The sequence below is a fragment of the Enterobacter bugandensis genome (genome assembly GCF_900324475.1).
Classification (GTDB): domain Bacteria; phylum Pseudomonadota; class Gammaproteobacteria; order Enterobacterales; family Enterobacteriaceae; genus Enterobacter; species Enterobacter bugandensis.
Map to the genome: position 1 here is coordinate 227,202 of NZ_LT992502.1, position 57,671 is coordinate 284,872.

Consider the following 57,671-nt stretch of genomic DNA (forward strand, 5'->3'; position numbering starts at 1 on the left):
GTGTGCGCACTGCTACGGTCGTGACCTGGCGCGTGGCCACATCATCAACAAAGGTGAAGCCATCGGCGTTATCGCGGCACAGTCCATCGGTGAGCCGGGTACACAGCTGACGATGCGTACGTTCCACATCGGTGGTGCGGCATCTCGTGCGGCTGCTGAATCCAGCATTCAGGTGAAAAACAAAGGTAGCATCAAGCTCAGCAACGCGAAGTCTGTTGTTAACTCCGCAGGCAAGCTGGTTGTGACCTCTCGTAACACCGAGCTGAAGCTGATCGACGAATTCGGTCGTACCAAAGAGAGCTATAAAGTGCCTTACGGTGCGGTTATGGCGAAAGGTGATGGCGAGCAGGTTGCCGGCGGTGAAACCGTTGCAAACTGGGATCCACACACCATGCCGGTAATCACCGAAGTAAGTGGTTTCATCCGCTTTACTGATATGATCGACGGCCAGACCATTACTCGTCAGACCGACGAGCTGACCGGTCTGTCTTCTCTGGTGGTTCTGGATTCTGCTGAACGTACTACCGGCGGTAAAGATCTGCGTCCTGCACTGAAAATCGTTGATGCTCAGGGTAACGACGTTCTGATCCCGGGTACCGATATGCCTGCGCAGTACTTCCTGCCGGGTAAAGCGATTGTACAGCTGGAAGATGGCGTACAGATCAGCTCTGGTGACACCCTGGCGCGTATTCCTCAGGAATCCGGCGGTACCAAGGACATCACCGGTGGTCTGCCACGCGTTGCGGACCTGTTCGAAGCACGTCGTCCGAAAGAGCCTGCAATCCTGGCTGAAATCAGCGGGATCATCTCCTTCGGTAAAGAGACTAAAGGTAAGCGCCGTCTGGTTATCACCCCAGTAGATGGCAGCGAGCCGTACGAAGAGATGATTCCTAAGTGGCGTCAGCTCAACGTGTTCGAAGGCGAACGTGTAGAACGTGGTGACGTGGTTTCCGACGGTCCAGAAGCGCCGCACGACATCCTGCGTCTGCGTGGTGTGCATGCTGTTACTCGTTACATTGTTAACGAAGTACAGGACGTATACCGCCTGCAGGGCGTTAAGATTAACGATAAGCACATCGAAGTTATCGTTCGTCAGATGCTGCGTAAAGCAACCATCGAAAACGCGGGCAGCTCCGACTTCCTGGAAGGCGAGCAGGTTGAATACTCACGCGTTAAGATCGCTAACCGCGATCTGGAAGCGAACGGCAAAATCGGTGCGACCTTCGCACGCGATCTGCTGGGTATCACCAAAGCGTCTCTGGCAACCGAGTCCTTCATCTCCGCAGCATCGTTCCAGGAAACGACTCGTGTCCTGACCGAAGCCGCTGTTGCTGGTAAACGTGATGAACTGCGCGGTCTGAAAGAGAACGTCATCGTGGGTCGTCTGATCCCTGCCGGTACCGGTTATGCGTACCATCAGGATCGTATGCGTCGTCGCGCAGCGGGCGAACTGCCAGCTGCACCGCAGGTTACTGCTGAAGATGCATCCGCGAGCCTGGCAGAACTGCTGAACGCAGGTCTGGGCGGTTCCGACAACGAGTAATCGTTGATGCCGTAAATAAAAAACCCGCCTCGGCGGGTTTATCTGCATTTCTTCAATTCACTAACGGGATGCGTCGATAAAGCTCAATCATATCGCCCGCCAGATCCTGAATAACCATCGCGTTCATCAGGTGGTCCTGAGAATGAACGGTGATCAAGTTAACAGGCAATTTCCCGGTCCCTTCGTCAAGTCCAATAAGCTGCGTCTGGATCGTATGCGCGTGCTTCACATATTCGCGGGATTCTTCCATCGCTTTTTCAGCTTCGTCAAACTCACCTTTACGCGCCATCTGCAGAGCCGTCAGGGCCGCACTGCGGGCCGCACCGGCGTTGACCAGCAGTTCCATGATTGTGGTTTCTAAGTCTTCCATTATGACTCCAGCAGTTTAAGCGCTTTTTCCAGTACGGCATCGCCTTTCATCATGCCGTAATCCATCATGTCGATCACCGCGACCTTTTTACCCAGCGGGTCGGCCTGTGCCTGCAGTTTAGCCTGCTCGTATTTGACCTGTGGCCCCAGCAATACGATGTCGGCCGTCGCGATATTGTCTTTAAACTCCGCAACCGGAACGGCTTTAATGGTGACTTCAACCCCTTTTTTCTGCGCGGCATCTTTCATACGTTGAACCAGCATGCTGGTTGACATTCCCGCTGCACAGCATAAAACGATGTTCTTCATAATCAGCCTCGATCTACATGTGTTTATTGATAATTATCCTGCGCAGAGAGCTTCAACAACCGCTTTACCGCGATTGTGTGTCAGGCATCACAAAGAAAGCGGCATTTTTCTGAAACCGGTTACAATTCTTCGAGTAAGAGAGAAAGTCAGCCGACGGCAGTGCGAACAATACGGTTTTTTCCCTGCTTTTTAGCACTGTAGAGCGCGTTATCAACGCTACCTACAAATTGTTCCAGCGGTTCGAAGTGCCATTCACCCAGACCCGCGCTGAACGTGACGTGAAGATTGTCTTCACGCCATACGCGTCTTGCAACGGCGGTGCGCCATGCGTCAAGCAATGAAAATGCAGCAGCGATCTGCTCGGCCTGGAAAATTACCGCGAACTCTTCACCACCATAGCGATAGACCGAGACGTGGTGGGGCTGCATTATCTGGATCCCCTCGCGCGCCACGTTACGCAGGACAATGTCGCCGCTCAGGTGTCCCCACGTGTCGTTAATTGACTTGAAGTTATCAATATCAACCAGCGCCATCGCGAAAGGCTGGTGGGCATTTAATAATTCCTCCACATCGTTATCGAACGCACGGCGGTTTTTGCAGCCGGTCAGCGCATCGTGAGTGGCCTGACGAACATACGCCATCTCACGCTCTTTATTGGACTGAATGGTGTGGCTCAGCATCGCTTCCAGACGCGGCGCCTGGCTCACATTGCCCGTTTTGATCGCATTGATAATGGTCATCAACACGGTACGCGAGGCATGACGCAGATAGAGGCCGAAGAGAATGATAATGATGGCCGCCAGCGCGAAACCCCAGCCTACGATTGTCGTTTCGTGTCGGGTGATATCGGTAAGCGTTGCGCCAGAGACCCTGTAGATGACAAACCAGTCTGGATTGGTAAATGAGTAGTAGTAATACCAGGCGTCGGTTTTCTTATCGTAAAGGTGGCCTTCGCCGCTGGTCATTTTATCCATCAGCGCTTCGCTGACGTACTGTTTGAAAAGCACGCCCGTATCAGGGTGCAGCACGACGGCGCCATCGCGTTCGACGACGAAGAATTCCCCCTGAACAGGGGCGACCATCTGACGCAGGGTGTAGCCCATTGACGTTAAGTCGAGATGAAACGCAATCGTACCTTTAAGTCGACCTTCTGGTGAAATCAACGGTTTATAGAGTGTGACCGTCGGATGACCGTTGAAGTAGTCCATATAGGGACGGGTGTAGTGGCTGAATATACTGGCTTCAGCATGGGCGACAAACCACGGACGCGTCCGGGGATCGAAGGTTTTACTCTTTTCCGTCTGGAGCACTTCCGGGGCGCGCAGATAATGTCCCTGCGTGTCTGCCAGCGAGATGGATGACACGGTCGGCATCAGGTTTTGCAAATGCATCATCATCTGCAGCCCTTGCGTCGGGTTGACGTTGAGGGTCTCGTTTAGCCTGTCATCGCGTGCAAAATACATCGCGGAGCGGCCCAGGATATAGTCGTTTTCACGCAGGATTGACTCGGTGTAGTTCACCGCAAGGTTATGGGTGAAATTGCCATTAATCTTATGATAGTCCTCAAGGAAATCCTTTCGTTGTGAAAGAGTTACCACGACCGCGATCAGCGCAAAACTGCACAGAATCCCCGCGAAGCTGAGCATAATGGGTCGGGTGAAAGAGAGCTTTTTGCTGTGAAGTGCCATGAGTTGTACATCGATCCTGATGGTGAATATTTTTCGTCTGCCGATATCCTCTCAGCATAGTCGCTGTCCTGCGGTTAGCGGTGAATTATACGGAACACGATTTCAGGCGAGATGATTTATCTTAAGAATCACTAAGAAATTCCTTATCCATACTTTTGCGCCCCTCTTATGCACGAAATCGGAGGCAGGGCGAAACGAGGAAGAAGCTTTTCGCCCTGGTCAGCATCCGTTGCTGACCTGATGACAATAAAAAACCGGACGATCGCTGACAATCATCCGGTTTTACCTTTCCGTAACGCCTCGATAATTTTCTACCGTGTTGCAGTGCGTTACATCGTCATTGCGAGGCTCTTCCCAGCCAGCTGTCCCAGTCTTTCCAGACAGGCTGTAAACCCTGTGCCGTCAGGGCGGCGGCAACGGCTTCCGGACGCCGTCCGTCATGCGGTGCAAACTGCTCAAGCTCCGGATGGTCGTCTGCATACCCGCCCGGCTGCGTTTTGGAAAATGCGCTGACGTTATTAATCGCCAGCGGGATGACGCGATCGCGAAACGCCGGGGATTCACGCGTTGAGAGCGATAACTCCACTTCCGGGGCGAGCAGGCGAAACGCGCAGATGGTCTGCACCAGCTGGCGTTCATCCATCAGCGAAGCCGGTTCAATGCCGCCTGCGCAGGGGCGCAGGCGTGGGAAGGAGATGGAGTATCGGGTCTGCCAGTAGTGCTGCTGCAGCCACAGCAGATGTTCTGCCACCATGTAGCAATCTACCCGCCAGCTATCGGAAAGCCCAATTAGCGCACCCAGCCCGATTTTGTCGATCCCGGCGCGGCCCAGCCTGTCCGGCGTTTCCAGCCGGAAGAAAAAATCCTGCTTCTTCCCTTTCAGGTGATGCCGCGCGTACGTCGCCTCGTGGTAGGTTTCCTGATAGACCATAACGCCGTCCAGCCCGAGCGTTTTTAACTCCGCATACTCGTCCTGCGACAGGGGCTGAACCTCCATCTGCAACGACGCAAACTCCCGACGTATCGCAGGCAGATGCTGGCGGAAATAGTCCATTCCCACTTTCCCCTGATGCTCGCCCGTGACCAGCAGAAGATGTTCGAACCCCATTTCACGAATAGCGGCACACTCGCGGGCGATCTCCTCTTCATCGAGCGTTTTCCGCTTGATGCGGTTGCTCATGGAAAAACCACAGTAGGTACAGTCGTTGGCGCACAGGTTCGAAAGATAGAGCGGGACGTAGAAGCTCACCGTGTTGCCAAACCGCTGCCGGGTGAGGCGCTGAGCGCGCTGCGCCATCGGTTCAAGGTAGGCGCTGGCCGCCGGGGAGAGCAGGGCCATTAAATCCTCCCGGTTCAGATGACGGGCATTCAGCGCGCGCTCCACGTCAGCCGCCGTTTTGCTGTTGATGCGCAGGGCAATATCGTCCCAGTTAAGCTCGCGCCAGCGCTCGGTAAACGTGCTCATGAGATCGCCTCCAGAAAACCGGTCAGCGGGCTGGTGGCCTGTGCCTGAAAACTGCGCGAGCCGGGGCCGGACTCTCTGGCCAGCACGCCAGCCTCCACGGCGAGACGAAACGCACGCGCCATCATGACCGGGTCGTCGGCCACCGCAATGGCGGTATTCACCAGCACCGCGTCGGCCCCCATTTCCAGCGCCTGCGCGGCATGGCTGGGCACGCCGATCCCCGCATCCACCACCACCGGCACGGTCGCCTGCTCGATGATGATCTCCAGCATCGCGCGGGTTTCCAGCCCCTGATTGGAGCCAATGGGCGCGCCCAGCGGCATGACGGCGGCGCAGCCGACCTCTTCCAGACGCTTACACAGCACGGGATCCGCGCCGCAGTAAGGCAGAACGGTAAACCCCTGCTGCACTAGCTTTTCTGCGGCTTTCAGGGTCTCGATCGGGTCGGGCAGCAGCCAGCGGGCGTCCGGGTGAATTTCCAGCTTCAGCCAGCGGGTACCGAGCGCTTCCCGCGCCAGCTGTGCGGCGAAAATCGCCTCCTCGGCCGTTTTCGCGCCGGAGGTGTTGGGCAGCAGCGTCACGCCTGCCTCCAGTAGCGGCGCAAGTATGGCATCGTTGTGCTGGCGCAGATCCACGCGCTTCATCGCCAGCGTCACCAGCTGGCTGCCGCTTTCACGAATAGCATCCACCATCAGCTGCGGCGAGGCGAATTTGCCGGTACCGGTAAACAGATGTGAATTAAAGACTTTATCAGCAATACGTAACATCTCAGCCCCCTGCGATAACCTGAAACAGCAGGATCTGGTCGCCTTCATTGACCTGCTGAAGTTCCCACTGCTCGCGCGGCAGGATCTGTTGATTGAGCGCCAGCGCCGTTCCCGGCTTGAGCTGGCGCAATTTGTCGAGCAGGACGGCAACGGTGAGACCGTCGTCGCACGTCATCGGCTCATCGTTAAACAGAATGCGCATCGTGGCCTCCGCATACCGGGCAGTGGCTGGCGCGGTGTAGTGCCAGATGGCGCCAGCCGCTGGAGCGGGCGTCGAACAGCCGGAGCGTGTTGCGTTCCGTCTCCATGCCGCTGAGCAGCTTGATGGCCTCCAGCGCCTGGAGGGTTCCCATCACGCCCACCACCGGGCCAAGAATGCCTGCCGTGCGGCAGTTACGCTCCGGTTCAGCCTCGTCCGGCCACAGGCAGCGGTAACAGCCCTGCGCCCACGGCGGCGTAAGCACCATTATCTGCCCGCCGAACCCGACCGCGCTGGCGGTGATCAGCGGCGTGTTCTGTGCAACACAGGCCGCGTTGATGGCCTGACGCGTCGCCATGTTGTCCGTGCAGTCCAGCACCGCGTCGGCAAGGGCAACTTCACGTTGCAGCTCGTCTCCGCTAAGCCGCGTCTGGAGCGCAATCAGTTCGATATCCGGATTAAGCTGGTTAAGCCGCTGCCGGGTGATCTGCGCTTTAGGCTGGTTAACATCTTCAGTCGTGAAGAGGATTTGCCGTTGCAGGTTGCTGAGGTGCACCTCGTCGTCATCGGCCAGCACCAGCGTGCCCACGCCCGCACCGGCCAGATACAGCGCGGCGGGCGCGCCTAATCCGCCCAGGCCGACAATCAGTACCCGGCTGGCAAGCAGCTTTTGCTGCCCGTCAATGGCGATATCCTCCAGCAGGATCTGGCGGCTGTAGCGCATAAAATCGCGGTCATTCATCGCCTGCTCCTGCCAGCTGTAAAAGCTGCGCGGTGGCGGACCGCCAGTCTGCCGCCTGGGTGATAGCGCTGACGACGGCGATACTGCCGACGCCGGTCTCCAGCACCGCCGGGGCGCGTTCAAGGCTGATTCCACCGATGGCGACGGTCGGGTAATCGGCAAGGCGCTTAACGTGGCTCGCCAGCTGCGTCAGACCCTGCGGGGCAGAAGGCATCTGCTTGGTTTGCGTCGGAAAAACGTGACCGAGGGCGATGTAGGAGGGGCGTGCCGCCAGCGCCACGTCGATTTCCATATCATCGTGTGTTGAAACGCCAAGGCGCAGGCCAGCCTGGCGAATGGCGTTCAGATCGGTGGTTTCCAGATCCTCCTGGCCCAAATGCACGCCGTACGCCCGGTGCTTAACGGCCAGCCGCCAGTAGTCGTTGATAAACAGGCGGGCATTGTAGCGATGCCCCAGCGCGATGGCGGCGACGACGTCGGCCTCCACCTCTTCATCACGCTTATCTTTGATGCGCAGCTGGAGGGTGCGAACGCCGGCCTCCAGCAGGCGTTCGATCCACTCCACGCTGTCCACCACCGGGTAAAGCCCTAAGCGAAAGGGCACGGAGGGGAAATCGGGCTTGTACATTACGCCTCCTCTTTTTTGAGGTAAATTTCGCCGCCTCTGGCGCGGAAGGTTTCCGACATGTCCGCCATACCGACTTCAATGGTCTGCGCGGCGGCGTAATCCCGCACCTCCTGGCTGATTTTCATCGAGCAGAATTTTGGCCCGCACATGGAGCAGAAGTGCGCCACCTTGCCCGACTCCTGCGGCAGGGTCTCGTCGTGATAGGCGCGGGCGGTGAACGGATCCAGCGCCAGGTTAAACTGGTCTTCCCAGCGGAATTCAAAGCGCGCTTTGGACATGGCGTTGTCGCGGATTTGTGCGCCCGGGTGGCCTTTCGCCAGATCCGCCGCGTGGGCGGCAATTTTATAGGTAATCAGTCCCTGCTTTACGTCCTCTTTGTTGGGCAGGCCGAGATGCTCTTTCGGCGTCACGTAGCAGAGCATGGCGCAGCCAAACCAGCCGATCATCGCCGCGCCAATCCCGGAGGTGAAGTGGTCGTAGCCCGGTGCGATATCTGTGGTCAATGGCCCCAGAGTGTAGAACGGCGCTTCGTGGCAGTGCTCCAGCTCCTCGGTCATGTTGCGGCGTATCATCTGCATCGGCACGTGGCCCGGGCCTTCAATCATCACCTGCACGTCATACTCCCAGGCGATTTTGGTCAGCTCGCCCAGGGTGTGCAGCTCGGCAAACTGCGCTTCGTCGTTGGCATCGCGGATGGAGCCCGGACGCAGGCCGTCGCCCAGTGACAGGGAGACGTCGTACGCGGCGCAGATTTCGCAGATCTCGCGGAAGTGCTCGTAGAGGAAGTTTTCCTGATGATGGGACAGGCACCACTTCGCCATGATGGAGCCACCCCGCGAGACGATGCCGGTCAGACGTTTCGCCGTCATCGGTACGTAGCGCAGCAGCACGCCCGCGTGGATGGTGAAGTAGTCCACGCCCTGTTCCGCCTGCTCCAGCAGCGTGTCGCGGAACGCTTCCCAGGTGAGGTTTTCAGCAATGCCGTTGACCTTCTCCAGCGCCTGGTAAATCGGGACGGTACCAATCGGCACCGGGCTGTTACGCAGGATCCACTCGCGGGTTTCGTGGATGTAACGGCCAGTGGAGAGGTCCATCACCGTGTCCGCGCCCCAGCGCGTGGACCAGACCAGCTTTTCCACCTCCTCTTCGATGGACGAGGTGACGGCAGAGTTGCCGATGTTGGCGTTAACTTTCACAAGGAAGTTGCGGCCGATAATCATCGGCTCCGATTCCGGATGGTTGATGTTGGCAGGGATAATCGCGCGCCCGGCGGCCACTTCGTCACGCACAAACTCCGGCGTGATGTTCTCCGGCAGGCGAGCGCCAAAGCCTTCACCCGGATGCTGGTGGCGCAATATTTCGCTGCGGATGCGCTCGCGGCCCATGTTTTCGCGGATGGCGATGAACTCCATCTCCGGCGTGACGATACCCTGGCGCGCGTAGTGCAGCTGGGTGACGCACTTGCCCGCTCTGGCGCGTTTTGGCGTCAGCAGGCCGGTAAAGCGCAGCTCGTCCAGGCCGTCGTCGGCCAGGCGTTCTTTGGTGTACGCAGAACTGCGTACGCTCAGTTCTTCGCAGTCGTTACGCGCGTCAATCCACGGCTGGCGCAGCTTTGCCAGACCTTGCTGCACGTTGATAGCAACGTCAGGATCGCCGTATGGGCCGGAGGTGTCATACACCGGCACGGCTTCGTTGTCTTCATACTGGGGGTTCTCTTTGCTGCCGCCGATAAGCGTCGGGCTGAGCTGGATTTCGCGCATCGGCACGCGGATATCGGCCTGTGAACCGGTGATGTAGATGCGTTTCGAGTTCGGGAAAGCGGTGCCTTCCAGGGTGTCGATGAAGTGTTGGGCCTGTGCACGCTGTTCGCGGCGGGTCAGTTTTGTTGTAGACATAGCTCATTCCAGAAGTGAAGGACATGGCTTGTCAGACGACGGATGAAGCAAGAGGAGATCGCCCCAGGGGCGATACAACAGCAGCGTGACTCTTGTTCCCTTCGCAGGTATTAACCTGATCAGGTTCCGCGGATCCCGAATTAACGGTCTCAGCCCGTGCTTACACACTGGGCACTCCGACAAGAAAAATCCCCCTCCGCAGAGGGGCGACTGGTTGTAAATTACTCGTTAACGGTTAAGAACTCAAGCAGGGCGCGCAACGTTATCGCTGCTGCTGATATTCAGGTTGTTATCCAGTACGAGGGCGATGAGCTTATCTTCCAGCGTGAATCGCTCTTCCAGCGCTTCGCCCAGGTCGGACAGCGCCTGCTGGAACTCAAGATAGTTATCGTGATCGATGGCGTTCTCGAGCGTGGAATCGTAATAGTCCATGATCTGCTGGGTGTTGGCTTCCAGCTGCGGACAGAGTTTGCTGGCCGCTAAATACGGCGTTGTCCCTTCCATTTCGCGGATAATGCGTTCATAAATGTTGAAATGGCCGTCGGAGAGGTAGTCGACAAGGCTCTGACAAAAATCATCCAGCGCTTTTTCGTTCAGCCGCATAAAGGATTCTTTGCCAGGCTTAAGACCGACCAGATTGTAATACGCCACAAGGAGATGCTTGCGCACATGTAGCCAGCGATCCACCAGGGTATTACTTCCTCCAACGCGCTCAGTCAGGCTTTCCAGCTGGTTTAACATGGTCGACTCCATAAGGTTTAGAATGGGATCTGCTTATCCAAAATGTAACCACAATGCTAACAACATGTCAGTGAAGCGAAGGTAGTGCAATAGATATGGATCGTATTATTGAAAAATCAGATCTGGGTTGGTGGATCGTCAGCCACGAACAAAAATTATGGCTGCCCTCAGGAGAGTTGCCCTACGGTGCCGCGGAAACGTTCGATCTGGTGGGCCAGTCCGCGCTGAAGATCGGCGAGTGGCAGGGCGATCCCGTGTGGTTGATCCAACAGGCGCGCCGTCAGGATATGGGATCCGTACGTCAGGTGTTAGATCTTGACGTCGGCCTGTTCCAGCTGGCGGGGCGGGGCGTGCAGCTGGCGGAGTTTTACCGTTCGCACAAATATTGCGGTTACTGCGGCCACACCATGCACCCAAGCAAAACCGAGTGGGCGCTGCTCTGCGGCCACTGCCGTGAACGCTACTACCCGCAAATCGCGCCGTGCATCATCGTTGCCATCCGCCGTGATGATTCCATCCTGCTGGCGCAACATACCCGTCATCGCAACGGCATTCATACCGTCCTCGCCGGGTTCGTCGAAGTCGGCGAAACGCTGGAGCAGGCGGTGGCGCGCGAGGTGATGGAGGAGAGCAGCATCAAGGTGAAGAACCTGCGCTACGTGACCTCCCAGCCGTGGCCGTTCCCGATGTCTCTGATGACCGCGTTTATGGCGGAATATGACAGCGGCGAGATTGTTATCGATCCGAAAGAGCTGCTGGAGGCGAACTGGTACCGCTACGACAATTTACCGCTGTTACCCCCTCCGGGAACGGTGGCGCGTCGCCTGATAGAAGATACCGTGGCAATGTGTCGGGCCGAGTATGAGTAGTGTTACACTGACGGACTGACGCAATAAGGAACTGCAAAATGACCGAACTGAAGAACGATCGTTATCTGCGTGCGCTGCTGCGCCAGCCCGTTGATGTCACCCCGGTGTGGATGATGCGCCAGGCGGGACGCTATCTGCCAGAGTACAAAGCCACGCGCGCGCAGGCGGGCGATTTTATGTCGCTGTGCAAAAACGCCGAGCTGGCCTGTGAGGTGACGCTCCAGCCGCTGCGCCGCTACCCTCTGGACGCCGCCATTCTCTTTTCGGACATTCTCACCATTCCGGACGCGATGGGCCTGGGGCTCTATTTCGAAACCGGCGAGGGCCCGCGCTTTACCTCGCCGATCAAAAGCAAAGCCGACGTCGATAAGCTGCCGATCCCCGATCCGGAAGGCGAACTGGGCTACGTGATGAACGCCGTGCGCACCATTCGCCGCGAGCTGAAGGGCGAAGTGCCGCTGATTGGCTTCTCCGGCAGCCCGTGGACGCTGGCCACCTACATGGTTGAAGGCGGCAGCAGCAAAGCCTTCACCATGATTAAAAAGATGATGTACGCCGAACCGCTGGCGCTGCATGCGCTGCTCGACAAGCTGGCGAAGAGCGTTACGCTCTACCTCAACGCGCAGATTAAAGCGGGTGCGCAGTCGGTGATGATTTTCGACACCTGGGGCGGCGTGCTGACCGGACGTGATTATCAGCAGTTCTCCCTGTACTACATGCACAAAATCGTCGATGGCCTGCTGCGTGAAAACGAAGGTCGCCGCGTGCCGGTGACGCTGTTCACCAAAGGTGGCGGCCAGTGGCTGGAAGCGATGGCGGCCACCGGCTGCGACGCGCTGGGCCTCGACTGGACCACCGATATTGCCGATGCCCGCCGCCGCGTGGGTGACAAAGTGGCGCTGCAGGGCAACATGGACCCGTCCATGCTCTATGCTCAGCCTGCCCGCATCGAAGAGGAAGTGTCGACTATACTGTCTGGTTTCGGCCAGGGTGAAGGCCACGTCTTTAACCTCGGCCACGGCATTCATCAGGATGTGCCGCCTGAACACGCAGGCGTATTTGTGGAGGCGGTGCATCGGCTTTCTGCCCAGTATCACAAGTAAGGAGTGGTTATGGATCTCGCGTCGCTACGCGCTCAGCAAATCGAACTGGCTTCATCGGTGATCCGCGAGGATCGTCTGGATAAGGATCCTCCGCAGTACATTGGCGGGGCGGACGTCGGGTTCGAGCAGGGCGGTGAAGTGACGCGGGCGGCGATGGTGGTGCTGAAATACCCGTCGCTGGAGCTGGTGGAGTACAAGGTGGCGCGTATCGCCACCACCATGCCCTATATTCCCGGCTTTCTCTCCTTCCGCGAATACCCCGCGCTGCTGGCCGCGTGGGAGCAACTCTCGCAAAAACCTGACCTCCTGTTTGTTGACGGGCACGGTATCTCCCATCCGCGTCGCTTAGGCGTCGCCAGCCACTTTGGTCTGCTGGTGGACGTGCCGACCATCGGCGTGGCGAAAAAACGCCTGTGCGGCGCGTTTGAGCCGCTTTCTGCCGAACCGGGCGCGCTGGCGCCGCTTATCCATAAAGGCGAGCAGCTGGCGTGGGTCTGGCGCAGTAAAGCGCGCTGTAATCCGCTGTTTATCGCCACCGGGCATCGGGTGAGCATGGACAGCGCGCTGGCGTGGGTGCAGCGCTGCATGAAGGGCTACCGGTTACCGGAGCCAACCCGCTGGGCTGACGCCGTTGCCTCTTCACGTCCGGCATTCATTCGTTGGCAGGAAATTCAGCCGTGATTCAGGTAAACTGCGGCTAATTTTCGATTCGAGACATCATCATGTTACAAAACCCGATTCATCTGCGCCTTGAGAAGCTGGAAAGCTGGCAGCACGTGACGTTTATGGCTTGCCTGTGCGAGCGCATGTATCCCAACTATGCCGCGTTCTGTAAGCAAACGGAGTTTGGCGAAGGCCAGATTTATCGACGTATCCTGGATTTGATCTGGGAGACGCTGACGGTGAAAGACGCAAAGGTGAACTTCGATTCACAGCTCGAAAAGCTGGAAGAGGCGATCCCGGCGGCGGACGATTACGACCTGTACGGCGTTTATCCGGCTATCGACGCCTGCGTGGCGTTGAGCGAGCTGATCCACTCCCGTCTGAGCGGTGAAACGCTGGAGCACGCCATTGAAGTCAGTAAGGCATCCATCACGACCGTCGCGATGCTGGAAATGACGCAGGAAGGCCGCGAAATGACCGACGAAGAGCTGCGTGCTAACCCGGCGGTTGAACAGGAATGGGACATTCAGTGGGAGATTTTCCGCCTGCTGGCAGAGTGTGAAGAGCGTGATATTGAGCTGATCAAAGGGCTGCGCGCGGACCTGCGTGAGGCCGGTGAGAGCAATATTGGTATAATTTTTAACCAATGAGACAACAAAACGTGATTTAACGCCTGTTTTGTCGCACCTCGACTCTTCCCTTCTGCCCCCCGTCTGGTCTACATTTGGGGGGCGAAAAAAAGTGGCTATCGGTGCGTGTATGCAGGAGAGTGCTTTTTTGGCATTTTCGTCGCACTCGATGCTTAGCAAGCGATAAACACATTGAAAGGATAACTTATGAACAAGACTCAACTGATTGATGTAATTGCGGACAAGGCTGATCTGTCTAAAGTGCAGGCTAAAGCTGCTCTGGAATCTACCCTGGCTGCTATTACTGAGTCTCTGAAAGAAGGCGATGCTGTACAACTGGTTGGTTTCGGTACCTTCAAAGTGAACCACCGCGCTGAGCGTACTGGCCGCAACCCGCAGACCGGTAAAGAAATCAAAATCGCCGCAGCTAACGTGCCGGCATTTGTTTCTGGTAAAGCACTGAAAGACGCAGTTAAGTAAGACGCGTGGCAGTGAACAGTTTTAACGAAGGGGCGGCAACGCCCCTTTTGTCATTCTGGCGTGGCACGCTCGCGCTGGCAGGCGTACTGTTGCTGTCTGCCTGTAGCCATGACTCCTCACTCCCCCCGTTTACCGCCAGCGGCTACGCTGACAACCAGGGCGCGGTCAGGATCTGGCGTAAAGATTCCAGCGATGAAGTCCATATGCTTACCGCGTTCAGCCCGTGGCATAACGGCAACACCTCGACCGCAGAGTACCGCTGGCAGGGCGATGCGCTGTCGCTGATTGAACTGAACATCTACAGCAAGACCCCCGAACACGTGAAGGTGCGTTTCGACGACCACGGCGAGCTGAGCTTTATGCAGCATGAAGTCAGCGGATTGAAACAGCAGCTTTCCAGTGATCAGGTCGCCCTTTACCGCTACCGCGCCGAACAGCTCCGTCAGACCAGCGACGCGCTGCGCCAGGGCCGCGTGGTGCTGCGCCAGGGGCGCTGGCATGCCGATGGCACGGTGACCACCTGCGAAGGGCAGACCGTAAAGCCTGAACTTGAATCCTGGGCAACCGAACACATTCAGCGCCGTCAGCGGCATTCGTCTATGGAAGTGAGCGTGGCGTGGCTTGAGGCGCCGGAAGGCTCTCAGCTGCTGCTGGTGGCGAACGAAGACTTCTGCACCTGGCAGCCGACAGAGAAAAGTTTTTGATTTAAGTTCCCTCTCCCTTGAGGGAGAGGGTTAGGGTGAGGGGAAATTACTCCCCCTGCTCCCGCGCAATAGCACGATAACCGATATCCTGACGGCTGAAGCTGCCGTTCCAGTGAATATCCGCCATCAGCGCATAGGCGCGTTTCTGCGCTTCTGCTACGGTCTGACCCAGTGCGGTCGCACACAGTACGCGGCCGCCGTTGGTGAGCACGCGGTCATCGTCAGCCAGCTTCGTACCGGCGTGGAACACCTTCGCGCCGTCAATCTCTTCCAGCGGCAGGCCGTGGATCTCATCTCCGGTGCTGTAGTTCCCCGGATAGCCACCCGCAGCAATCACCACGCCCAGAGACGCACGTTCGTCCCACTCTGAGGTTTTCTCGTCCAGCTTGCCTTCGCAGGCCGCCAGACACAGATCCACCAGGTCGGATTTCATGCGCAGCATGATGGGCTGGGTTTCCGGATCGCCGAAGCGGCAGTTGAATTCAATCACCTTCGGGTTACCCTGCTTGTCAATCATCAGGCCCGCGTAGAGGAAACCGGTGTAGGTATTGCCTTCCGCCGCCATGCCCTTCACGGTAGGCCAGATGATGCGGTCCATGGTGCGCTGATGCACCTCATCGGTAACAACGGGAGCAGGGGAGTAAGCGCCCATCCCGCCGGTGTTGGGGCCGGTATCGCCATTGCCAACGCGCTTGTGATCCTGGCTGGTGGCCATCGGCAGAACGTGCTCGCCGTCGACCATCACGATAAAGCTCGCCTCTTCGCCGTCGAGGAACTCTTCGATCACGATGCGGTGGCCCGCGTCGCCAAAGGCGTTTCCTGCCAGCATATCCTGAACGGCCGCTTCGGCTTCTTCGAGCGTCATCGCCACGATAACGCCTTTCCCGGCGGCCAGACCGTCGGCTTTGATGACAATCGGCGCGCCTTTTTCACGCAGGTAAGCCAGCGCGGGCTCGACGTCGGTGAAGTTCTGATACTCCGCCGTCGGAATGTTATGACGCGCGAGGAAATCTTTGGTGAAGGCTTTGGAGCCTTCCAGCTGTGCGGCACCTTCCGTTGGGCCGAAGATTTTCAGGCCCGCAGCGCGGAAGGCGTCAACCACGCCAATTACCAGCGGCGCTTCCGGGCCGACGATGGTCAGATCGATGTTCTCGGTCTGGGCAAAGCTCAGCAGCGCCGGGATATCGGTCACGCCGATAGCCACGTTCTGCAGCGCGGGTTCCAGTGCGGTACCGGCGTTACCCGGTGCCACGAAGACGGTTTTAACCTGCGGAGACTGCGCCGCTTTCCACGCCAGAGCGTGCTCGCGCCCGCCGTTACCAATCACTAATACTTTCATTTTCTGCTCCGGGAATTAATGGCGGAAGTGGCGCATGTCGGTGAAGATCATTGCGATGCCGTGTTCGTCGGCAGCGGCAATCACCTCGTCGTCGCGGATAGAGCCGCCAGGCTGGATCACACAGGTGATGCCCACCGCAGCCGCAGCATCGATACCGTCACGGAACGGGAAGAAGGCGTCAGAGGCCATGGCGGAGCCTTTCACTTCCAGGCCTTCGTCGCCTGCTTTGATACCGGCAATTTTCGCAGAGTAAACGCGGCTCATCTGGCCTGCGCCTATCCCGATGGTCATGTTCTCTTTGGCGTAGACAATGGCGTTAGACTTCACGAACTTCGCCACTTTCCAGCAGAACAGCGCGTCGCGCAGCTCCTGTTCGGTCGGCTGACGTTTGGTCACCACGCGCAGGTCGGCTTCTGTCACCATACCCAAATCGCGATCCTGAACCAGCAGACCGCCGTTCACGCGCTTGAAGTCCAGGCCCGGCACGCGCTCCGCCCACTGGCCGCAAACCAGTACGCGCACGTTCTGTTTCGCCGAGGTGATTTTCAGCGCTTCTTCGGACGCGGACGGCGCGATGATCACTTCGACAAACTGGCGGGAGATAATGGCCTGCGCGGTCTCAGCATCCAGCTCGCGGTTGAAGGCAATAATGCCGCCGAATGCGGAGGTCGGGTCGGTTTTGTAGGCGCGATCGTAGGCATCCAGAATAGAGGAGCTTACCGCAACGCCGCACGGGTTGGCGTGCTTGACGATAACGCAGGCCGGCTCGCTGAACTCTTTCACGCATTCCAGCGCGGCGTCGGTGTCGGCAATGTTGTTATAGGAAAGGGCTTTGCCCTGAACCTGCTGGGCGGTCGCAACGGAGGCTTCCTTTACCTCTTCTTCTATATAGAAGGCAGCCTGCTGGTGGCTGTTCTCACCGTAACGCATATCCTGCTTCTTAATGAAGTTCAGGTTCAGGGTGCGCGGGAAGCGGCCAGAAGGATCTTTGCTTTCACCATGGTAGGCAGGAACCAGGCTACCGAAGTAGTTGGCAATCATGCTGTCGTACGCGGCGGTGTGTTCGAACGCCTTAATCGCAAGGTCGAAGCGGGTTTCGAGAGTGAGGGAGCCGTCGTTAGCATCCATCTCATTAATAATGGCGCTGTAGTCGCTGCTCTTCACCACGATGGCCACATCTTTATGGTTCTTCGCCGCGGAGCGCACCATGGTTGGGCCGCCGATATCAATATTCTCAACCGCATCTTCCAGAGAGCAGCCTTCGCGGGCGACGGTCTGGGCAAACGGGTAGAGGTTAACGACGACCATATCGATAGGCGCGATATCATGCTGTTCCATAATGCCGTCGTCCTGACCGCGACGGCCCAGAATGCCGCCGTGCACTTTCGGATGCAGGGTTTTGACGCGTCCATCCATCATTTCCGGGAAACCGGTGTAGTCGGACACTTCGGTTACCGGCAGACCTTTATCTGCTAACAGGCGAGCGGTACCGCCTGTAGAAAGCAGCTCTACACCACGTGCGGAAAGTGCCTGAGCGAATTCGACGATACCGGCTTTATCAGAAACACTGAGCAGAGCGCGGCGGACTGGACGACGTTGTTGCATGGTAAATCCCCTGGATTTCACGATTACAGAGAGCGTTAGATGAATTTTCCAGCGAAAAACTCATCTAACACACCTGACGAGGCCTCCTTGTTAAGCGCGAGCATTTTAACGAAAACGTTTGCGCAACGCTCGCATATTTTCACTTTTTCGAAGCGCTGTGGATAACTCTGTGTGTAAAAGGGTATAAGGCGGGGTTTTGCTGGGGAATGCAGCAGTCAGTCATTTTTCTGTCATTTAGCGGTTGCGGCCCGCGGAGAACTCCCTATAATGCGCCTCCATCGACACGGCGGATGTGAATCACTTCACAGTTAACCCGGTCGGTTGAAGAGAAAAAATCCTGAAATAACGGGTTGACTCTGAAAGAGGAAAGCGTAATATACGCCACCTCGCAACGGTGAGCGAAAGCCGCGTTGCACTGCTCTTTAACAATTTATCAGACAATCTGTGTGGGCACTCAAAGTGACATGGATTCTTAACGTCGCAAGACGAAAAATGAATACCAAGTCTCTGAGTGAACATACGTAATTCATTACGAAGTTTAATTCACGAGCATCAAACTTAAATTGAAGAGTTTGATCATGGCTCAGATTGAACGCTGGCGGCAGGCCTAACACATGCAAGTCGAACGGTAGCACAGAGAGCTTGCTCTCGGGTGACGAGTGGCGGACGGGTGAGTAATGTCTGGGAAACTGCCTGATGGAGGGGGATAACTACTGGAAACGGTAGCTAATACCGCATAACGTCGCAAGACCAAAGAGGGGGACCTTCGGGCCTCTTGCCATCAGATGTGCCCAGATGGGATTAGCTAGTAGGTGGGGTAACGGCTCACCTAGGCGACGATCCCTAGCTGGTCTGAGAGGATGACCAGCCACACTGGAACTGAGACACGGTCCAGACTCCTACGGGAGGCAGCAGTGGGGAATATTGCACAATGGGCGCAAGCCTGATGCAGCCATGCCGCGTGTATGAAGAAGGCCTTCGGGTTGTAAAGTACTTTCAGCGGGGAGGAAGGCGATAAGGTTAATAACCTTGTCGATTGACGTTACCCGCAGAAGAAGCACCGGCTAACTCCGTGCCAGCAGCCGCGGTAATACGGAGGGTGCAAGCGTTAATCGGAATTACTGGGCGTAAAGCGCACGCAGGCGGTCTGTCAAGTCGGATGTGAAATCCCCGGGCTCAACCTGGGAACTGCATTCGAAACTGGCAGGCTAGAGTCTTGTAGAGGGGGGTAGAATTCCAGGTGTAGCGGTGAAATGCGTAGAGATCTGGAGGAATACCGGTGGCGAAGGCGGCCCCCTGGACAAAGACTGACGCTCAGGTGCGAAAGCGTGGGGAGCAAACAGGATTAGATACCCTGGTAGTCCACGCCGTAAACGATGTCGACTTGGAGGTTGTGCCCTTGAGGCGTGGCTTCCGGAGCTAACGCGTTAAGTCGACCGCCTGGGGAGTACGGCCGCAAGGTTAAAACTCAAATGAATTGACGGGGGCCCGCACAAGCGGTGGAGCATGTGGTTTAATTCGATGCAACGCGAAGAACCTTACCTACTCTTGACATCCAGAGAACTTAGCAGAGATGCTTTGGTGCCTTCGGGAACTCTGAGACAGGTGCTGCATGGCTGTCGTCAGCTCGTGTTGTGAAATGTTGGGTTAAGTCCCGCAACGAGCGCAACCCTTATCCTTTGTTGCCAGCGGTTAGGCCGGGAACTCAAAGGAGACTGCCAGTGATAAACTGGAGGAAGGTGGGGATGACGTCAAGTCATCATGGCCCTTACGAGTAGGGCTACACACGTGCTACAATGGCGCATACAAAGAGAAGCGACCTCGCGAGAGCAAGCGGACCTCATAAAGTGCGTCGTAGTCCGGATTGGAGTCTGCAACTCGACTCCATGAAGTCGGAATCGCTAGTAATCGTGATCAGAATGCCACGGTGAATACGTTCCCGGGCCTTGTACACACCGCCCGTCACACCATGGGAGTGGGTTGCAAAAGAAGTAGGTAGCTTAACCTTCGGGAGGGCGCTTACCACTTTGTGATTCATGACTGGGGTGAAGTCGTAACAAGGTAACCGTAGGGGAACCTGCGGTTGGATCACCTCCTTACCTTAAAGAACCTGCCTTTGTAGTGCTCACACAGATTGTCTGATGAATGATGAACTTCTGAATGTACTTTTGAGTGCATTAAGAAGTTTTGCTCTTTAAAAATCTGGATCAAGCTGAAAATTGAAACGACACATCTTTAATGGTGTGTTCGAGTCTCTCAAATTTTCGCAATCAGAAGTGAAACATCTTCGGGTTGTGAGGTTAAGCGACTAAGCGTACACGGTGGATGCCCTGGCAGTCAGAGGCGATGAAGGACGTGCTAATCTGCGAAAAGCGACGGCGAGGTGATATGAACCTTTGACCCGTCGATGTCCGAATGGGGAAACCCAGTGTGATCCGTCACACTATCGTTAACTGAATACATAGGTTAACGAGGCGAACCGGGGGAACTGAAACATCTAAGTACCCCGAGGAAAAGAAATCAACCGAGATTCCCCCAGTAGCGGCGAGCGAACGGGGAGCAGCCCGGAGTCTGAATCAGCTTGTGTGTTAGTGGAAGCGTCTGGAAAGTCGCACGGTACAGGGTGACAGTCCCGTACACGAAAATGCACAGGTTGTGAACTCGAAGAGTAGGGCGGGACACGTGGTATCCTGTCTGAATATGGGGGGACCATCCTCCAAGGCTAAATACTCCTGACTGACCGATAGTGAACCAGTACCGTGAGGGAAAGGCGAAAAGAACCCCGGCGAGGGGAGTGAAAAAGAACCTGAAACCGTGTACGTACAAGCAGTGGGAGCACCTTCGGGTGTGACTGCGTACCTTTTGTATAATGGGTCAGCGACTTATATTCTGTAGCAAGGTTAACCGTATAGGGGAGCCGCAGGGAAACCGAGTCTTAACTGGGCGTTAAGTTGCAGGGTATAGACCCGAAACCCGGTGATCTAGCCATGGGCAGGTTGAAGGTTGGGTAACACTAACTGGAGGACCGAACCGACTAATGTTGAAAAATTAGCGGATGACCTGTGGCTGGGGGTGAAAGGCCAATCAAACCGGGAGATAGCTGGTTCTCCCCGAAAGCTATTTAGGTAGCGCCTCGTGAACTCATCTTCGGGGGTAGAGCACTGTTTCGGCTAGGGGGCCATCCCGGCTTACCAACCCGATGCAAACTACGAATACCGAAGAATGTTATCACGGGAGACACACGGCGGGTGCTAACGTCCGTCGTGAAGAGGGAAACAACCCAGACCGCCAGCTAAGGTCCCAAAGTCATGGTTAAGTGGGAAACGATGTGGGAAGGCACAGACAGCCAGGATGTTGGCTTAGAAGCAGCCATCATTTAAAGAAAGCGTAATAGCTCACTGGTCGAGTCGGCCTGCGCGGAAGATGTAACGGGGCTAAACCATGCACCGAAGCTGCGGCAGCGACGCTTATGCGTTGTTGGGTAGGGGAGCGTTCTGTAAGCCGTCGAAGGTGTGCTGTGAGGCATGCTGGAGGTATCAGAAGTGCGAATGCTGACATAAGTAACGATAAAGCGGGTGAAAAGCCCGCTCGCCGGAAGACCAAGGGTTCCTGTCCAACGTTAATCGGGGCAGGGTGAGTCGACCCCTAAGGCGAGGCCGAAAGGCGTAGTCGATGGGAAACAGGTTAATATTCCTGTACTTGGTGTTACTGCGAAGGGGGGACGGAGAAGGCTATGTCAGCCGGGCGACGGTTGTCCCGGTTTAAGCGTGTAGGTGTGTGTTCCAGGCAAATCCGGTTCACTTTAACACTGAGGCGTGATGACGAGGCACTACGGTGCTGAAGTGATAAATGCCCTGCTTCCAGGAAAAGCCTCTAAGCATCAGGTAACATCAAATCGTACCCCAAACCGACACAGGTGGTCAGGTAGAGAATACCAAGGCGCTTGAGAGAACTCGGGTGAAGGAACTAGGCAAAATGGTGCCGTAACTTCGGGAGAAGGCACGCTGATATGTAGGTGAAGCCCCTGCGGGCGGAGCTGAAATCAGTCGAAGATACCAGCTGGCTGCAACTGTTTATTAAAAACACAGCACTGTGCAAACACGAAAGTGGACGTATACGGTGTGACGCCTGCCCGGTGCCGGAAGGTTAATTGATGGGGTTAGCGGCAACGCGAAGCTCTTGATCGAAGCCCCGGTAAACGGCGGCCGTAACTATAACGGTCCTAAGGTAGCGAAATTCCTTGTCGGGTAAGTTCCGACCTGCACGAATGGCGTAATGATGGCCAGGCTGTCTCCACCCGAGACTCAGTGAAATTGAACTCGCTGTGAAGATGCAGTGTACCCGCGGCAAGACGGAAAGACCCCGTGAACCTTTACTATAGCTTGACACTGAACACTGGTCCTTGATGTGTAGGATAGGTGGGAGGCTTTGAAGCGTGGACGCCAGTCTGCGTGGAGCCGTCCTTGAAATACCACCCTTTAATGGCTGGTGTTCTAACGTGGACCCGTGATCCGGGTTGCGGACAGTGTCTGGTGGGTAGTTTGACTGGGGCGGTCTCCTCCCAAAGAGTAACGGAGGAGCACGAAGGTTAGCTAATCCTGGTCGGACATCAGGAGGTTAGTGCAATGGCATAAGCTAGCTTGACTGCGAGAGTGACGGCTCGAGCAGGTGCGAAAGCAGGTCATAGTGATCCGGTGGTTCTGAATGGAAGGGCCATCGCTCAACGGATAAAAGGTACTCCGGGGATAACAGGCTGATACCGCCCAAGAGTTCATATCGACGGCGGTGTTTGGCACCTCGATGTCGGCTCATCACATCCTGGGGCTGAAGTAGGTCCCAAGGGTATGGCTGTTCGCCATTTAAAGTGGTACGCGAGCTGGGTTTAGAACGTCGTGAGACAGTTCGGTCCCTATCTGCCGTGGGCGCTGGAGAATTGAGGGGGGCTGCTCCTAGTACGAGAGGACCGGAGTGGACGCATCACTGGTGTTCGGGTTGTCATGCCAATGGCACTGCCCGGTAGCTAAATGCGGAAGAGATAAGTGCTGAAAGCATCTAAGCACGAAACTTGCCCCGAGATGAGTTCTCCCTGAGACTATAAGTCTCCTGAAGGAACGTTGAAGACGACGACGTTGATAGGCCGGGTGTGTAAGCGCAGCGATGCGTTGAGCTAACCGGTACTAATGAACCGTGAGGCTTAACCTTACAACGCCGAAGATGTTTTGGCGGTGAGAGACAGATTTTCAGCCTGATACAGATTAACAGAATTTGCCTGGCGGCTTTAGCGCGGTGGTCCCACCTGACCCCATGCCGAACTCAGAAGTGAAACGCCGTAGCGCCGATGGTAGTGTGGGGTCTCCCCATGTGAGAGTAGGGAACTGCCAGGCATCAATCAAGAAGAACCCCGTACCGTAAGGTGCGGGGTTTTTTGCTTTTGTTTTTCTCCCTCTCCCTGAAACTTTCTCACCTTCGACTTGCAGGCTCGACATTCATACCATTTCTGGGTATCGTTAGCTGTCTGGATGTCTAAACGTTTATACGTATATTGTGAGGAAGTAAGGTTATGCCGATTCGGGTGCAGGACGAGCTACCAGCCGTCAATTTCTTACGTGAAGAGAACGTCTTCGTGATGACGGCTTCACGCGCGACAGGTCAGGAAATTCGCCCGCTGAAGGTTCTCATCCTCAACCTGATGCCGAAAAAGATTGAGACGGAGAATCAGTTTCTGCGTCTGCTGTCGAACTCCCCGCTGCAGGTCGATATTCAACTGCTGCGTATTGATGCCCGCGAGTCACGTAACACGCCCTCTGAGCATCTGAATAACTTCTACTGTAACTTCGAAGATATTCGGGGGGAAAACTTCGACGGACTGATTGTGACAGGCGCGCCGCTCGGTCTGGTTGAATTTAACGATGTTGCTTACTGGCCGCAGATCAAACAGGTGCTGGAATGGGCAAAAGATCACGTCACGTCAACGCTGTTTGTCTGCTGGGCGGTACAGGCCGCACTCAACATTCTCTACGGTATTCCCAAGCAAACCCGCACTCAAAAGCTCTCCGGCGTATACGAACACCACATTCTTCATCCACACGCGCTGCTGACGCGTGGTTTTGATGACACCTTCCTGGCCCCGCATTCCCGCTACGCCGATTTTCCGGCCCAGCTGATTCGTGATTACACCGATCTGGAGATCCTGGCCGAAACGGAAGACGGGGATGCCTACCTGTTTGCCAGTAAAGACAAACGTATCGCGTTCGTTACCGGCCATCCTGAGTATGATCCCGATACTCTCGCATCAGAGTATTTCCGTGATGTCGAAGCGGGTCTTAATCCGGATATCCCGTACAACTATTTCCCGAAAAACGATCCGCAAAACAAACCAAGGGCCACCTGGCGCAGCCACGGAAATCTGCTGTTCACTAACTGGCTCAACTATTACGTCTACCAGATTACGCCGTACGATCTTCGCCACATGAATCCGACGCTGGAGTAATCGTCTGCATTAAACGATCCTAAAGCGTTTCAGCTATTCAGATCAGGCACCTTCGGGTGCCTTTTTTATTTCCGAAATCCCGTTCAACATGCCAGGAAACTTTAACTCCATATTAATCATCATGTTGCGTTGTAATTAAAATTAAAATGGAAATTGTTTTTGATTTTGGAAAAATTATAGATAGTCTTAATTCTGCTGAGCGAAAACTACACAACGATCTTTCGTTCGCATTGGGGGCGTGATTTTGGATCTTTGATGAGGAGCAGAACGATGACTCAACAGGCAACCACGGTCGATGAATTGACCTTTACCCAGCCGAATGGTGAGCAAGAACAGCAGGTTTTGACGGCCGAAGCGGTAGAGTTTCTGACTGAGCTGGTGACCCGCTTTACGCCGCAGCGCAATAAGCTGCTGGCGGCACGCATTCACCAGCAGCAGGAAATCGATAACGGCAAGTTGCCAGGATTTATTTCGGAAACTGCTTCCATTCGTCGTGGTGAGTGGAAAATCCGCGGCATTCCTGAAGATTTACAGGATCGTCGCGTTGAGATCACTGGTCCGGTAGAGCGCAAAATGGTGATCAACGCCATGAACGCCAACGTTAAAGTCTTTATGGCCGATTTTGAAGACTCGCTGGCCCCGGACTGGAACAAAGTTATCGACGGGCAGATCAACCTGCGCGATGCCGTCAACGGCACCATCAGCTACACCAACGAAGCCGGGAAAATCTACCAGCTCAAACCGAATCCGGCGGTGCTGATCTGTCGCGTACGAGGTCTGCACCTCCCTGAAAAACATGTCACATGGCGTGGAGAAGCCATTCCGGGCAGCCTGTTTGATTTCGCACTTTATTTCTTCCATAACTACAAAAACCTGCTGGCAAAAGGTAGCGGTCCCTATTTCTATCTGCCAAAAACGCAGGCCTGGCAGGAAGCCGCCTGGTGGAGCGAAGTATTTAGCTACGCGGAAGATCGCTTCAACCTGCCGCGCGGCACGATCAAGGCCACGCTGCTGATTGAAACGCTGCCCGCCGTGTTCCAGATGAATGAAATTCTGCATGCCCTGCGCGACCACATTGTCGGCCTGAACTGCGGACGCTGGGACTATATTTTCAGCTACATCAAAACCCTGAAAAACTATCCCGATCGCGTACTGCCGGACCGCCAGGTCGTGACCATGGATAAACCCTTCCTGAGCGCCTATTCGCGTCTGCTGATTAAAACCTGCCACAAGCGCGGTGCCTTTGCGATGGGCGGCATGGCGGCCTTTATTCCGAGCAAAGACGCGGAGCGCAATAATCAGGTGCTCAACAAGGTGAAAGCCGATAAAGAGCTGGAAGCCCGTAACGGTCACGACGGCACGTGGATTGCCCATCCGGGCCTGGCCGATACGGCGATGGAGGTCTTCAATCGCGTACTCGGCGATAACAAAAATCAGCTGTTTGTCACGCGCGAAGAAGATGCCCCAACGGCTGAAGAACAGCTGCTGGCACCGTGCGCGGGCGAGCGAACGGAAGAGGGGATGCGTGCCAATATTCGCGTCGCGGTCCAGTACATCGAAGCGTGGATCTCCGGCAACGGCTGCGTGCCTATCTACGGCCTGATGGAAGATGCTGCCACGGCGGAAATTTCGCGCACCTCTATCTGGCAGTGGATCCACCATCAAAAAACGCTCAGCAACGGCAAGCCGGTCACCAAAGCCCTGTTCCGTCAGATGCTGGCCGAAGAGATGCGGGTCATCCAGGACGAGCTGGGCGAACACCGCTTCAGCAGCGGACGCTTTGACGACGCAGCGCGCCTGATGGAGCAAATCACCACCTCAGATGACTTAATCGACTTCCTGACCCTGCCGGGCTACCGCTTCCTGGCGTAACTCACCACATAACAATATGGAGCATCTGCACATGAAAACCCGTACCCAACAAATCGAAGAATTAAAGAAAGAGTGGACTCAACCGCGCTGGGAAGGCATCCGCCGTCCTTACAGCGCGGAGGACGTGGTGAAATTACGCGGCTCGGTCAACCCGGAATGCACGCTGGCACAGAACGGTGCGGCGAAAATGTGGAAGCTGCTGCACGGTGGCTCCAAAAAGGGTTATATCAACAGCCTCGGTGCGCTGACCGGCGGTCAGGCATTGCAGCAGGCGAAGGCCGGCATAGAAGCCATTTACCTTTCCGGCTGGCAGGTCGCGGCGGACGCCAACCTGGCCTCCAGCATGTATCCGGATCAATCTCTTTATCCGGCCAACTCGGTACCGTCGGTGGTGGATCGGATCAACAATACCTTCCGCCGCGCGGATCAGATCCAGTGGGCCGCAGGCATTGAGCCCAACGATCCGCGTTTTATTGATTACTTCCTGCCGATCGTGGCGGATGCGGAAGCGGGCTTCGGCGGCGTGCTGAACGCCTTCGAACTGATGAAATCGATGATTGAGGCCGGTGCAGCGGCCGTTCACTTCGAAGATCAGCTGGCGTCGGTGAAGAAGTGCGGGCATATGGGCGGAAAAGTTCTCGTCCCGACCCAGGAAGCGATTCAGAAGCTGGTTGCCGCGCGTCTGGCTGCTGACGTGCTCGGCGTGCCGACGCTGGTGATTGCCCGTACCGATGCGGATGCGGCGGACCTGATTACCTCTGACTGCGATCCGTACGATAGCGAATTTATTACCGGCGAGCGCACCAGCGAGGGGTTCTATCGCACGCATGCCGGTATCGAACAGGCCATCAGCCGCGGCCTGGCCTATGCCCCTTACGCCGACCTGGTCTGGTGTGAAACGTCCACGCCGGATCTGGCGCTGGCGAAGCGCTTTGCCGATGCGATTCATGCGAAATACCCGGGCAAACTGCTGGCCTACAACTGTTCGCCGTCCTTCAACTGGCAGAAAAAGCTGGATGACAAAACCATCGCCAGCTTCCAGCAGCAGCTGTCGGATATGGGCTACAAGTACCAGTTCATCACCCTGGCAGGCATCCACAGCATGTGGTTCAACATGTTCGACCTGGCGCACGCTTACGCGCAGGGTGAGGGCATGAAGCACTACGTTGAGAAGGTGCAGCAGCCGGAGTTTGCCGCTGGTAAAGACGGCTATACCTTTGTTTCTCACCAGCAGGAAGTGGGGACGGGCTACTTTGATAACGTGACGACCATCATCCAGGGAGGCGCCTCATCCGTTACCGCCTTAACGGGGTCAACCGAAGAAGCACAGTTCTAAACTTTTCCCCCTCTCCCCTCCGGGGAGAGGGGCGGGGTGAGGGGGAATATATGTCGCGTGGCCTGGAATTGCTGATTGCCCAAACCATTCTGCAGGGCTTTGATGCCCAGTATGGTCGTTTTCTGGAAGTGACCTCCGGCGCGCAGCAGCGCTTCGAACATGCAGACTGGCATGCGGTTCAGCAGGCCATGAAGCAGCGTATTCATCTCTATGACCACCATGTGGGTCTGGTGGTGGAGCAGCTGCGCTGTATTACCGACGGTAAAAGCCCGGACGCGGCATTTTTACTGCGCGTGAAAGAGCATTACACCCATCTGTTACCCGACTACCCTCGCTTCGAGATTGCGGAGAGCTTTTTCAACTCCGTCTATTGCCGGTTATTTGACCACCGCTCATTATCTCCTGAGCGGTTATTTATCTTCAGCTCCCAGCCTGAGCGCCGCTTCCGTACCATTCCGCGTCCGCTGGCGAAAGATTTCTTTCCCGATCGCGGGTGGGAAAAGCTCCTGCATCGCATCTTAACGGATTTGCCGCTGCGCCTGCCGTGGGAGAACAAGCTCCGGGATATCGGCTATATCCATGCGCATCTTCGTGAAACCTACGGCGAGGAGGTGCTCAGCCGCAGCCATTTGCAGGTGGCCAACGAGCTGTTCTACCGGAATAAGGCCGCCTGGCTGGTGGGCAAACTGGTTACGCCGACGGCCATTGTGCCGTTTCTGTTGCCCATTCACCGTACCGACGACGGCGAACTGTTTGTCGATACCTGCCTGACCACCAGCGCCGAGGCCAGCATCGTGTTTGGCTTCGCCCGCTCCTATTTCATGGTGTACGCCCCGCTGCCTGCCGCCCTGGTGGAGTGGCTGCGTGAGATCCTGCCGGGCAAAACCACCGCCGAGCTGTATATGGCGATTGGCTGTCAGAAGCATGCCAAAACGGAAAGTTATCGGGAGTATCTGCGCTATGTCACCGCGGCGGATGAGCAGTTTATCGAAGCGCCAGGTATCCGCGGCATGGTGATGCTGGTCTTCACGCTGCCGGGCTTCGACCGGGTCTTTAAGGTGATAAAAGACAGATTCGCCCCGCAGAAAGAGATGACCGCCGCCCACGTCCGCGCCTGCTATCAGCTGGTAAAAGAGCACGATCGCGTCGGCCGAATGGCCGATACCCAGGAGTTTGAAAACTTTGTGCTGGATAAGCAGCAGATCGATCCGGCGCTTATGTCGCTGTTAATGCAGGAAGCGCCGACGAAAATCACCGATCTGGGCGATAAAATAGCGATTAGCCATCTCTATATTGAGCGCCGTATGGTGCCGCTCAATATCTGGCTGGAACAGTCAGAGGGCCAGGCATTACGTGATGCCATCGAAGAGTACGGCAACGCTATCCGCCAGCTCGCCGCCGCCAATATCTTCCCTGGCGATATGCTGTTTAAAAACTTCGGCGTCACCCGGCACGGGCGGGTGGTGTTCTACGATTACGATGAAATTTGCTACATGACCGAGGTGAACTTTCGCGATATCCCGCCGCCCCGTTACCCGGAGGATGAGCTCTCCAGCGAGCCGTGGTACAGCGTTTCGCCGGGCGATGTGTTTCCCGAGGAGTTTCGCCACTGGCTGTGTGCGGACCCACGCATCGGGCCGTTATTTGAAGAAATGCATGAAGATCTGTTCCACGCCAGCTACTGGCGCGGGCTACAAACGCGGATCAAAAATGGGCACGTGGAGGATGTGTACGCTTACCGCCGCAAGCAGCGGTTTTGTGTGCGGTTTAACGAATCCCACCATACGCCAGCGTCACCTCTTTCGCGGCCTTAATCACCAGCGCGCCCAGCTCGGTCACCCGGTCGTCGGTCATACGTGAGATGGGGCCAGAGATGGAGATCGCAGCAAACGGCTCGCGATGTTCGTCGAAAATACAGGACGCGAGGCAGCGCAGCCCCAGCGCATGTTCCTCGTCATCAAACGAATAGCCGCGCTTGCGGGTCAACGCCAGATCTTCTTTCAGATGCACCGGCGACACCAGCGTGGCGTGGGTATAGGCGTGCAGCCCTTTTCGGTGCAGCAGCCCGGTCACCTGCTCTTCGCTCAGCTGCGAGAGAAACGCTTTCCCCGCCCCGGAGGCGTGCATCGGCAGCTTGCCGCCAATCGGCGCGGACATGCGCATCAACTGCGTGCACTGCACCTGGTCGATGATAATCGCCTGGTGGTCACTCTGGTCGAGCACCGCAAGGTTCACCGTCTCGCCGGACTCCTCCATCAGCTTGCGCAGGATCGGGTGCACAATCGCCAGCAGGTTACGGCTCTGAAGGAAGCTGCTGCCCACGATAAACGCATGCGCGCCCACCGCCCAGTGCCCCAGCTCGCCGACCTGGCGGACAAAACCCAACTGCTGCATGGTGGTCAGCAGGCGGTGCGTGGTGGAGTTCGGCAGACCAGCCTGCTGGGCCAGCTCCGTCAGGGCCACGCTGCCGTGCGACTCGGCTATCCACTCCAGCAGCTTCAGACCGCGCGTCAGGGATTGAACCTGTCCGCCGGGTTGTGCAGCGGCGGTGGCGGCAGGTTTTCTGCCGCGTTTGGCGGGAACGGTCGCGACCATGACGATCTCCTTTTTCTGTATCGTGGAAATCATTTTCGTTTTATTTGGTGAATTTGCAACCGCTTTCCTGACTGATCGGAGGAGTGATGGTGAACATGTCTCATGTTACCGCGGCGTGACTTTTCCACCCTGCGAGATTGTGCCAGTATGGAACGCAGCCTTTTGGCCTTGTTGAGCGTTGTCGGGAGCAAGTGTGAGCAGCAAAGTAGAGCAACTGCGTGCGCAGTTAAATGAACGAATTCTGGTGCTGGACGGCGGCATGGGCACCATGATCCAGAGCTATCGTCTGAGCGAAGACGATTTCCGCGGCGAGCGCTTCGCCGACTGGCCCTGCGACCTGAAAGGAAACAACGACCTGCTGGTGCTCAGCAAGCCGTCCGTGATTAAGGATATCCACAATGCCTACTTTGAAGCGGGTGCGGATATCGTTGAAACTAACACCTTCAACTCGACAACCATCGCCATGGCGGATTACCAGATGGAATCCCTGTCGGCGGAGATCAACTATGAGGCGGCCAGGCTCGCCCGCGCCTGTGCCGACGAGTGGACGGCCCGCACGCCGGACAAGCCGCGCTACGTTGCCGGGGTGCTTGGCCCGACCAACCGCACCGCGTCGATTTCACCGGACGTCAACGACCCGGCGTTTCGTAATATCACCTTTGACCAGCTGGTTACGGCGTATCGTGAATCGACCAAAGCGCTGGTGGAAGGTGGCTCCGACCTGATCCTGATTGAAACGGTGTTCGATACCCTCAACGCCAAAGCCGCGATATACGCGGTGAAAGAGGAGTTTGAGGCGCTGGGCGTTGACCTGCCGATCATGATCTCTGGCACCATCACCGACGCCTCCGGCCGCACCCTGTCCGGCCAGACAACCGAAGCGTTTTATAACTCCCTGCGCCACGCCGACGCGCTCTCCTTCGGCCTGAACTGCGCGCTGGGACCAGACGAACTGCGCCAGTACGTGCAGGAGCTTTCGCGCATCGCCGAATGCTACGTTACCGCGCATCCGAACGCCGGTCTGCCGAACGCGTTTGGCGAGTACGATCTGGATGCTGACACCATGGCGGCGCAAATCCGCGAGTGGGCCGAGTCAGGCTTCCTGAACATCGTCGGCGGCTGCTGCGGCACCACGCCGGAGCACATCGCCGCCATGAGCCGCGCCGTGGACGGGCTGCCGCCGCGCAAGCTGCCAGAGCTGCCGGTTGCCTGTCGCCTTTCCGGCCTGGAGCCGTTGACCATCGGCGACGACAGCCTGTTTGTGAACGTGGGTGAACGTACCAACGTTACTGGTTCCGCTAAATTCAAGCGCCTGATCAAAGAAGAGAAGTACAGCGAAGCGCTGGACGTTGCCCGCCAGCAGGTGGAAAGCGGCGCGCAGATTATCGATATCAACATGGATGAGGGGATGCTCGACGCCGAAGCGGCAATGGTGCGTTTCCTCAACCTGATTGCCGGTGAGCCGGACATCGCCCGCGTGCCGATCATGATCGACTCCTCCAAATGGGACGTGATCGAGAAGGGGCTGAAGTGCATTCAGGGTAAAGGCATCGTCAACTCCATCTCCATGAAAGAGGGCGTGGATGTCTTCATCCACCACGCGAAGCAGGTCCGCCGCTACGGTGCCGCCGTGGTGGTCATGGCCTTTGACGAAGTGGGCCAGGCCGATACCCGCGCGCGTAAAATTGAGATTTGCCGCCGCGCGTACAAAATTTTAACCGAAGAGGTCGGCTTCCCACCGGAAGACATCATCTTTGACCCGAACATCTTCGCCGTGGCGACCGGCATCGAAGAGCACAATAACTACGCCCAGGACTTTATCGGCGCGTGCGAGGACATTAAGCGCGAGCTGCCGCATGCGCTGATCTCCGGCGGCGTGTCGAACGTCTCGTTCTCGTTCCGCGGCAACGACCCGGTGCGTGAGGCGATCCACGCCGTGTTCCTCTACTACGCCATCCGCAATGGGATGGACATGGGCATCGTCAACGCTGGACAGCTGGCGATTTACGACGATCTGCCTGCCGAACTGCGCGATGCCGTAGAGGACGTGATCCTCAACCGTCGCGACGACGCCACCGAGCGCATGCTCGACCTGGCGGAAAAATACCGCGGCAGTAAATCGGATGAATCGGCCAATGTTCAGCAGGCCGAGTGGCGTTCCTGGGACGTGAAAAAGCGTCTGGAATACTCGCTGGTGAAAGGGATTACCGAGTTCATCGAGCAGGACACCGAGGAAGCGCGTCAGCAGGCAGCCCGCCCGATTGAGGTGATCGAAGGGCCGCTGATGGACGGCATGAACGTGGTCGGCGATCTGTTCGGCGAGGGCAAGATGTTCCTGCCGCAGGTGGTGAAATCCGCTCGCGTCATGAAGCAGGCAGTGGCTTATCTTGAACCCTTCATCGAAGCCAGCAAAGAGAAGGGCTCCAGCAACGGTAAAATGGTTATCGCCACCGTGAAGGGCGACGTACACGACATCGGCAAAAACATTGTTGGCGTGGTGTTGCAGTGCAATAACTACGAAATTATCGACCTTGGCGTGATGGTTCCGGCGGATAAAATCCTCAAGACCGCGCGCGAAGTGAACGCCGATCTGATTGGCCTCTCCGGCCTGATTACGCCGTCGCTCGACGAAATGGTCAACGTGGCAAAAGAGATGGAGCGTCAGGGCTTCACCATTCCGCTGCTGATTGGCGGGGCGACCACCTCGAAAGCGCACACGGCAGTGAAGATCGAGCAGAACTACAGCGGACCGACGGTTTACGTGCAGAACGCCTCGCGCACGGTGGGCGTGGTTTCCGCACTACTCTCCGAGACTCAGCGCGACGATTTTGTGGCGCGCACTCGCCAGGAGTACGAAACCGTTCGCGTGCAGCACGGGCGCAAAAAACCGCGCACGCCGCCGGTGACGCTCGCTGCAGCACGCGATAACGACCTGGCCTTTGACTGGGCAAGCTATACACCGCCGGTCGCGCATCGTCTGGGCGTGCAGGACGTGACGGCCAGCATCGAGACGCTGCGCAACTACATTGACTGGACGCCGTTCTTTATGACCTGGTCGCTGGCGGGCAAATATCCGCGCATCCTCGAAGATGAAGTCGTAGGCGAAGAGGCGAAGCGTCTGTTTAAAGACGCCAACGATATGCTGGACACGCTGAGCGCAGAGAAAGCCCTCAACCCGCGCGGCGTGGTGGGGCTGTTCCCGGCGAACCGCGTGGGTGACGACGTGGAAATCTACCGCGATGAAACCCGCACCCACGTGCTGGCCGTGAGCCATCACCTGCGGCAGCAAACCGAAAAAGTGGGCTTTGCCAATTACTGCCTGGCGGATTTCGTTGCGCCGAAGCTGAGCGGGAAAGCTGACTATATCGGCGCCTTTGCGGTAACCGGCGGTCTGGAAGAAGACGCCCTGGCGGACGCGTTTGAAGCGCAACACGATGATTACAATAAGATCATGGTGAAAGCGATTGCCGACCGCCTGGCGGAAGCCTTTGCTGAATACCTACACGAACGCGTACGTAAGGTGTACTGGGGTTACGCGGCGAATGAGAACCTCAGCAACGAGGAGCTGATCCGCGAAAACTACCAGGGGATTCGTCCGGCGCCGGGCTATCCGGCCTGTCCGGAACACACCGAAAAAGGCACTATCTGGAAACTTCTGGACGTGGAAGCGCATACCGGCATGAAGCTCACCGAGTCGTTCGCCATGTGGCCGGGCGCGTCCGTGTCGGGCTGGTACTTCAGTCATCCGGACAGCAAGTACTTCGCCGTGGCGCAGCTGCAGCGCGATCAGATCGAAGATTACGCCCTGCGCAAAGGCATGAGCGTGTCAGAAGTAGAGCGCTGGCTGGCGCCGAATTTAGGCTACGACGCGGACTAACGTCACTTTTCCTTACAACAAACAGGGCACCTCAACGGTGCCCTGTCTCTTTCTTACGTTTAAACCCTTATACTTAATCATAAAATCTATAACGATAAGGAGAACCCACTTCCGTGCTGACGTTGTTACATCTGCTTTCGGCAGTCGCACTGCTCGTATGGGGCACCCATATTGTCCGCACCGGCGTGATGCGCGTGTTCGGCGCGCGCTTACGTACCGTCCTCAGCGGCAGCGTTGAGAAGAAGCCGCTCGCCTTCTGCGCGGGGATTGGCGTCACGGCGCTGGTGCAAAGCAGCAATGCCACCACCATGCTCGTCACCTCCTTCGTGGCGCAGGATCTGGTCGCGCTCGCCCCGGCGCTGGTGATCGTGCTGGGTGCTGACGTCGGTACCGCGCTGATGGCGCGTATCCTGACGTTCGATCTCTCCTGGCTGTCGCCGCTGCTGATTTTCATTGGGGTTATCTTCTTTCTTGGCCGCAAGCAGACCCGGGCCGGGCAGCTTGGCCGCGTGGGCATTGGCCTCGGGCTGATTCTGCTGGCGCTGGAACTGATTGTGCAGGCGGTGACGCCTATCACCCAGGCGAACGGCGTGCAGGTCATCTTCGCCTCGCTGACCGGTGACATCATGCTGGATGCGCTGATCGGGGCAGTGTTTGCCATCATCAGCTACTCCAGCCTGGCCGCCGTGCTGCTGACGGCCACGCTCACCGCCGCGGGCGCGATCTCCTTCCCGGTGGCGCTGTGTCTGGTGATCGGCGCTAACCTCGGCTCTGGCCTGCTGGCGATGCTCAACAACAGCGCGGCCAATGCTGCCGCCCGTCGCGTGGCGCTGGGGAGTTTGCTGTTTAAGCTGGTGGGCAGCCTGATTATTCTGCCGTTTGTCCATCCGCTGGCAAACCTGATGGACAACCTCCCGCTGCCGAAAGCAGAGCTGGTGATCTACTTCCACGTCTTCTATAACCTGGTGCGCTGCCTGGCGATGGTGCCGTTTGCCGCGCCGATGGCCCGCTTCTGCGAGCGTCTTATCCGTGATGAACCGGAGCTGGACGCGCGCCTTAAGCCGAAGCATCTGGATACCTCCGTGCTGGACACCCCCGCGCTGGCCATCGCCAACGCCGCCCGCGAAACGCTGCGCATGGGCGACGCGATGGAAACCATGCTCGAAGGGCTGAAAAAGGTGATGCACGGCGAGCCGCGCGAGGAAAAAGAGCTGCGCAGGCTGGCGGACGACATCAACGTGCTGTATACCGCCATCAAGCTCTATCTGGCGCGTATCCCGCAGGACGAGCTGGCGGAAGAGGAGTCCCGCCGCTGGGCGGAAATCATTGAGATGTCGCTTAACCTGGAGCAGGCCTCGGACATCGTTGAGCGTATGGGCAGCGAAATCGCGGACAAATCCCTGGCCGCGCGTCGGGCGTTCTCCGTGGAAGGGCTGAAGGAGCTCGAAGCGCTGCACGAAAAGCTGGTGAGCAACCTGAAGCTGGCGATGTCGGTGTTCTTCTCCAGCGACGTACCGAGCGCGCGCCGCCTGCGCCGCAACAAGCATCGCTTCCGCATTCTTAACCGCCGATACTCGCACGCCCACGTTGAGCGTCTGCACCAGCAGAACGTGCAGAGCATCGAGACCAGCTCCCTGCACCTGGGGCTGCTGGGGGATATGAAGCGTCTTAACTCGCTGTTCTGCGCGGTGGCCTACAGCGTGATGGAACAGCCGGATGAAGACGACGAGCGGGATGAGTATTAATCTCTGAAAGCGCCTCGCAGATCCTCTCCATGAGGCGTGACCAAACTCTACTGAAAACGTAACGTCACGCCACAGGTCATAAGCAGACCTGTGGCGTGAGACAATGTAATCTTTTATGTATAAAATTTTATACAGGGATGTGGTATGCTGTCAGAAAAACCAGCAATGAGACCCATTGCATGGATGGGGAGTGCCTTCGATGATTTGCTCGGCTTCCCGGAGGAAATCCGGCGGGAAGCAGGGTATCAGCTACATCGATTACAGGCTGGATTAGAGGCGGCAGACTGGAAGCCGATCTCAGAGATTGGCAAAGGCGTTGCAGAGATACGGCTACGCGGTGACACGGGCGCATACCGAATCATCTATTTGGCTCGTTATGAGGATGCTGTTTACGTACTGCATTGCTTTAAGAAGAAAACGCAGCGGACATCAGGCCATGATAAATACATAGCAAAGGCACGTTTTCAGGCGGTGCTTGATGCTCGGAGAGGATGAAAATGGGAAGACGCGTTGATACAAAAATTCGGCATGTGACAGCTTCAGAAACGAACATTTTTGCTGAGCTGGGTTTTGAAGAAAGTGAAGCTAAACAGTTGCACGAAAGTGCCGAAAAAGAGGTTGAGCAGTTGCTTGCCATCAAGCGGCAACTGATGCAGGAAATTTCCTCGTGGATTGCGGAGAATAAACTGCGTCAGACTGACGCTGCCGTCAGGCTAAACGTCTCTCGTCCCCGCGTGTCTGATGTCGTGAACCTCAAAACCAGTAAGTTCACCCTTGATACGCTGATCATGATGTTATGTAAACTTGGAAAACCCGTCTCAGTTACCGTCGGCTAATCTTTTTTTCCAGTCCATACCTAAGGTATATTTCGCCCTTCACAGGAGAAACTATGCTGCCAACTCAATCAACCCGATTAAACAAGTACATTAGCGAGAGCGGGATCTGCTCACGTCGCGAGGCGGACCGTTACATTGAACAAGGTAATGTGTTCCTCAACGGCAAACGCGCCACGATTGGTGACCAGGTGATGCCTGGCGATGTGGTTAAAGTAAATGGTCAGGTCATCGAACCGCGTGATGCAGAAGACCTGGTGTTTATCGCGTTGAACAAACCGGTTGGGATTGTCAGCACAACGGAAGACGGAGAGCGGGACAACATCGTTGATTTCGTGAACCACAGTAGCCGCATTTTCCCGATTGGCCGTCTGGATAAAGACTCTCAGGGGCTGATTTTCCTTACCAACCACGGCGACCTGGTGAACAAAATTCTGCGTGCCGGTAACGACCACGAGAAAGAGTATATCGTTACGGTGAACAAGCCGGTGACGGACGAGTTCATTCGCGGGATGGGCGCAGGCGTGCCGATTCTGGGCACCGTGACGAAGAAGTGCAAGGTCAAAAAAGAAGCGCCGTTTGCGTTCCGTATCACGCTGGTGCAGGGCCTGAACCGCCAGATCCGTCGCATGTGCGAGTATTTTGGTTATGAAGTGACGAAGCTGGAACGTACGCGCATCATGAACGTCAGCCTGTCCGGGATCCCGCTGGGCGAGTGGCGTGACTTAACGGACGACGAGCTGATCGAGCTGTTCAAGCTTATCGAAAACTCCTCGTCCGAAGCGAAGCCGAAAGCTAAAGCGAAGCCGAAAACGCAGGCGATTAAACGTCCGGTGGTGAAGGCACCGCAGGCGGAAGAGAAAGGGCGGGGCAAGCCGGGTAACGGAAAACGCTTTACCCAGCCGGGGCGCAAAAAGAAAGGGCGCTGATTAGCGCCTTCCACGGGTTGATGTATTGGCGGACCAGGAAAAGGTCGCCTCTGCATCCGGCTTATAAGCCTGCTCTTTTTTCAGCTTGCGGGCTTTTTTCGCCGCAGCCTCACGTTGCGCCATCAGCTTGTCGATGTACTCTTTTTTAACCTGATTGGTTTCGGCGTTCGTCAGCGTGCGGCCATGGGCGATGCGGGCGCGGTCGAGAAGCGTTTTCAGTTCGCGCTGCTCGGCTTCCGTCATGTCTTTCTGGGTCAATCGTGGTGTAGCCATTGCTGAAGCCTCCTGATGGGGAGGCTTCAGTGTAAAGCAAGCCGCGTCAATTAACCCTGCTTCAGCGCATCTTTTTTCGGTTGCTCATCAATCGGCTTACCGGACCAGTAGCCCGCCAGCAGCGAGCCGGACAGGTTGTGCCAGACGGAGAACAGCGCGCCCGGCAGGGCCGCCAGCGGTGAGAAGTAAATTTTACCCAGCGCCGCTGCCAGGCCGGAGTTCTGCATGCCTACCTCGATTGCCAGCGTGCGGCAGGTGGACTCGTCAAAGCCAAACAGCTTCCCGCCCCAGTATCCGCCCAGCAGGCCGATGGTGTTGTGCAGTACCACCGCGACGATCACCACAAAGCCTACGGAGGCAATGTGCGACGCGGAACCGGCCACCACGGCGCTGATGATCGCCAGAATGCAGACCATCGAAAACGCGGGCAGGTACGGCTCAACCGCCTTCACCACGCGTGGGAACAGATGGTGGATAACCAGCCCCAGCGCAATCGGGATCACCACAATCTGCAGAATGCTGAGCAGCATGCCCATCACGTCCACCTGAATATGCGCGTCCACGTACAGGCGGGTTAACAGCGGTGTGGCAATCACGCCCACCAGCGTGGATACCGAAGAGATGGTCACGGAGAGCGCCACGTCACCTTTCGCCAGATAGATCATCACGTTAGACGCCGTACCGCTGGCGACGCTGCCCACCAGTACCATCCCGGCGGAGAGATCGGGCGGCATCTTAAAGGCCATCGCCAGCAGCCAGGCCGCGAGCGGCATCACCAGGTAGTGCAGGAAGATCCCTGCAGCCACCGGCGCCGGGCGCGACAGCACGCGTTTAAAATCGTCGATTTTCAGGTGCACGCCCATGCCGAACATAATCAGCATCAGCAGCGTGGTGACCCACGGACCAATACCCGTGAAGGTGGTAGGGGTGTAATACGCGAGTACGGAGAGCAGCAGCGCCCATAGCGGGAACAGCCGGGTGATAACGGATAACATAGTGAATTCCTTGCAGTATTGTCGTGTTGTTTAGTTATGAAAAAGCCGGGTCTGTGCCCGGCTTATAGGTATTGTTTATCGTGCTAACGAATTTTATTCAAACAAATTCTGATGAAGTTTCTGCACCACCTGCTCGGCCTGATCGGCAGGGACCAGGAAACAAAGGTTATAGCTGGAGGCACCGTAGCAGATCATGCGGATGTTGAACGGGTCAAGCACGCCGAACACCTCTTTGCCCACGCCGCAGGCGCGAGACAGCTTGTTACCGATGATGGCCACCAGCGCCAGGTCTTCTTCGACCTCCACGCGGCACAGCTCAGACAGCTCAATCAGCAGCGACTGCGTCAGCAGGGTGTCGCCGGTGGAGGTGGAGCCGGTGGTGTCCAGCGTCAACGCAATGCTCACCTCGGAGGTGGTAATCAAATCTACAGAGATGTTATGGCGCGCGAGGATGCCAAACACTTCCGCCAGGAAGCCGCGGGAGTGCAGCATATTGTGGCTGTGCAGCGTGACCAGCGTCTGGCGGCGGCGCAGGGCCAGCGCGCGGAACAGCGGCGGGTTCTCGGTTTTCTTGCAGACCAGCGTCCCGCCCGCTTTTGGATCTTTACTGGAGCCAACGAAGACCGGAATATCGCTGCGCACGGCAGGCAGCAGCGTTGCCGGATGCAGCACTTTTGCACCGAAGGTGGCCATTTCAGCCGCTTCTTCAAAGGCAATCACATCAATACGTTTTGCCGCGGAAACGACGCGCGGATCGGTGGTGTAAATACCCGGCACGTCAGTCCAGATATCCACGCGCGTTGCGTGCAGGGCTTCGCCCAGCAGCGCGGCGGTGTAATCGCTGCCGCCACGGCCAAGCGTGGTCGTGCGTCCTTTCGCTTCGCTGCCGATAAAGCCCTGGGTGATCACCATGCCTTCTGCCAGGCGCGGCGCCAGCTGCTGGTTGGTGAGCTCGGCCAGCATCTCAACGTCCGGTTCAGCGCGCCCAAAACGATCGCTGGTGCGCATCACTTTACGCACGTCAAACCACTGCGCCTGAACGTTACGCTCGCGCATAATTTCAACGAACAGCAGGGTAGACATCAATTCACCGTGGCTGACCAGTTCATCGGTCAGGGCGGTGGAGGTGGCCAGTGATGCCGCTTCTGCCAGGGTGGTGATATTTTCCAGCAGGCGCTCCACTTCTTCGCGGATCACGTTCGGGTTTTGCAGACGTTCAAGAATGTCGAACTGAATTTTGCGCAGTGCATCCAGCTTCACGAAACGTTCTGTCGCTTCCAGTCCTTCAGACAGAGAAACCAGCAGGTTCGTCACGCCGGCGGATGCAGAGAGCACCACCAGGCGGGTATTCGGATCGGCCAGCACCACATCGGCGCTGCGGTTCATGGCATCGTAATCGGCCACACTGGTGCCGCCAAACTTGGCGACCACAAAACTCGTCATAACAACCTCGTGTCAGGGAATGAATAAGCGACCTTGGCACAAGAATGAAACGAAAACAGGTGCAGGCGCAAAATACGGCCCTATAAATAAAATGCGGGGGAGGTCCTGTCAATGCTGGGATTATGCGGATTTTTTATGGGGGGGTACCCCTGAGAAACAGGACTTATAACAGGCCCATATTTTATGCTCCTTTTTACCCCCTTTTGACCGACATTTCGCCACGCCGGAAGGGCTCGACAGCAGCTATACTTTTCGGGTCTTTTCACCTGCGTTTGATGCAGACCAGGGCAATGGCATAAAAACCATCACAATTTTTATTTGCAGGCGCTACAATCGACCGCAGTCACAATTCTCAAATCAGAAGAGTATTGCTAATGAAAAACATCAACCCAACGCAGACCGCTGCCTGGCAGGCACTCCAGAAACATTATGATGAAATGAAAGACGTCACCATCGCGGATCTGTTCGCGAAAGATGCCGATCGTTTCACTAAGTTCTCCGCGACCTTCGATGACCTCATGCTGGTGGATTTCTCCAAGAACCGCATTACCGAAGAGACGCTGGCAAAACTGCAGGATCTGGCGAAAGAGACCGAGCTGGCCGACGCCATCAAATCCATGTTCTCCGGCGAGAAGATCAACCGCACCGAAGACCGTGCCGTGCTGCACGTGGCGCTGCGCAACCGTAGCAATACGCCAATCATCGTTGACGGCAAAGATGTGATGCCGGAAGTAAACGCGGTGCTGGAAAAGATGAAAACCTTCTCTGAAGCGATCATCTCCGGCAGCTGGAAAGGCTACACCGGCAAAGCGATCACCGACGTGGTTAACATCGGTATCGGCGGCTCTGACCTCGGCCCGTTCATGGTGACTGAAGCCCTGCGCCCGTACAAAAACCACCTCAACATGCACTTTGTCTCTAACGTCGATGGTACCCACATCGCCGAAGTGCTGAAAAACGTGAACCCGGAAACCACCCTGTTCCTGGTGGCGTCTAAAACCTTTACCACCCAGGAAACCATGACCAACGCCCACAGCGCGCGTGACTGGTTCCTGAAAACCGCGGGCGACGAAAAGCACGTGGCGAAACACTTTGCGGCGCTCTCCACCAACGGTAAAGCGGTAGGCGAGTTTGGCATCGATACGGCAAACATGTTCGAGTTCTGGGACTGGGTTGGCGGCCGCTACTCGCTGTGGTCTGCAATCGGTCTGTCCATCATCCTGTCCGTGGGCTTTGACAACTTCGTTGAGCTACTCTCCGGCGCGCATGCGATGGACAAACACTTCTCCACCACCGCGCCTGAGAAAAACCTGCCGGTGCTGCTGGCGCTGATCGGTATCTGGTACAACAACTTCTTCGGCGCTGAAACCGAAGCGATCCTGCCATACGACCAGTACATGCACCGCTTTGCGGCCTACTTCCAGCAGGGCAACATGGAATCCAACGGTAAGTACGTTGACCGTAACGGCAACGCGGTGGATTACCAGACTGGCCCGATCATCTGGGGCGAGCCGGGCACCAACGGCCAGCATGCGTTCTACCAGCTGATTCACCAGGGTACCAAAATGGTACCGTGCGATTTCATCGCCCCGGCGATCACGCACAACCCGCTGTCCGACCACCATCCGAAGCTGCTGTCTAACTTCTTCGCACAGACCGAAGCGCTGGCGTTCGGTAAATCCCGCGAAGTGGTTGAGCAGGAATACCGTGACCAGGGTAAAGATCCGGCCACGCTGGAGCACGTTGTGCCGTTCAAAGTGTTCGAAGGCAACCGTCCAACCAACTCCATCCTGCTGCGCGAAATCACCCCGTTCAGCCTGGGCGCGCTGATTGCGCTGTACGAGCACAAGATCTTCACCCAGGGCGCGATCCTGAACATCTTCACCTTTGACCAGTGGGGCGTTGAGCTGGGCAAACAGCTGGCAAACCGCATTCTTCCAGAGCTGGGTGACGACAAAGCCATCGACAGCCACGACAGCTCCACCAATGGTTTGATTAACCGTTATAAAGCATGGCGTGCGTAATTAATATGTCATGAAAAATGCCGGCGATATGCCGGCATTTTTTTATCGGATAATTCCTGATGTCTGTTAGTTAACTCAAATTCTGACTCTGAGTTTAATCTGAAAAAGGCGGTTAACCTGCTAATTGCTGCGGTTTATTTTAAGAAAATACGTAGAGCTAAGATAATAAGGATATATTATAATTTATTGATTTTTATCGATTATTTATTTTAAATATTTGTTTTTCGTTTCTGTTTTATCCATTAGTCCGAAAACCATCCCCCTATTTCCCCCCACGGTAAACCCTCTGCTGTAGTTGTGTATACTCGATTCCGCCTGAATTTCTTTTCGGGCAAATCTCCATTCATTCATTGAAGGGAAATTGTTATGAAGAAAGTACTGTATGGCATTTTTGCCATATCTGCACTTGCGGCGACGTCTGTCTATGCAGCTCCGGTCCAGGTCGGGGAAGCAGCAGGGTCGGCAGCGACGTCTGCGTCTGCGGGAAGTTCTACCGCAGCCAGCACCAGCACCGTAAGTTCAGCCGTGGGTGTCGCGCTGGCGGCAACCGGTGGCGGTGATGGCTCCAATACCGGAACCACGACCACTACGACAACCAGCACCCAGTAATACCGGGTGTTTTAATCATAACCACACTTCGGTGTGGTTATTTCGCCCCTTCGGAGAAGAGTCGTGAAGCGACCTGCAATCATTCTGATTTGCCTGCTGTTGCAGGCGTGCTCAGCCACCACCAAAGGGCTGGGTCATTCACTGTGGGAAAGCCTGTTCGGCACGCCGGGCGTTCATCTGACCGATGACGAACTTCAGAACATGCCGTACGCCAGCCAGTACATGCAGCTAAACGATGGCCCGCAACTGTTTGTGGTGCTCGCTTTCGATGAAAACGGGCAGCAGAAATGGGTGACGCAGGATCAGGCCACCATCGTCACGCAGCATGCCCGAATTGTGAAAACGCTGCTCGGCGGCGACAACTTGCTCGAGGTGAATAATCTCGCCGAAGATCCGCTCATCAAGCCAAATCAGATCGTCGACGGCGCAAGCTGGACGCGCACGATGGGCTGGACCGAGCACAAGCAGGTGCGCTACGCCACGGCCCGCTCCACCTTCCGCTGGGACGGTACGGACAACGTGAAAGTCGGCAGCGACGAAACTCAGGTGCGCGTATTGGATGAGAAGGTGACAACCGACCAGGCCACCTGGCATAACCGCTTCTGGATCGACGAGGATGGGCAGATCCGTCAGTCCTTGCAGTATCTCGGTGCCGGTTTCTTCCCGGTGAAAACCACCCTGATCAAGGCGGCGAAATCATGAAAACGCTCATCCACGCTGCGCTTCTCGCCAGCCTTGCCGCGCCGCTGGCATGGTCCGCAGGAACGGTAAAGGTCTACACGCCGGACAGTGAAAAACCCAAAACCTTAACCAACGCCGAGCATCTGCTCGATCTCGTCGGGCAGCCAAGGCTTGCCAACAGCTGGTGGCCGGGAGCGGTGATCGGCGAGCGTCAGGCGACGGTTAAGGCGGAGCAGGAACACCGTGCCCTGCTGGCCCGCCTGACGAGCCTGGCGGAGCAGGAAGACGGCGACGATGCCGCGGCCATTAACAGCGTTCGCCAGCAGCTTCAGGCGCTGAAGGTGACAGGCCGCCAGAAAGTTAATCTTGATCCAGATGAAGTGCGCGTCACTGAAAAGGGCAACCCCACGCTTGAAGGGATGTACACCCTCTGGCTTCCGGTGAAGCCGACGACGGTGACCGTGATGGGGCTTATCAGCAGCCCCGGTAAAAAGCCCTTTACGCCCGGTCGCGACGTGGCGAGCTATCTCGACGAACAAAGCCTGCTGAGCGGCGCGGATAACAGCTACGCATGGATTATTTATCCAGACGGGCATACGCAAAAAGCGCCGGTGGCGTACTGGAATAAACGCCATATCGAACCCATGCCGGGCAGCATCATTTTTGTCGGTTTTGCCGACCATTTCTGGACGAAGGCATATGACGGGCTTAACGCCGATATCCTTCACTCCCTGACACAGCGGATACCGGAAGAATGAAAAGAACCTATCTCTACAGCATGCTGGCGCTCTGCGTAAGCGCCGCCTGCCATGCAGAAACGTATCCGGCACCTGTTGGCCCGTCTCAGTCAGACTTCGGCGGCGTCGGTTTACTGCAAACGCCTACCGCACGCATGGCGCGTGAAGGGGAAATTAGCCTTAACTACCGCGATAACGACCAGTATCGCTACTATTCCGCCTCCGTACAGCTTTTCCCGTGGCTTGAAACCACGCTGCGCTACACCGACGTGCGTACGAAACAGTACAGCAGCGTCGACGCCTTCTCCGGCGATCAGACCTACAAAGATAAAGCCTTCGACGTCAAACTGCGCCTGTGGGAAGAGAGCTACTGGATGCCGCAGGTCTCCGTGGGTGCAAAAGATATCGGCGGGACCGGCCTGTTCGACGCGGAATACATCGTGGCCAGCAAGGCCTGGGGACCGTTTGATTTTTCTCTCGGTCTTGGCTGGGGCTATCTCGGCACCAGCGGCAACGTTAAAAACCCGTTCTGTACCTACAGCGATAAATACTGCTACCGCGATAACAGCTACAAGAAAGCCGGTTCCATCAACGGCGACCAGATGTTCCACGGCCCGGCCTCGCTGTTCGGTGGTGTGGAATACCAGACGCCGTGGCAGCCGCTGCGCCTGAAGCTGGAGTACGAAGGGAACGACTACTCGCAGGACTTCGCCGGGAAGATTGAGCAGAAGAGCAAGTTTAACGTCGGCGCCATTTATCGCGTCACCGACTGGGCCGACGTTAACCTCAGCTACGAGCGTGGCAACACGGTGATGTTTGGCTTCACGCTGCGCACCAACTTCAACGACATGCGGCCGCACTACAACGATAACGCGCGGCCTGCCTACCGGCCGGAGCCGCAGGACGCGATTCTGCAGCACTCCGTGGTGGCAAACCAGCTGACCCTGCTGAAATACAACGCCGGCCTGGCCGATCCGAAAATTCAGGTGAAAGGCGATACGCTGTACGTCACCGGCGAGCAGGTGAAATACCGCGACTCGCGGGAAGGGATCGAACGCGCCAACCGGATCGTGATGAACGATCTCCCGGACGGGATCCGCACGATCCGCGTGACGGAGAACCGCCTGAATCTGCCGCAGGTCACCACCGAAACCGATGTCGCCAGCCTCAAGCGCCATCTTGCAGGCGAACCGCTCGGGCATGAAACCGAGCTGGTGCAAAAACGCGTAGAGCCGATCGTGCCGGAAACCACCGAGCAGGGCTGGTATATCGATAAATCGCGCTTTGATTTCCATATCGATCCGGTACTGAACCAGTCCGTCGGCGGGCCGGAAAACTTCTACATGTATCAGCTGGGTGCGATGGCGACGGCGGATCTGTGGGTCACCGACCACCTGCTGACCACCGGCAGCCTGTTCGGCAACATTGCGAACAACTACGACAAGTTTAACTACACGAATCCGCCGAACGACTCGAAGCTGCCGCGCGTGCGTACCCGCGTGCGTGAATACGTGCAGAACGATGTCTACGTGAATAACCTGCAGGCCAACTACTTCCAGTACTTCGGCAACGGCTTCTACGGCCAGGTTTACGGAGGCTACCTGGAGACTATGTTCGGCGGCGCGGGGGCGGAGGTGCTGTATCGTCCCGTCGACAGCAACTGGGCGTTCGGGATTGATGCCAACTACGTTAAGCAGCGTGACTGGCGCAGCGCGCAGGACATGATGAAGTTCACCGACTACAGCGTCAAAACCGGCCACCTGACCGCCTACTGGACGCCTTCGTTCGCGCAGGACGTGCTGGTGAAAGCCAGCGTCGGCCAGTATCTGGCGGGCGACAAGGGCGGCACGCTGGATATCTCCAAACACTTCGACAGCGGCGTCGTGGTGGGCGGCTACGCCACCATCACCAACGTCTCGCCGGACGAGTACGGGGAAGGGGACTTCACCAAAGGGGTCTACGTGTCGATTCCGCTGGATCTGTTCTCATCCGGTCCGACCCGCAGCCGTGCGGCAGTGGGCTGGACACCGCTGACGCGTGATGGCGGCCAGCAGCTTGGGCGTAAGTTCCAGCTGTACGACATGACCAGCGATAAGAACATTAACTTCCGCTGATGCTTCACGCCGGGCGGCACTGCGTTTGCCCGGCCTACGGTTTTTGTAGGCCTGGTAAGCGCAGCGCCAGCGGGCGAATGCGCCAAACATAAACAAAAAATATAGATCCCCGTCACATTTTTGCGTTATACAGGAATCTCGTCCTGGAGAATGAGGTGCTGTATGACATCCCTGACTCGCCCGCGCGTTGAGTTTATCTCAACGATACTCCAGACCGTGCTGAACCTCGGTCTGCTGAGCCTTGGCCTGATCCTGGTCGTCTTTCTCGGCAAAGAGACGGTGCATCTGGCGGATGTGCTGTTCGCCCCTGAGCAAACCAGCAAATATGCGCTGGTGGAAGGTCTGGTGGTCTACTTTCTCTACTTTGAATTTATCGCCCTGATTGTGAAGTACTTCCAGTCCGGCTTTCACTTCCCGCTGCGCTATTTTGTCTACATTGGCATCACCGCCATTGTGCGACTGATCATTGTCGATCATAAATCCCCGCTCGACGTGCTGATCTACTCGGCGGCGATCCTGCTGCTGGTGATCACCCTCTGGCTGTGTAATTCGAAGCGGCTGAAACGCGAATAAAAAAAGGGCGCTCCGAAGAGCGCCTAACAACAGTCACAAGTTGGGTCAATACAATACGTCTAAAGTTGAGGGTTGCAGTGGCATAACAAATGAAACTTAACCTTTCACGCCGCCCGCCGTCAGGCCATTCACCAGCCAGCGCTGGGCCAGCAGGAACACCACGGTAATCGGGATGGCAGACAGTACGGCCGCCGCGGCAAAGTCGCCCCACAGGTAGTTTTGCGGGTTGAGGTATTGCTGCATACCTACGGCCAGGGTGTAGCTGTTCACATCGCGCAGTAACAGTGAGGCGACCGGTACTTCGGTGATCGCCGCGATAAACGACAGAATAAAGACCACCGCCAGAATCGGCACGGACAGCGGCAGCAGCACCAGACGGAACGCCTGCCACGGGGTAGCGCCATCCAGCGACGCCGCCTCTTCCAGCGAGCCGTCGATGGTTTCGAAATAGCCTTTAATGGTCCACACATGCAGGGCAATACCGCCGAGATAGGCAAAGATCACGCCGCCGTGGGTATTCAGGCCGATAAACGGCACGTACTGGCCCAGACGGTCAAACAGGGCATACAGCGCCACCAGCGACAGCACCGCCGGGAACATCTGGAAAATCAGCATGCCTTTCAGCAGCGTTGCTTTGCCCGGGAAACGCATGCGGGCGAAGGCATAAGCACAGGTGGTGGAGAGCGTCACGATGCCGATCGCGGTGATGGTTGCTACCTTCACCGAGTTCCACAGCCACAGCAGCACCGGGAACGGCGGCGGGGTGACGCGGCCATCGGCGTGCTCCACGCTGAAGCCCAGCGCGAGCTTCCAGTGCTCCCAGGAGATTTCATCCGGGATCAGGCTCCCGGTCGCAAAGTTACCCGAACGCAGGGAGATGGCGATAACCATCAGCAGCGGGAACATGATGGCCGCGATGAAAATCAGCAGGCCTAAGTGCGTCGCGAGGAGGCGCAGCTTCTGAGATTTGGGTTGTACCATTGCCATGTTCAGTGCCCTCCTTAATCAAATTTCATACGTGTGGCTTTCAGGTTCACAATCGCCAGAGCGCCAACCAGCAGGAAGATCAGGGTGGCAATCGCCGCCGCCAGACCAAAGTCCTGGCCGCCGCCGCCTTCAAAGGCGATACGGTAGGTGTAGCTCACGAGCAGGTCGGTATAGCCTGCCGGCGTGGTGGTGCCGAGACGGTCCGGGCCACCGTTGGTCAACAGCTGAATCAGCACGAAGTTGTTAAAGTTAAAGGCGAAGCTGGCAATCATCAGCGGCGTCAGCGGCTTAATAAGCAGCGGCAGCGTAATTTTAAAGAAGTTCTGGAACGGACCCGCGCCATCCATCGCCGAGGCTTCATACAGATCGTCCGGAATCGCCTTCAGCAGCCCCATGCACAGGATCATCATGTACGGATAGCCCAGCCAGGTGTTGACGATGATAATCATCGAGCGGGCGGTGGTCGGGTCGCTGAACCAGGCCGGTTTGATACCGAACAGCGCGCTCAGCATCATGTTGATTTCACCGAAGCTCTGGTTAAACAGCCCTTTGAAAATCAGAATCGAGATAAACGACGGTACGGCGTAAGGCAGAATCAGCAGCACGCGGTAAATCGCTTTGCCTTTCAGGGACTCCCACTGCACGAGGCAGGCCAGCACCATGCCTACGGCAACGGTCAGGATCACCGTCAGCACCGAGAAGACCACCGTCCAGACGAAGATGGCGAAGAACGGTTTCTGGATACCTTCGTCGGTAAACACGCGGGTAAAGTTGTCCCAGCCGATGGTGACGGTATAGCCAGGGCTGAGCTTGTCATCACCCCATTTGCCATCGGCCGTTATGGACTGATAGAAACCAATGTCGTTATTCGGACGGTACTTCACGCCGCTCTGGTTGTTGGTCAGCGTGCCGTCATCCGCCAGGGTATAAAGCGGCTGCGTGCCGGAGAACTGGCGCAGCGAGCTCATGGTCACTTTGCTTTCATCGGGCAGCACGGCGATGAGCTGGGTCAGCGCCTGGCGATTCTGGGTAATGATACGCAGGTTCGCACGTTCACCCTCCGGCAGGGCCGCGGCCTCTTTTAAGACCAGCTTCTGCTCGCCGCCAAATTTGAACGCGTCGGAAAGATAGTTTTTGCCGCTCTCACTGTCAGTGAGCGCTAACTTCCACTCGTCACCTGCAGGATACAGACCGAAGTTAAAGGTTTTACCCGCCTGATAAGAGCGATCCAGAAGCACCTGAGTGGCGCGCTCCTGCGCGAGCTGGTTGGTGCTGCTGTAGTTGGTGAACGCAATGGCGATGGTGCAGATCAGCGGGAACAGGACAAACAGCCCCATCCCGGCCACGCCCGGGTAGACATAGCGCCAGGCATAGGCTTTACGGTTGGCGAAAATATACAGGCCAGCAGAGCTTAAGATCAGCGTCATGATGGCGAACAGATATTCCCCTTGTACGTACATTAAAACAACAAGGTAACCCACCAGCAGACACAGCAGACCGATCGCTGACCACTTCAGCGCGTCGCTTTGCCACCAGTGCTTCTTTTTAATGACATCCATGGGGTTCTTCCTCTACAACGGTGGAAACTTTTCGTCAGGTGGCGCTGCGCTTACCTGACCTACGGATCGTGCCGTAGTCGTAGGGCGGGTAAGCGCACGCGCCACCCGCCGTTGTTCTTCTTACTTAGTAATACGACCCTGAGCATCCTTCAGCGCGGCATCGACAGTCTGGCGACCGCTTGCAGCGTTGATGACGGCGGTACGGGTGGCGTACCAGAACGCGGCCATCTGTGGGATGTTCGGCATGATTTCGCCTTTCTGAGCGTTATCCATGGTTGCCGCGATGCGTGGATCTTTTGCCAGCTGATCCTGGAAGGATTTCAGCGCCACGGCGCCCAGCGGTTTGTCCTTGTTCACTTCACCCAGACCCTGATCGGTCAGCAGGTAGTTTTCCAGGAACTCTTTCGCCAGCTCTTTGTTCGGGCTGGCGGCGTTGATGCCCGCGCTCAGCACGCCCACGAACGGTTTAGACGGTTTGCCGTTGAAGGTTGGCAGCAGGGTCACGCCGTAGTTGATTTTGCTCTTGTCGATATTGGTCCAGGCCCACGGACCGTTGATGGTCATCGCGGTTTCGCCTTTGTTGAACGCCGCTTCCGCGATGGAGTAGTCGGTATCCGCGTTCATGTGTTTGTTCTTAATCAGGTCAACCAGGAAGGTCAGGCCTTTTTTCGCGCCCGCGTTGTCCACGCCCACGTCTTTCACGTCATATTTGCCGTTTTCAAACTTGAACGCGTAGCCGCCGTCGGCAGCAATCAGCGGCCAGGTGAAGTACGGCTCTTGCAGGTTGAACATCAGGGCGGATTTACCTTTCGCCTTCAGCTCTTTATCCAGTTTCGGGATCTCTTCCCAGGTTTTCGGTGGGTTTGGCACCAGGTCTTTGTTGTAAATCAGTGACAGGGCTTCAACCGCGATTGGGTAGGCGATCAGCTTGCCGTTATAGCGAACGGCGTCCCAGGTGAACGGGAACAGTTTGTCCTGGAAAGCTTTGTCTGGCGTGACTTCAGCCAGCAGGCCAGACTGCGCGTAACCGCCGAAACGGTCGTGTGCCCAGAAGATGATGTCCGGGCCGTCACCGGTTGCCGCAACCTGCGGGAATTTCTCTTCCAGTTTGTCCGGGTGCTCTACGGTAACTTTGATACCGGTGTCTTTCTCGAATTTTTTGCCCACTTCGGCCAGGCCGTTATAGCCCTTGTCGCCGTTAATCCAGATAACCAGCTTGCCTTCTTCAATTTTGGCGAGCGCTGGGGCGGAAACCATCATTGCTGCAAGGGCGGACAATGCGAAAACGCGTGCGCCAGTCTTGATATTCATATCTGCCATCCTTTTTGGTGATGTGCTCGTGGATACATAAGGTGGTTCAACGTGACTCAGTCTCCTTATTTGACATCCTCTTTCCATCCTCCCAACCCCTACGCCCCACCCCCCGTTTGTGTGATCTCCGTTGCATAAATTTAAGTTATGAGTGCTGGCGCACATAAAAACCCACCGAATTTTGCAGGCGGCTTCACGAATTTCGCCTCAGCCCCCCGGCTGCGGTCGCAGAGCCTGTTCTCTCATCCTCCCGCCTCCTCCCCCATAAAAAAGGCGGGGGGTGGAGGATTCACGAAAGTAATGGATACCCCATAGTGAACTTATCTTGAATGTTTCTGTCGGTGACAGGTTGTAACGAAGGGAGAAGGGCATGGCGAGCGTACAGCTGCGTAATGTAACGAAAGCCTGGGGCGACGTAGTGGTGTCGAAAGACATCAATCTGGACATCACTGAAGGCGAGTTTGTGGTGTTTGTCGGCCCATCAGGCTGTGGTAAATCAACTCTGCTGCGTATGATTGCCGGTCTTGAAACTATCACCAGCGGCGACCTGTTGATCGGTGATACCCGAATGAACGACATCCCGCCAGCCGAACGCGGCGTAGGCATGGTGTTCCAGTCTTATGCGCTTTATCCCCATCTTTCCGTTGCCGAGAACATGTCCTTTGGCCTGAAGCTGGCCGGGGCGAAAAAAGAGGTCATTAACCAGCGCGTCACGCAGGTGGCTGAAGTGTTGCAGCTGGCGCACCTGCTGGAGCGTAAACCGAAAGCGCTTTCCGGCGGTCAGCGTCAGCGCGTGGCGATTGGCCGTACGCTGGTGGCCGAGCCGCGCGTGTTCCTGCTCGATGAACCTCTCTCTAACCTGGATGCCGCCCTGCGCGTCCAGATGCGTATTGAAATCTCCCGCCTGCACAAGCGCCTTGGCCGCACGATGATTTACGTCACCCACGATCAGGTCGAAGCGATGACCCTCGCCGACAAAATCGTGGTGCTGGACGCCGGTCGCGTGGCGCAGGTGGGCAAACCGCTGGAGCTGTATCACTACCCGGCAGACCGCTTTGTTGCGGGCTTCATTGGCTCGCCAAAGATGAACTTCCTGCCCGTCAAAGTGACGGCGACAGCCATTGAACAGGTACAGGTGGAGCTGCCAAACCGCCAGCAGGTCTGGCTGCCGGTCGACAGCGCCAACGTACAGGTCGGGGCAAATATGTCCCTCGGTATCCGTCCTGAGCATCTACTGCCAAGCCACATTGCGGATGTGACGCTGGAAGGTGAAGTTCAGGTCGTCGAACAGCTTGGTCACGAAACACAGATTCATATCCAGATCCCCGCCATCCGTCAGAACCTGGTCTACCGCCAGAATGACGTGGTGTTGGTAGAAGAGGGTGCCACATTCGCTATCGGCTTGCCGCCAGAGCGTTGCCATCTGTTCCGTGAGGATGGCACCGCATGTCGTCGGCTGCACAAAGAGCCAGGCGTTTAAGCAATCCCAAAAGAAGACACGAAACCGACAGGTGAAGTGTTCAAAGAAAAGCAATGATCTCAGGAGATAGAATGATGATTACTCTGCGCAAACTTCCTCTGGCAGTTGCCGTCGCAGCGGGCGTAATGTCTGCTCAGGCGCTGGCCGTGGATTTCCATGGTTATGCTCGTTCCGGTATCGGCTGGACGGGTAGTGGCGGCGAACAACAGTGCTTCCAGGCAACCGGTGCCCAAAGTAAATACCGTCTTGGTAACGAATGTGAAACCTATGCGGAACTGAAGCTGGGCCAGGAAGTATGGAAAGAAGGTGACAAGAGCTTCTACTTCGACACCAACGTAGCGTACTCCGTGGCGCAGCAGAATGACTGGGAAGGTACTGACCCGGCGTTCCGCGAAGCTAACGTGCAGGGTAAAAACCTGATTGAATGGCTGCCAGGCTCTACCATTTGGGCCGGTAAGCGCTTCTATCAGCGTCATGACGTACACATGATCGACTTCTACTACTGGGATATCTCTGGTCCTGGTGCGGGTCTGGAAAACATCGATGTCGGTTTTGGTAAGCTCTCTCTGGCAGCAACCCGTTCTTCCGAAGCAGGCGGTTCATCCTCTTTCGCCAGCAATAGTATTTATGATTACACCACTCGTACAGCGAACGATGTCTTTGACGTGCGCCTGGCACAGATGGAAATCAACCCAGGCGGCACTCTGGAACTGGGTGTTGATTACGGTCGTGCTAACCCGCGTGATGATTATCGCCTGGTTGATGGTGCTTCAAAAGATGGTTGGATGTTCACCGCTGAGCACACCCAGAGCATGCTGAAGGGCTATAACAAGTTTGTGGTTCAGTATGCCACTGACTCAATGACGTCTCAGGGTAAAGGCTTGTCTCAAGGTTCTGGTGTAGGCATCGATTCTAACTCGGGTTATGCCTACGACATTAATAACAACGGCAGCCTGCTGCGTATTCTCGACCACGGTGCAATCTCTCTGGGCGATCGCTGGGACCTGATGTATGTCGGTATGTACCAGGACATCGACTGGGATAACAACAACGGGACCAAGTGGTGGACCGTGGGTGTACGTCCAATGTTCAAATGGACGCCTATCATGAGCACCTTACTGGAAGTGGGTTACGACAACGTGAAATCACAAAGCGCTGACGAAACCAACAACCAGTACAAAATCACCCTGGCACAACAGTGGCAGGCAGGCGACAGCATTTGGTCTCGCCCGGCAATCCGTGTATTCGCAACCTACGCCAAGTGGGATGAGAAGTGGGGTTATGACTACAACGGTAACCCATCTAACAACGCTAACTACGGTAAAGCGTTCAAAGATGGTTTCAATGGAAGCTCCTTCGGTCGTGGCGACAACGACGAGTGGTCCTTCGGCGCCCAGATGGAAATCTGGTGGTAATCCCGTCTTAACCTGACGTAATGACCAAACTGAGGGGCGCAAGCCCCTCAATCCTTGGGACGGCGCGCTATTGCCTGGCTACCGCTGAACCTGTGCATTTTGAGGTGATAACAATGAAAATGAACAAAACTCTCCTTGCCCTTTGTTTATCCGCAGGGCTGCTGGCAAGCGCGCCTGCCGTAACGCTCGCTAACGTCAACTTCGTTCCGCAAAACACAACATCTGCGCCAACTATTCCGACAGCGGCACTGCAACAGCTTGTCTGGACGCCTGTCGATCAGTCTAAAACCCAGACCACTCAGCTCTCAACGGGCGGCCAGTCGCTTAATGTTCCGGGTATAACCGGCCCGGTCGCTGCTTATAGCGTACCCGCCAATATCGGTGAGCTGGCCATTACCCTGACCAGTGAAGTTAACAAGCAGACGAGCGTATTTGCGCCAAACGTGCTGATTCTCGATCAGAACATGACGCCATCTGCTTTTTTCCCAAGCGAATACTTTACCTATCAGGAGCCTGGCGTGATGAGCGCCGATCGTCTGGAAGGCGTCATGCGCCTGACGCCTGCGCTGGGCCAGCAAAAACTCTACGTGCTGGTCTTTACCACCGAGCAGGATCTCCAGAAGACCACCACGCTGCTCGATCCGGCTAAAGCCTACGCAAAAGGCACCGGTAACGCGATTCCAGATATTCCGGACCCGATTGCTCGTCACGTCACCGACGGAACGTTAAAGCTGAAGGTGAAAACGAACAGCGGCTCCAGCGTGCTGGTCGGCCCGCTGTTTGGCTCCTCCGGTAACGGCCCTGTTACCGTGGGCAATACTGCTGCACCTGCTTACACCGCGCCTGCTGCCACGGTAGCCGCACCGGTCGCCGCCGCAGCGCCAGTCCCGGCGAAGAAAGCCGAGCCCGTACTGAACGACACCGAAGAGTACTTCAACAACGCCATTAAGCAGGCGGTGAAGCGCGGCGATGTCGATAAAGCGCTGAAACTGCTTGATGAAGCCGAACGTTTAGGTTCAACCACTGCCCGTTCCACCTTTATCAGCAGTGTAAAAGGCAAGGGGTAACTGTTCCCCACAGTGCTGATTTGTTAGTAGTTTAGTGCGCCTGAGTGGGCGCACTTTTTTTCGTATTCGCCAGGCTGTTGCGCCCATGTTGCGATAGTGATCGTTAAATAACGTTTGGCCCCCCCTCATTGCCCGTTTCTGCGATACAATGCCATTACGTTATGTATCGGAGAGTCTGGCATGTCACACCCCGCGCTAACGCAACTGCGTGCGCTGCGCTATTTCGACCAAATACCTGCGCTTGATCCGCAGCAGCTGGACTGGTTGCTGCTGGAAGATTCCATGACAAAACGTTTTGAGCAACAGGGTAAAACGGTCACGGTAACCCTGATACAGGAAGGGTTTGTCTCCGGCGATGAGATCGCCAGCGAGCTGCCGCTGTTGCCGCAAGAGGAACGCTACTGGCTGCGTGAAATTTTGCTCTGTGCCGATGGCGAACCCTGGCTTGCCGGGCGGACGGTGGTGCCCGAATCTACCCTATCCGGGCCTGAGCTGGCGCTGCAGCGGCTGGGGAAAACGCCGCTGGGACGTTATCTTTTCACCTCATCTGAGCTGACCAGGGATTTCATTGAAATTGGGCGTGATGCCGAACTGTGGGGGCGCCGTTCCCGCCTTCGCCTGAGCGGTAAGCCGTTAATCCTGACGGAGCTATTTTTACCGGCATCACCGTTGTACTAAGAGGAAGAAAAAATGGAGTGGACCCTGACGCAGAATAAGCTGTTGGCGTATCACCGCTTAATGCGTACCGATAAACCCATTGGCGCGTTGCTGCTGCTGTGGCCGACCTTATGGGCGCTGTGGGTGGCCACGCCGGGCATGCCGCCACTGTGGATCCTGGGCGTATTCGTTGCCGGCGTCTGGCTGATGCGCGCGGCGGGCTGCGTGGTGAATGACTATGCCGATCGTAAATTTGACGGCCACGTAAAGCGCACTGCCAACCGCCCGCTACCCAGCGGCCAGGTGACCGGGAAAGAAGCGCGCGTACTGTTCATCGTTCTGGTGCTGCTCTCTTTCCTGCTGGTATTAACCCTGAACACCATGACGATTCTGCTGTCCGTCGCGGCGCTCGCACTGGCCTGGGTTTATCCCTTTATGAAGCGCTACACCCATCTGCCTCAGGTGGTGCTGGGGGCGGCGTTTGGCTGGTCGATTCCGATGGCGTTTGCGGCAGTTAGTGAGTCCTTACCGCTTAGCTGCTGGCTGATGTTCCTGGCGAACATCCTCTGGGCCGTAGCGTATGACACGCAATATGCGATGGTTGACCGCGACGATGACCTGAAAATTGGCATTAAATCCACCGCCATTCTCTTTGGACGCCAGGACAAACTTATCATTGGTATTCTGCAGGTTGCGGTACTGGCGCTGATGGTCGCGATTGCGCGCCTGAACGGACTGAACTGGGAATTTTACTGGTCGATACTGGTAGCAGGGCTGCTGTTTGCCTACCAGCAGAAGCTGATTGCAAAACGCGAACGCGAAGCCTGCTTTAAGGCGTTTATGAACAATAACTATGTCGGTCTGGTGCTGTTTTTAGGCCTGGTCATGAGCTATTTTTCCTGATTGACGCGCGGTCATGCCCTGCCGGGTATGGCCGCATCGTTACCCGGCATTACCGCCCTCACAAATTTAAACCATCGTTTCATAAATTCGCGCTTTTGTGAGGCGCTTCACCTACGCTTCTCCCGGGCTAGTCTATTTTCTAAGCGTAAAAAAATAAAACACTGTTTTAACGCTGACATCGCTACCCTGGAGCTGACTCAATGAATACGACCCTCAAGCCGTTACTGGCCGCGCTGTGCCTGTCTGCTTTTGCCTGCACCGTTTCTGCCCAAACCATCAAAGCCGCCGATGTGCATCCTGAAGGCTACCCGAACGTGGTCGCGGTTCAGCACATGGGTGAAAAACTCAAACAACAAACCGACGGCAAGCTGGAGATTAAGGTCTTCCCCGGCGGCGTGCTGGGGGATGAAAAGCAGATGATTGAGCAGGCGCAGATGGGGGCGATTGACATGATCCGCGTCTCCATGGCGCCGGTTGCCGCCATCCTGCCGGATATCGAAGTCTTCACCCTGCCGTACGTTTTCCGCGATGAGGATCACATGCACAAGGTGATTGACGGGGATATCGGCAAGCAGATCGGCGACAAGCTGACCGCCAACCCGAAATCCCGCCTGGTGTTCCTCGGCTGGATGGATTCCGGCACCCGCAACCTGATCACCAAAGAGCCGATCGTCAAACCTGAAGATCTGAAAGGGAAGAAAATCCGCGTGCAGGGCAGCCCGGTGGCACTCGCCACGCTGAAGGACATGGGGGCGAACTCGGTGGCGATGGGCGTAAGCGAGGTTTACAGCGGCATGCAGACAGGGGTGATCGACGGCGCGGAGAATAACCCGCCCACCTTTATCGCCCACAACTACATGCCGGTTGCTAAAAACTACACCCTCAGCGGCCACTTTATCACCCCGGAAATGCTGCTCTATTCAAAAGTGAAATGGGACAAGCTGAGCGCTGATGAACAGCAAAAAATCCTGACCCTGGCCCGTGAAGCGCAGTTCGAACAGCGCAAGCTGTGGAATGCGTATAACGACCAGGCGCTGGCGAAAATGAAGGCGGGCGGCGTGCAGTTCCACGATATCGATAAGACGGTATTCATCAAGGCCACAGAGCCGGTGCGCGCCCAGTATGGCGACAAGCATCAGGATCTGATGAAAGCCATCGCTGACGTCCAGTAATACGGAGCACGTATGTCCGAACTCTACCTGAAGTGGATGGACCGTCTGTACCTGCTCGCCATGGCGGTGGCGGGTGTCTCGCTGCTGGTGATGACGATTGTCATCCCCATCGGCATCTTCTCACGCTACGTACTCAACCGCGGCGAATCCTGGCCGGAGCCCGTCGCCATTATCTGCATGGTGACGTTCACCTTCATCGGCGCGGCGGTGAGCTACCGCGCCGGATCGCATATTGCGGTCAATATGCTCACCGACC

48 protein-coding genes, 3 rRNA genes and 1 riboswitch (2 of these 52 cut by a window edge) are annotated in these 57,671 nt (G+C 56.5%); of the genes, 32 read left to right on the forward strand and 19 right to left on the reverse strand.

Annotated elements, in window-relative coordinates; all coding sequences use genetic code 11:
• Positions 1-1,543: the final stretch of a DNA-directed RNA polymerase subunit beta' gene (rpoC, locus tag DG357_RS01120; protein WP_028015097.1), read on the forward strand. The gene continues 2,681 nt to the left of window position 1, outside the view; 1,543 of the gene's 4,224 nt are visible here — the last part of the coding sequence; the start codon falls outside the window, past its left edge; its stop codon occupies positions 1,541-1,543.
• A gap of 52 nt (positions 1,544-1,595) precedes the next feature.
• On the opposite strand, the gene DG357_RS01125 is transcribed toward rpoC, so the two are convergent.
• The 10 genes from DG357_RS01125 to DG357_RS01170 all read right to left on the reverse strand — a co-directional run bounded on the left by DG357_RS01125 (position 1,596) and on the right by DG357_RS01170 (position 10,346).
• Entirely contained in the window at positions 1,596-1,913 is a 318-nt protein-coding gene (locus DG357_RS01125; protein ID WP_008503455.1) for a PTS lactose/cellobiose transporter subunit IIA, read from the reverse strand.
• Positions 1,913-2,221: a PTS sugar transporter subunit IIB gene (locus tag DG357_RS01130; protein ID WP_010425948.1), complete on the reverse strand. Its 309-nt coding sequence runs from the start codon at positions 2,219-2,221 to the stop codon at positions 1,913-1,915. The genes DG357_RS01125 and DG357_RS01130 overlap by 1 nt, the downstream gene beginning before the upstream one ends.
• 146 nt (positions 2,222-2,367) lie before the next feature.
• The gene (locus DG357_RS01135) at positions 2,368-3,909 is read right to left on the reverse strand and encodes a sensor domain-containing diguanylate cyclase (RefSeq protein WP_088204573.1); all 1,542 of its coding nucleotides are present in this window, start codon (positions 3,907-3,909) and stop codon (positions 2,368-2,370) included.
• A 337-nt stretch (positions 3,910-4,246) separates the two neighbouring features.
• Positions 4,247-5,374, reverse strand: coding sequence for a 2-iminoacetate synthase ThiH (thiH, locus tag DG357_RS01140; protein WP_063438504.1), 1,128 nt, complete (start codon positions 5,372-5,374; stop codon positions 4,247-4,249).
• Positions 5,371-6,141, reverse strand: a complete 771-nt coding sequence (thiG, locus tag DG357_RS01145) for a thiazole synthase (RefSeq protein ID WP_088204572.1) — start codon at positions 6,139-6,141, stop codon at positions 5,371-5,373. Before thiG ends, thiH begins: the two co-directional genes overlap by 4 nt.
• Before the next feature lies 1 nt (position 6,142).
• The gene (gene thiS, locus DG357_RS01150; RefSeq protein WP_063155690.1) at positions 6,143-6,343 is read right to left on the reverse strand and encodes a sulfur carrier protein ThiS; all 201 of its coding nucleotides are present in this window, start codon (positions 6,341-6,343) and stop codon (positions 6,143-6,145) included.
• Positions 6,327-7,082, reverse strand: coding sequence for a HesA/MoeB/ThiF family protein (locus tag DG357_RS01155; RefSeq protein WP_028015102.1), 756 nt, complete (start codon positions 7,080-7,082; stop codon positions 6,327-6,329). Before DG357_RS01155 ends, thiS begins: the two co-directional genes overlap by 17 nt.
• Positions 7,075-7,710: a thiamine phosphate synthase gene (gene thiE, locus DG357_RS01160; RefSeq protein WP_088204571.1), complete on the reverse strand. Its 636-nt coding sequence runs from the start codon at positions 7,708-7,710 to the stop codon at positions 7,075-7,077. The genes DG357_RS01155 and thiE overlap by 8 nt, the downstream gene beginning before the upstream one ends.
• On the reverse strand, positions 7,710-9,605 hold the full coding sequence (gene thiC / locus DG357_RS01165) for a phosphomethylpyrimidine synthase ThiC (protein WP_063155695.1): 1,896 nt from the start codon (positions 9,603-9,605) through the stop codon (positions 7,710-7,712). Before thiC ends, thiE begins: the two co-directional genes overlap by 1 nt.
• 79 nt (positions 9,606-9,684) lie before the next feature.
• Positions 9,685-9,794: riboswitch (TPP riboswitch) on the reverse strand.
• 54 nt (positions 9,795-9,848) lie between these two features.
• Positions 9,849-10,346 carry an Rsd/AlgQ family anti-sigma factor gene (locus DG357_RS01170; RefSeq protein WP_028015105.1) on the reverse strand — a complete coding sequence of 166 codons (498 nt, stop codon included), beginning with the start codon at positions 10,344-10,346 and terminating at the stop codon, positions 9,849-9,851.
• 95 nt (positions 10,347-10,441) lie between these two features.
• Between DG357_RS01170 and nudC the strand changes: the two genes are divergently transcribed.
• The 6 genes from nudC (at position 10,442) to DG357_RS01200 (ending at position 14,794) form a co-directional block, all read left to right on the forward strand.
• Complete coding sequence (gene nudC / locus DG357_RS01175; RefSeq protein WP_088204570.1) at positions 10,442-11,215, forward strand: NAD(+) diphosphatase; 774 nt, start codon at positions 10,442-10,444, stop codon at positions 11,213-11,215.
• A 38-nt stretch (positions 11,216-11,253) separates the two neighbouring features.
• Positions 11,254-12,318, forward strand: coding sequence for a uroporphyrinogen decarboxylase (gene hemE / locus DG357_RS01180; protein WP_088204569.1), 1,065 nt, complete (start codon positions 11,254-11,256; stop codon positions 12,316-12,318).
• A gap of 9 nt (positions 12,319-12,327) precedes the next feature.
• Positions 12,328-12,999 (forward strand): deoxyribonuclease V, encoded by a 672-nt coding sequence (gene nfi / locus DG357_RS01185; protein ID WP_010425928.1) that lies wholly within the window; start codon positions 12,328-12,330, stop codon positions 12,997-12,999.
• 41 nt (positions 13,000-13,040) lie between these two features.
• Positions 13,041-13,631, forward strand: a complete 591-nt coding sequence (locus tag DG357_RS01190; RefSeq protein WP_022646712.1) for a YjaG family protein — start codon at positions 13,041-13,043, stop codon at positions 13,629-13,631.
• 186 nt (positions 13,632-13,817) lie between these two features.
• Positions 13,818-14,090, forward strand: a complete 273-nt coding sequence (gene hupA / locus DG357_RS01195) for a nucleoid-associated protein HU-alpha (protein ID WP_002445246.1) — start codon at positions 13,818-13,820, stop codon at positions 14,088-14,090.
• An 11-nt stretch (positions 14,091-14,101) separates the two neighbouring features.
• A complete protein-coding gene (locus DG357_RS01200; protein ID WP_028015109.1) occupies positions 14,102-14,794 on the forward strand; it encodes a DUF1481 domain-containing protein in 693 nt (230 codons plus the stop codon).
• 46 nt (positions 14,795-14,840) lie between these two features.
• Here DG357_RS01200 and purD read toward each other — a convergent pair whose 3' ends face one another.
• Both purD and purH read right to left on the reverse strand, forming a co-directional pair.
• Complete coding sequence (gene purD, locus DG357_RS01205) at positions 14,841-16,133, reverse strand: phosphoribosylamine--glycine ligase (protein ID WP_045261355.1); 1,293 nt, start codon at positions 16,131-16,133, stop codon at positions 14,841-14,843.
• A gap of 15 nt (positions 16,134-16,148) precedes the next feature.
• Positions 16,149-17,738, reverse strand: a complete 1,590-nt coding sequence (gene purH, locus DG357_RS01210; RefSeq protein WP_088204568.1) for a bifunctional phosphoribosylaminoimidazolecarboxamide formyltransferase/IMP cyclohydrolase — start codon at positions 17,736-17,738, stop codon at positions 16,149-16,151.
• A 560-nt stretch (positions 17,739-18,298) separates the two neighbouring features.
• Between purH and DG357_RS01220 the strand changes: the two genes are divergently transcribed.
• From DG357_RS01220 to aceK, 7 genes are all read left to right on the forward strand, one after another.
• Positions 18,299-19,837: ribosomal RNA gene (locus DG357_RS01220) — 16S ribosomal RNA — on the forward strand.
• A 199-nt stretch (positions 19,838-20,036) separates the two neighbouring features.
• Positions 20,037-22,940 (forward strand): 23S ribosomal RNA (locus tag DG357_RS01225).
• A 66-nt stretch (positions 22,941-23,006) separates the two neighbouring features.
• Positions 23,007-23,122: ribosomal RNA gene (gene rrf, locus DG357_RS01230) — 5S ribosomal RNA — on the forward strand.
• Together the 16S, 23S and 5S rRNA genes form the textbook arrangement of a ribosomal RNA operon.
• Positions 23,123-23,298: 176 nt before the next feature.
• A complete protein-coding gene (gene metA / locus DG357_RS01235) occupies positions 23,299-24,228 on the forward strand; it encodes a homoserine O-acetyltransferase MetA (protein WP_045631510.1) in 930 nt (309 codons plus the stop codon).
• A gap of 270 nt (positions 24,229-24,498) precedes the next feature.
• Entirely contained in the window at positions 24,499-26,100 is a 1,602-nt protein-coding gene (gene aceB / locus DG357_RS01240; RefSeq protein WP_047362605.1) for a malate synthase A, read from the forward strand.
• 31 nt (positions 26,101-26,131) lie between these two features.
• Positions 26,132-27,436 (forward strand): isocitrate lyase, encoded by a 1,305-nt coding sequence (gene aceA, locus DG357_RS01245; RefSeq protein ID WP_028015114.1) that lies wholly within the window; start codon positions 26,132-26,134, stop codon positions 27,434-27,436.
• A 50-nt stretch (positions 27,437-27,486) separates the two neighbouring features.
• Positions 27,487-29,250: a bifunctional isocitrate dehydrogenase kinase/phosphatase gene (gene aceK / locus DG357_RS01250; RefSeq protein ID WP_041911581.1), complete on the forward strand. Its 1,764-nt coding sequence runs from the start codon at positions 27,487-27,489 to the stop codon at positions 29,248-29,250.
• On the opposite strand, the gene iclR is transcribed toward aceK, so the two are convergent.
• The gene (gene iclR, locus DG357_RS01255; RefSeq protein WP_072201792.1) at positions 29,204-30,031 is read right to left on the reverse strand and encodes a glyoxylate bypass operon transcriptional repressor IclR; all 828 of its coding nucleotides are present in this window, start codon (positions 30,029-30,031) and stop codon (positions 29,204-29,206) included. The genes aceK and iclR overlap by 47 nt on opposite strands.
• 193 nt (positions 30,032-30,224) lie before the next feature.
• On the opposite strand from iclR, the gene metH reads away from it, so the two are divergent.
• The 5 genes from metH (at position 30,225) to rluF (ending at position 37,415) form a co-directional block, all read left to right on the forward strand.
• The gene (metH, locus tag DG357_RS01260; protein ID WP_108780310.1) at positions 30,225-33,908 is read left to right on the forward strand and encodes a methionine synthase; all 3,684 of its coding nucleotides are present in this window, start codon (positions 30,225-30,227) and stop codon (positions 33,906-33,908) included.
• A gap of 113 nt (positions 33,909-34,021) precedes the next feature.
• Complete coding sequence (locus DG357_RS01265) at positions 34,022-35,653, forward strand: Na/Pi cotransporter family protein (protein ID WP_041911578.1); 1,632 nt, start codon at positions 34,022-34,024, stop codon at positions 35,651-35,653.
• Between the two features lie 144 nt (positions 35,654-35,797).
• Positions 35,798-36,148 carry a type II toxin-antitoxin system RelE/ParE family toxin gene (locus DG357_RS01270; protein ID WP_048959325.1) on the forward strand — a complete coding sequence of 117 codons (351 nt, stop codon included), beginning with the start codon at positions 35,798-35,800 and terminating at the stop codon, positions 36,146-36,148.
• Positions 36,149-36,150: 2 nt separating this feature from the next.
• Complete coding sequence (locus DG357_RS01275; RefSeq protein ID WP_047366884.1) at positions 36,151-36,489, forward strand: helix-turn-helix domain-containing protein; 339 nt, start codon at positions 36,151-36,153, stop codon at positions 36,487-36,489.
• 53 nt (positions 36,490-36,542) lie between these two features.
• Positions 36,543-37,415, forward strand: a complete 873-nt coding sequence (gene rluF, locus DG357_RS01280; RefSeq protein WP_048959326.1) for a 23S rRNA pseudouridine(2604) synthase RluF — start codon at positions 36,543-36,545, stop codon at positions 37,413-37,415.
• Here the strand turns inward: rluF and DG357_RS01285 are convergent, their stop codons facing one another.
• The 3 genes from DG357_RS01285 to lysC all read right to left on the reverse strand — a co-directional run bounded on the left by DG357_RS01285 (position 37,416) and on the right by lysC (position 40,126).
• The gene (locus tag DG357_RS01285; RefSeq protein ID WP_003860346.1) at positions 37,416-37,688 is read right to left on the reverse strand and encodes a DUF3811 domain-containing protein; all 273 of its coding nucleotides are present in this window, start codon (positions 37,686-37,688) and stop codon (positions 37,416-37,418) included. It abuts the gene before it with no gap.
• Positions 37,689-37,738: 50 nt separating this feature from the next.
• Positions 37,739-38,683 carry a ketopantoate/pantoate/pantothenate transporter PanS gene (gene panS, locus DG357_RS01290; protein WP_063943940.1) on the reverse strand — a complete coding sequence of 315 codons (945 nt, stop codon included), beginning with the start codon at positions 38,681-38,683 and terminating at the stop codon, positions 37,739-37,741.
• A gap of 93 nt (positions 38,684-38,776) precedes the next feature.
• Positions 38,777-40,126 carry a lysine-sensitive aspartokinase 3 gene (lysC, locus tag DG357_RS01295; protein ID WP_041911575.1) on the reverse strand — a complete coding sequence of 450 codons (1,350 nt, stop codon included), beginning with the start codon at positions 40,124-40,126 and terminating at the stop codon, positions 38,777-38,779.
• A 374-nt stretch (positions 40,127-40,500) separates the two neighbouring features.
• Here lysC and pgi point away from each other — a divergent pair, with 374 nt between their 5' ends.
• The 6 genes from pgi (at position 40,501) to psiE (ending at position 46,864) form a co-directional block, all read left to right on the forward strand.
• Entirely contained in the window at positions 40,501-42,150 is a 1,650-nt protein-coding gene (gene pgi, locus DG357_RS01300; RefSeq protein ID WP_059355154.1) for a glucose-6-phosphate isomerase, read from the forward strand.
• A gap of 366 nt (positions 42,151-42,516) precedes the next feature.
• Positions 42,517-42,759 (forward strand): exopolysaccharide production protein YjbE, encoded by a 243-nt coding sequence (yjbE, locus tag DG357_RS01305; RefSeq protein WP_013095034.1) that lies wholly within the window; start codon positions 42,517-42,519, stop codon positions 42,757-42,759.
• 63 nt (positions 42,760-42,822) lie between these two features.
• Positions 42,823-43,461 (forward strand): YjbF family lipoprotein, encoded by a 639-nt coding sequence (locus DG357_RS01310; protein WP_028015124.1) that lies wholly within the window; start codon positions 42,823-42,825, stop codon positions 43,459-43,461.
• Positions 43,458-44,198 carry a capsule biosynthesis GfcC family protein gene (locus tag DG357_RS01315; protein WP_083264094.1) on the forward strand — a complete coding sequence of 247 codons (741 nt, stop codon included), beginning with the start codon at positions 43,458-43,460 and terminating at the stop codon, positions 44,196-44,198. The genes DG357_RS01310 and DG357_RS01315 overlap by 4 nt, the downstream gene beginning before the upstream one ends.
• On the forward strand, positions 44,195-46,291 hold the full coding sequence (locus DG357_RS01320) for a YjbH domain-containing protein (protein ID WP_088204529.1): 2,097 nt from the start codon (positions 44,195-44,197) through the stop codon (positions 46,289-46,291). Before DG357_RS01315 ends, DG357_RS01320 begins: the two co-directional genes overlap by 4 nt.
• Before the next feature lie 162 nt (positions 46,292-46,453).
• The gene (psiE, locus tag DG357_RS01325; RefSeq protein ID WP_000202963.1) at positions 46,454-46,864 is read left to right on the forward strand and encodes a phosphate-starvation-inducible protein PsiE; all 411 of its coding nucleotides are present in this window, start codon (positions 46,454-46,456) and stop codon (positions 46,862-46,864) included.
• A 96-nt stretch (positions 46,865-46,960) separates the two neighbouring features.
• On the opposite strand, the gene malG is transcribed toward psiE, so the two are convergent.
• The 3 genes from malG to malE all read right to left on the reverse strand — a co-directional run bounded on the left by malG (position 46,961) and on the right by malE (position 50,721).
• Positions 46,961-47,851 carry a maltose ABC transporter permease MalG gene (gene malG / locus DG357_RS01330; protein WP_006810496.1) on the reverse strand — a complete coding sequence of 297 codons (891 nt, stop codon included), beginning with the start codon at positions 47,849-47,851 and terminating at the stop codon, positions 46,961-46,963.
• A gap of 14 nt (positions 47,852-47,865) precedes the next feature.
• Complete coding sequence (gene malF, locus DG357_RS01335; protein ID WP_088204528.1) at positions 47,866-49,410, reverse strand: maltose ABC transporter permease MalF; 1,545 nt, start codon at positions 49,408-49,410, stop codon at positions 47,866-47,868.
• A gap of 120 nt (positions 49,411-49,530) precedes the next feature.
• Positions 49,531-50,721, reverse strand: a complete 1,191-nt coding sequence (gene malE, locus DG357_RS01340; RefSeq protein WP_032644952.1) for a maltose/maltodextrin ABC transporter substrate-binding protein MalE — start codon at positions 50,719-50,721, stop codon at positions 49,531-49,533.
• A gap of 370 nt (positions 50,722-51,091) precedes the next feature.
• On the opposite strand from malE, the gene malK reads away from it, so the two are divergent.
• From malK to DG357_RS01375, 7 genes are all read left to right on the forward strand, one after another.
• Positions 51,092-52,201 carry a maltose/maltodextrin ABC transporter ATP-binding protein MalK gene (gene malK / locus DG357_RS01345; RefSeq protein ID WP_028015130.1) on the forward strand — a complete coding sequence of 370 codons (1,110 nt, stop codon included), beginning with the start codon at positions 51,092-51,094 and terminating at the stop codon, positions 52,199-52,201.
• A gap of 71 nt (positions 52,202-52,272) precedes the next feature.
• Positions 52,273-53,616, forward strand: a complete 1,344-nt coding sequence (locus DG357_RS01350) for a maltoporin (protein WP_048957455.1) — start codon at positions 52,273-52,275, stop codon at positions 53,614-53,616.
• Positions 53,617-53,729: 113 nt separating this feature from the next.
• Positions 53,730-54,683 carry a maltose operon protein MalM gene (gene malM / locus DG357_RS01355; protein WP_088204527.1) on the forward strand — a complete coding sequence of 318 codons (954 nt, stop codon included), beginning with the start codon at positions 53,730-53,732 and terminating at the stop codon, positions 54,681-54,683.
• Between the two features lie 180 nt (positions 54,684-54,863).
• A complete protein-coding gene (gene ubiC, locus DG357_RS01360; RefSeq protein ID WP_014882105.1) occupies positions 54,864-55,361 on the forward strand; it encodes a chorismate lyase in 498 nt (165 codons plus the stop codon).
• A gap of 12 nt (positions 55,362-55,373) precedes the next feature.
• The gene (gene ubiA / locus DG357_RS01365; protein ID WP_028015133.1) at positions 55,374-56,243 is read left to right on the forward strand and encodes a 4-hydroxybenzoate octaprenyltransferase; all 870 of its coding nucleotides are present in this window, start codon (positions 55,374-55,376) and stop codon (positions 56,241-56,243) included.
• Positions 56,244-56,443: 200 nt separating this feature from the next.
• Positions 56,444-57,415, forward strand: a complete 972-nt coding sequence (locus DG357_RS01370) for a TRAP transporter substrate-binding protein (RefSeq protein WP_028015134.1) — start codon at positions 56,444-56,446, stop codon at positions 57,413-57,415.
• Positions 57,416-57,427: 12 nt separating this feature from the next.
• Positions 57,428-57,671, forward strand: partial view of a TRAP transporter small permease gene (locus DG357_RS01375; RefSeq protein ID WP_045260961.1) — the 5' portion only. It continues 266 nt past the right edge of the window; the window shows 244 of its 510 coding nt (coding positions 1-244); its start codon is at positions 57,428-57,430; the stop codon falls past the right edge of the window.

Excerpts from the sequence above, each read along its gene's own strand:
- DG357_RS01125 (WP_008503455.1), bottom strand. The coding sequence starts at position 1,913 with ATGGAAGACTTAGAAACCACAATCATGGAACTGCTGGTCAACGCCGGT.
- DG357_RS01130 (WP_010425948.1), bottom strand. The coding sequence starts at position 2,221 with ATGAAGAACATCGTTTTATGCTGTGCAGCGGGAATGTCAACCAGCATG.
- DG357_RS01135 (WP_088204573.1), bottom strand. The coding sequence starts at position 3,909 with ATGGCACTTCACAGCAAAAAGCTCTCTTTCACCCGACCCATTATGCTC.
- thiH (WP_063438504.1), bottom strand. The coding sequence starts at position 5,374 with ATGAGCACGTTTACCGAGCGCTGGCGCGAGCTTAACTGGGACGATATT.
- thiG (WP_088204572.1), bottom strand. The coding sequence starts at position 6,141 with ATGTTACGTATTGCTGATAAAGTCTTTAATTCACATCTGTTTACCGGT.
- thiS (WP_063155690.1), bottom strand. The coding sequence starts at position 6,343 with ATGCGCATTCTGTTTAACGATGAGCCGATGACGTGCGACGACGGTCTC.
- DG357_RS01155 (WP_028015102.1), bottom strand. The coding sequence starts at position 7,082 with ATGAATGACCGCGATTTTATGCGCTACAGCCGCCAGATCCTGCTGGAG.
- thiE (WP_088204571.1), bottom strand. The coding sequence starts at position 7,710 with ATGTACAAGCCCGATTTCCCCTCCGTGCCCTTTCGCTTAGGGCTTTAC.
- thiC (WP_063155695.1), bottom strand. The coding sequence starts at position 9,605 with ATGTCTACAACAAAACTGACCCGCCGCGAACAGCGTGCACAGGCCCAA.
- DG357_RS01170 (WP_028015105.1), bottom strand. The coding sequence starts at position 10,346 with ATGTTAAACCAGCTGGAAAGCCTGACTGAGCGCGTTGGAGGAAGTAAT.
- nudC (WP_088204570.1), top strand. The coding sequence starts at position 10,442 with ATGGATCGTATTATTGAAAAATCAGATCTGGGTTGGTGGATCGTCAGC.
- hemE (WP_088204569.1), top strand. The coding sequence starts at position 11,254 with ATGACCGAACTGAAGAACGATCGTTATCTGCGTGCGCTGCTGCGCCAG.
- nfi (WP_010425928.1), top strand. The coding sequence starts at position 12,328 with ATGGATCTCGCGTCGCTACGCGCTCAGCAAATCGAACTGGCTTCATCG.
- DG357_RS01190 (WP_022646712.1), top strand. The coding sequence starts at position 13,041 with ATGTTACAAAACCCGATTCATCTGCGCCTTGAGAAGCTGGAAAGCTGG.
- hupA (WP_002445246.1), top strand. The coding sequence starts at position 13,818 with ATGAACAAGACTCAACTGATTGATGTAATTGCGGACAAGGCTGATCTG.
- purD (WP_045261355.1), bottom strand. The coding sequence starts at position 16,133 with ATGAAAGTATTAGTGATTGGTAACGGCGGGCGCGAGCACGCTCTGGCG.
- purH (WP_088204568.1), bottom strand. The coding sequence starts at position 17,738 with ATGCAACAACGTCGTCCAGTCCGCCGCGCTCTGCTCAGTGTTTCTGAT.
- metA (WP_045631510.1), top strand. The coding sequence starts at position 23,299 with ATGCCGATTCGGGTGCAGGACGAGCTACCAGCCGTCAATTTCTTACGT.
- aceB (WP_047362605.1), top strand. The coding sequence starts at position 24,499 with ATGACTCAACAGGCAACCACGGTCGATGAATTGACCTTTACCCAGCCG.
- aceA (WP_028015114.1), top strand. The coding sequence starts at position 26,132 with ATGAAAACCCGTACCCAACAAATCGAAGAATTAAAGAAAGAGTGGACT.
- aceK (WP_041911581.1), top strand. The coding sequence starts at position 27,487 with ATGTCGCGTGGCCTGGAATTGCTGATTGCCCAAACCATTCTGCAGGGC.
- iclR (WP_072201792.1), bottom strand. The coding sequence starts at position 30,031 with ATGGTCGCGACCGTTCCCGCCAAACGCGGCAGAAAACCTGCCGCCACC.
- DG357_RS01270 (WP_048959325.1), top strand. The coding sequence starts at position 35,798 with ATGCTGTCAGAAAAACCAGCAATGAGACCCATTGCATGGATGGGGAGT.
- DG357_RS01275 (WP_047366884.1), top strand. The coding sequence starts at position 36,151 with ATGGGAAGACGCGTTGATACAAAAATTCGGCATGTGACAGCTTCAGAA.
- rluF (WP_048959326.1), top strand. The coding sequence starts at position 36,543 with ATGCTGCCAACTCAATCAACCCGATTAAACAAGTACATTAGCGAGAGC.
- DG357_RS01285 (WP_003860346.1), bottom strand. The coding sequence starts at position 37,688 with ATGGCTACACCACGATTGACCCAGAAAGACATGACGGAAGCCGAGCAG.
- panS (WP_063943940.1), bottom strand. The coding sequence starts at position 38,683 with ATGTTATCCGTTATCACCCGGCTGTTCCCGCTATGGGCGCTGCTGCTC.
- lysC (WP_041911575.1), bottom strand. The coding sequence starts at position 40,126 with ATGACGAGTTTTGTGGTCGCCAAGTTTGGCGGCACCAGTGTGGCCGAT.
- pgi (WP_059355154.1), top strand. The coding sequence starts at position 40,501 with ATGAAAAACATCAACCCAACGCAGACCGCTGCCTGGCAGGCACTCCAG.
- yjbE (WP_013095034.1), top strand. The coding sequence starts at position 42,517 with ATGAAGAAAGTACTGTATGGCATTTTTGCCATATCTGCACTTGCGGCG.
- DG357_RS01315 (WP_083264094.1), top strand. The coding sequence starts at position 43,458 with ATGAAAACGCTCATCCACGCTGCGCTTCTCGCCAGCCTTGCCGCGCCG.
- DG357_RS01320 (WP_088204529.1), top strand. The coding sequence starts at position 44,195 with ATGAAAAGAACCTATCTCTACAGCATGCTGGCGCTCTGCGTAAGCGCC.
- psiE (WP_000202963.1), top strand. The coding sequence starts at position 46,454 with ATGACATCCCTGACTCGCCCGCGCGTTGAGTTTATCTCAACGATACTC.
- malG (WP_006810496.1), bottom strand. The coding sequence starts at position 47,851 with ATGGCAATGGTACAACCCAAATCTCAGAAGCTGCGCCTCCTCGCGACG.
- malF (WP_088204528.1), bottom strand. The coding sequence starts at position 49,410 with ATGGATGTCATTAAAAAGAAGCACTGGTGGCAAAGCGACGCGCTGAAG.
- malE (WP_032644952.1), bottom strand. The coding sequence starts at position 50,721 with ATGAATATCAAGACTGGCGCACGCGTTTTCGCATTGTCCGCCCTTGCA.
- malK (WP_028015130.1), top strand. The coding sequence starts at position 51,092 with ATGGCGAGCGTACAGCTGCGTAATGTAACGAAAGCCTGGGGCGACGTA.
- DG357_RS01350 (WP_048957455.1), top strand. The coding sequence starts at position 52,273 with ATGATGATTACTCTGCGCAAACTTCCTCTGGCAGTTGCCGTCGCAGCG.
- malM (WP_088204527.1), top strand. The coding sequence starts at position 53,730 with ATGAAAATGAACAAAACTCTCCTTGCCCTTTGTTTATCCGCAGGGCTG.
- ubiC (WP_014882105.1), top strand. The coding sequence starts at position 54,864 with ATGTCACACCCCGCGCTAACGCAACTGCGTGCGCTGCGCTATTTCGAC.
- ubiA (WP_028015133.1), top strand. The coding sequence starts at position 55,374 with ATGGAGTGGACCCTGACGCAGAATAAGCTGTTGGCGTATCACCGCTTA.
- DG357_RS01370 (WP_028015134.1), top strand. The coding sequence starts at position 56,444 with ATGAATACGACCCTCAAGCCGTTACTGGCCGCGCTGTGCCTGTCTGCT.